Source organism: Paenibacillus sp. GCM10027630, assembly GCF_042676305.1.
Taxonomy (GTDB): Bacteria; Bacillota; Bacilli; order Paenibacillales; family NBRC-103111; genus Paenibacillus_S.
In genome coordinates, this window is sequence record NZ_JBHTGY010000087.1 from 1 (window position 1) to 40,994 (window position 40,994).

Consider the following 40,994-nt stretch of genomic DNA (forward strand, 5'->3'; position numbering starts at 1 on the left):
TCAGTTGCTAACTAATTTTTAAAAATTTTTAAGGTTAGGTGTGTTTGAGTTACTCAAAAGTCAGTTTAAAGCTTATTGACATAGTACGCTATATATGCAAAAAAAAGGATAAACAGTAGGTCCTGTTTTACCCTTGAATAAACGAGCCTGCTGTGGGGCTGTCCTATGATGTCAGTATCTCTATAAGTCGTACACGCTGCCCTAGCTGTCGCTCTGCTTGGATTGGGTAAACACAGCCACGTATTTCACCTCATCGGTAATAGGGCTTAGCGTATGCTTTTCAATGGAATCAAAGTACAGGCTGTCGCCCGGCTTCAATGTATACTCCACGCTGCCAACCTTGTACCGCATCTCGCCTTCCAGAATAAATATAAATTCCTCTCCATTATGGCTGTAAATATTTTTACTATCATGCTCTTCCTTCCTTGAAACAAAAAGAAACGGCTGCATCAGCTTCTCGCTTCGTTCAACAGCAAATGTGAAAAAGGAGTAGCCCTTATCGGTTTTGACCATCTTGGAGTGGCTCATCTCTTTGGTTGTATAGATGGTTCCAGACCGCTGCTGATCATCCAACAAAATAGAAACCTTCGTACCCAATGCATCTGCAATCTTCATCAAGGTTGAAATGGGGGGCACTGTTTTCCCATTCTCGATCTTGGATAACAGGCTTTTCGAAAATCCGCACGCATTCGCTATATCAAGCAAATTCCGGTTTTGCTCGGTTCGCAGCTTTTTAATTTTATTCCCCAAATCCATCATAGTTTTATCTCCCAATTTAATTTTATTCAACTATGTTTATCTTAACTATACACAGTAGAATTAGTCAAGGAGAATGTATGCTAATAGCCTTTCTCAAAAGAGCCTTTAATTGCTTCTACATCCTTAAACATACTCAGGTAGTCTGCCATTGACTTTTCATCGGCTGGATCGTATTGAACGTCAGTTGGCGTATGAAACACGTATACATGGTCGCCTTTTTCTCCGATTTTCGTTGCACGAATTTGCCCGTTAATTTCTTCCTTGTTTTCTTCCCAAAACTTTTTAGACCAAACAGAGATCGTGAATAGGATTCCATATTTAGTTGATTTATTAATAAAGTCTATATTATGTCCTGCTGTGGTAGGTGCGGTATCTGTTATATCATATTTGCCTTCCCAGCTTTTGGGGATTTTAAGAGAGAAGCCGTATTGAGTATTTTCATAAGTCTCACTTGGAGCTTGACCCTTCGGATCAGAATAAAGTTCCTGATTTGAAATTTTCATGGATGAATCTATTAATGCGGCAGCTTGTTCTCGGCTCAATGCATCTTGCATCGTACCTGATGAAAAGGGAATGCCAAACAAGTTTTTGGCCAAACATTGGGTAACGCCCTCTCTCGCCCAATCCTCTAAAGGAGCCGCTGATGCAAAATTTTGCTCGGATGGTTTTACCCCCTTCTGTTGAAGCAGCCTCCAAATAATGACGGCAGCCTCGTCACGTCTAATGAAAGCATCTGGAGTGAACCTATAATCAGCCGTTCCTTCAATAATTCCATGGTTCCAAGCTGTTTGTACGTACTGCGCTGCCCAATGCCCATCCAGGTCAAAGAAATGAAAATGTCCTCTATCCAGTGACAATTGAAAGCCGACCACAATCATTTTTAGAAACTCTGCACGTGTTATTGCATCGCGAGGTGCAAACGTTCCAGCCTCTTTTCCATCGATTACCCCTTTTTGCATAAGGCTTTGGATGTATGAACCATAGCTGTTTGAACTGTTCACATCCTCAAAGGATGCCTGTTCTGCAGATGCTGTTATTGGAGACGCTAAAGTAGTGATTGTGGTCATGATGATCAAACACTTTTTGAATACGGTTAATTCCATGCCAGATACCCTCCGTTCCTTTTCATTGTAGACGCAGAAGTTTGTCGATTAGTTCCAATAAAAGTTGGAAATCCCCCATTGAATACGGAAAAACTTTCCACTCGTCCAAGTTTATAGTATGCTAGCCACATAAGGGAGGAGAGGAATCTATGACCAAACAACTGATCATTGGCGACGCCATGCACGAGCTGACCACTACGCGCCGCATCCTGGAGCGCTTGCCCGAGGAGCATATGGCGTGGAAGCCGCACGAGAAATCAATGACGCTGGGCGGGCTCGCCACGCACCTGATCAACCTGCTGAACTGGCAAATCGCTATTTTTCAGTATCCGGAGTTCGATCTTTCGACCGTACCGCTGCGGCGGGAGGCTTTGGAACGACGCGCGGACGTGCTGGAGGAGTTCGACGCGAACATCAGCAAGCTGGAGAAGCTGATCGCCGAATGCGACGAGAAATCACTCGGCGAGGAATGGACGTTGCGCCACGGCGACCATATCATCCTCCGTCAACCGCGTGCGATCGCGTTTCGCACTTTCGGATTGAGCCATATGGTCCATCATCGGGCTCAGCTCGGGGTTTATTTGCGGCTGCTCGATGTTCCGGTGCCGGGCCTCTACGGTCCTACGGCCGACGAGCAATTCTAATGAACTAACGTTCTCGATCCTATACGCATCATAAAATCGCAGGGCATCGGTATAACCGCCGGTTCTCTGCGACTAAACATTTGTAGCCGGGTACAGCGCAGATGATTTGAACGTCAACTGAAAATCAAAAGCCATTAGCATATGAACCAACTAGGACCGGTTTCGACATCCCGATTTGCTTAGCAGCTGGGACACGTATTTTTTCACAATTACCTCGCTGACGAACAATCGTTTGGCCATTCCAGGATTCGTACAGCCTTGAAAGATCAGCTGCCTAATGACCATAGCTATGTGAGCTCTCAGCCAAATACTGAAGGACCCCAACAACAATAAGAAAAATTGTCATGGCAATGAGTGCATACCCTGTCCATCGCGCTAGTCTACTATTCAGGCTGCGCGGCTGACGGGATTTTGTGCGTCCAATAAACAGCAAGCCGATCCCTAGCAGCAGCGTCATCACAACACCAGATTGTACATAAGCGGCCATCATGTCACTCCTTCCATACCTGATTGAATATCGATTCCACTTCAAGAGCCGAGTACCAAGCTCGGCTCACTCACGAATCAATCGAATATCGTCTCCGCGGCCGACTCACGAACGCGCTTGAACAGCATGCGCATTTGCGACTCCGTCACTCGGTCGATTGACAAGGGTGGAAGCTCATCCTCACCGAAAAAGCCGATTTCACTCGTCTCAACACTCGCCTGTGGTTCCCCGCCGATCAGTTCACACTGAATGAACAGCTTGTACACATGATAAGCAAGCGGTGTATGCGCGTGCAGATTGCGGTCGAGCGCCGCCAACAGTCTGACAGGCGTAACCTCGTAGCCTGACTCTTCCTTTATTTCTTTAACTACATTCTCCCGAGGCGACAATCCAATATCCGCCCAACCGCCGGGAAGAGACCAGCGGCCATCATTCACTTCTTTAACCAAAAGCACCCGGCCATCTTGAATTACCACGCCCCTTACATCAACCTTCGGAGTAGCATAACCGATCTCGTTGGCAAAAAGTCCTGCCACCCGCTCTATTTCCAAGCCTGAATAAGCCGCCATCATTTCTACGCTAAGTGCCCTCAACTGCTCATATCGTTCCACATCATAAACATTTTGAGTATAGGTCAAGCCTGCTTGGGCTATAGCCTGAATTTTCTTTGCCCATTCGATACCCCGTGTATCCTCTGCCATATGATTATCCTCCCTTAATTACTTATGTTGTAAGGCTAGTCCAGATACTGATGCTGCCTGGTATTTATTGTAATTTCGCAATTAACCAGCGTCAACACTTCCGAACAAAAATAGAGTAATGCTGCTTGTTGACGCATTCGTTTCCTGCTATTCTTTTAGATGTAAAATGTCAGATTCTATGGAGCGACATAACTATGAATAAAGATACATTAATATTATGGGGTACGGGTGATTCCATGGGGGTTCCAAGGGTGTATTGCTCTTGCGAAGTATGCTCGGAGGCTAGAACGACCGGCTTGAACCGCCGATTTCGGTCGTCTGCGATGCTGGAAGCAGCTGAGGGTGAGCTCCTAATCGATTGCGGACCGGAATGGAGAACTCAGATGGAGCTTTTGGATAAAAGATTCATCGGACATGTGCTGATTACACACGCCCATTTCGACCATATTGCCGGACTCCCTGAATGGGCCGATGCCTGCCGCTGGCTGAGAAAGAAAGGACATTTATATGCACCTGCTGATGTGCTGCAAACGCTGCGCAAGCAGTTTCCGTGGCTGGAAAATCAATTGATTTTCCACGATTGCGGCGCTGGAATGGATTGGGGAAACTGGCGCATTCAGCCGTGGAAAGTATGCCATGGGAAAAATGGCTTTTCCTATGCTTATCGATTCGATAGGACGAAACCATCTTCTTACAGCTGGGCCTACTGCCCGGATTCAATAAATCTGAATGCCGAAGAAAAAGCCCCTATGTTCGGGCTGCAGCTGCTTATACTAGGGACTAATTATTATAAGGAGCCTGTCGATCTGGCAACCCGTTCCGTGTATGATATGGTCGAAGCCCTCGATCTACTCGAGGAGACCCAACCGGATCGCGCCTTGTTCACGCATATGTCTCACGGTGTAGATTTCCGAACCGACTATAAGCTGCCTGCAAGAGTCACATTAGCCGTAACCGGAATGAAATTAGATTTGAACTAGCAGATGTAATGGTAACTGAACAGCTGAGTGGGGCTTCAGACAGATGTGGTACGATAATGAAAATACACTAAGTAAGAGGTGAAAATCACATGTACCTGCATCCGCTGCTGCAGCAAATGAAAAGCTCTATGACTTTCTCCGGAGATTTGGAGGAGGATGTCAGCAGCTTTTTAAGACTACATAATCACCCGCATACGGCTGAACACTGTTTAAAGGTTGGATATGAAGCAGGACGTCTTGCCGCACGCTTTGGATGTGATGCAGATCAAGCGCGCGCGGCAGGCTTTTTGCATGATATTAGCGCCATTATACCTAATAATCAAAGAATCGATGCAGCTCGGGAATGGAACCTCGACATCTTACCTGAAGAAGAGCGTTTCCCGATGATCATCCATCAGAAGCTTTCGCGGGTCATTGCTGAGCAAGTATTCGGCATTGAGCTTACTCCGGTCCTTGAAGCCATCGAATGCCACACAACCTTGAAAGCCCCAAGCACCTTGCTGGATAAAATTGTTTTTATTGCGGATAAAATTGAATGGGATCAATCCGGCCAGCCGCCTTACTTGGCAGAGCTGCTAAGTCAGCTGGATATCAGCTTGGAGCATGGGGTTTATGTCTATATTGAATATTTGTGGAGTCGCAGAGAGCATTTGAAGGTAGTCCATCCTTGGCTTATCGATGCTCATACAGATCTCGTGACGTCTTTACGCTTAGGGAGGGATTAAACGTTGGAGGTGTGCAGGGTGTGAACAACAAGGAGCTTAGGCTAGCTCCCACAATCGGCGTACCTCAATCAATTGATCCCTGTTGTCAAACTGCAGTCTATATATATCCGGCTTGCTCGTCTGCTTCCAAAATTCCAACCCATAGCTGCTGTCAAAATAGTTCATCATCACCGTCATAATATTTCCGTGGGTGCCGACAGCTATGTTTTTGCCGTTATGCCTCTTCATCACCTGCTGCAAAGCGGAAATACTTCTTTTCTGAGAAGCTTCATTCGATTCGCCGCCGGGCATGGCAAAGCTCGGTTCTTTGAACACCCTCTCTATCGTCGGCATGAAATCCTGATCCTCCATTGGATAATAGATATCAGCCAGAAGCCTCTCCCTTAAATCCTCTTCAATCTCAATCTCAAGCCCTAATTGTTTAGCCAGCCCTTCAACGGTTTGGATAGCTCTTCTATAAGGACTCGATACGATAGCTTGTATATTTTGCTGAAGCATAATATTGGTTACAGCCTCAGCATCCGCCCGGCCTTTGGGAGATAATTCGCGAACCCTCTCATTTTCGATCGAAAATGGCGATTCTGCATGCCTTACCATATAAATAGTGGTACCCATATGCGTAGACCCTCCTTCACCTATTTACTGATGCATACTTTTACTGGTCCAGGCCGCCAAACTGGCTGCTTAAAGCAGTCCGTTAGACCTGGCCAGAACCAAACCGAAGCCGAGCCTCGTATCCTGCCACTTCCCGCTGGCAACATGGGCAAACGCCTCCGCGACATCTATAAACAGAACATGGATGTCCTCATCCTTATCGAGCTGTTGATTCTGTAATTCAACGATATCGTTTGTGAAAAACAGCGTAATGACTACCGGACTTTTGGGAATGCTGAACGTTCCCAGCTCTATTAAGCTGCCTGCAACCAAGCCCGTCTCCTCGCTTAATTCCCTGCGCGCTCCTTCTTTTAAATCCTCGTTATTTTCTATTCTGCCTCCGGGAAGCTCATAAGTGAATCTCTTCTTCCCTTCCCTAAACTGCTTAACAATAACCAGTTTGTTTTTATACAAGGCTACAACCTTTACTCCGTATACTTTCATTTCCGCTCTCCTTAGAGCTTTCCGTATGGAAAGCTTGCATCGTAAGCTTTCGCTTGGTCCAAATACGCAGATGCAAGTACATTTATAAAATGATGACACATCCCATGCCCGCCAAACCTGCAATCCATTTATATTTCTGCATGGACTTGCTGGAAACCTTTATTCCTTTCCTTTACTTAGCAGCTCATACCGATTTGCTCATCGTATACCAGCTGTCTTCACCGTTCGGATAGCTCTGCTCACTAATAATCTGATATTGAAGCTTCTTATAATAATCGACATTTTCAGGCAATGATAACCGTACCTCTACTCGGGTCTCCGAATAATGGTTCTTCACCCCACTACGATATGCTGCCTGTCCATTTTTCGAGGTCATAAGTTACCCATATAATACCATAATAATTGACGAGGTTAAAAATTTTCTCCTGCTCCCTATCTCATTACCACTCCGCTGACCTCTTAATGATATGGATATTTCGTAAAGGGAAAGCCCTTACTCCATGATAACTTCACATCCCCTTAACTCTTGGTTTACATATGTCCGTTATACTGACTAAGTCAACCCCTGCAATCATGGGGGCTAAACAAACATCCGGTATTTACACCATGAGCCAAGTGAAAACCGTAAGGAGTGAACACGCAATGAGTCTGTTAAAACAAGACCTCGGGTTGCCGTCACCCACAGAAGCAAATCCGCGGCAGCACCTGACCAAGGCTCAAAGCCTCCGCAATTTGCGGTTCAGAGAGAATCTGCTCGCCTGCTTGTTTCTCGCCCCGTCTCTTCTGCTGTTCGGCATCTTTCTTTTTTATCCATTGGTTAAATCCGTATATTTAAGTCTGCATTTGACTGACCCACGAGGACGTATTGCCGCTTACGTAGGGCTCGAAAACTTTCAGGAATTATTTCTATCCGAGAAGTTCTACCAAAGCTTGAAAGTGACTCTATCCTTCACTCTGCTGACTGTGCCTACCTGCATCCTCATTGCACTATTGCTGGCTGCCTTGACCCATAACAAGCTTCGTGGCATGCGCGCTTTTCAATTCATTTTCTCCTTGCCCATTGCCATTTCCGTTGGAACCGGCTCCGTTATCTGGATGATGCTGTATCACCCGAGTGTAGGAATTTTGAATTATTTTCTAAGCCTCGTCGGTATCCAGCCTATCGGATGGTTGACGGACCCTGCATGGGCGTTGGTCTCCATATCCATCATGACCGTCTGGATGAATCTCGGCTTCAATTACATTGTACTGCTGAGCGGACTTCAGGGGGTGTCTGAAGACATCTATGATAGTGCCAAAATCGACGGATCCGGTCCTGTACGCACCTTCGTCCAGCTGACACTGCCTCTGGTATCGCCAACACTATTCTTTGTTTTCATCGTATCGGTGATCGGTGCATTCCAATCATTCGGGCAAATCCACATCTTGACGCGAGGCGGTCCCATGAATACGACGGATGTAGTCGTGTACAACATTTATCAGGATGCATTCATTAACTTCCGCTTCGGTATCGGGAGCGCTCAGGCGCTCGTATTGTTCGCAATCATCCTGGTTCTGACCCTTCTTCAGTTCAAATTTTTTGAAAAGAAGGTGCATTATCAATGACCTCACGTCTGCAAAATACGACCATTTACATCGTTCTCGGGATTGCCGCTGCGCTGATGTTGTATCCCATATTATTTACCTTCTCCGCTACCTTCATGACGCAGGCCGAATCATCATCCTATCCTCCTAAGCTGATTCCTGGAGGGCTGTATTGGGAAAACCTTCTGCAGGTGGCGAAGCTTGTCCCGATCTTCAAATTCATTACGAACAGCTTCATGATCTCGACTGCCATTATGATAGGACAAATATTAACGGCAAGCTTGGCCGCTTATGCGTTTGCTTTTTTAAGATTCACTGGTAAAACGGTACTGTTCGCCCTGTTCCTCTCCACCATGATGATCCCTTGGGAAGTCACTATGATTCCGAACTATTTAACCATTAAAAGCTGGGGTTGGCTGGATAGCTACGAAGGACTGATCATCCCCTTCCTTGCTTCCGCTTTTGGAACCTTCCTGCTTCGCCAATTCTTCCTTCAATTACCGAGTGAATTGTTCGAGGCAGCGAAAATAGATGGATGCGGACATATTCGGAGCTTTTTCCGACTGGTGCTGCCATTGTCCCGACCGGCTTTAGCCACACTTGGAGTGTATTCCTTCCTGACTCATTGGAATATGTACCTATGGCCGCTGCTCATCACTAACGGAGAGAAGATGCGCACCGTACAGATCGGCATCAGCATGCTGCAATTCGAGGAAATGACCTCGTGGAATCTCGTATTGGCTGGAGTTACTTTAGTGCTGCTGCCCTCCTTACTGCTGCTCGCGCTTGGAATCAAGCAGCTTGTCCGCGGCATTACTGCGGGTGCAGTCAAAGGCTGACCGGTTGCAATGAGATTATTATGCGCCGGTAGGCTTAGGCGCTCTATATAGATTTACTCAACTACAAATTAAAGGGAGCGAACCTTACAAATGAAAAGCACCACTTTGAAAAGAATCAATATCAAGAGCCTGATCACGTTGTGTATGGCGGTTATGATGGTGTTTTTGGCAGCATGCGGCAATACCGGAAACCAGCCTGCAGCGAGCAGTGGAAACAAAGATGCAGCAGCACCTGCACCAGCAACTAGCAGTAAGGGGCCGGTAAAGGTCATTTGGTGGCATTCGATGAGCGGTGAGCTCGGCAAAGCAATCGACAAGCTGGTTACCGACTATAACGCATCCCAGAAAAATGTTATTGTAGAAGCGGTTTTCCAAGGAACCTACGATGAAAGCTTGAACAAAATGAAGGCATCCATGGATTCCAAAAGCGGTCCTGCGCTCATTCAAGTATTCGAAATCGGCAGCCGTTTCATGATTGATTCCAAGGCTATTACTCCTATGCAAAAATTTATTGACCAAGATAAATACGATCTGACCCAGCTTGAAGAAAACATTCTTAACTACTATAGAATTGACGGCAAGCTGAATGCGATGCCTTTCAATACGTCCAATCCAATCCTTTATTACAACAAAGATATGTTTAAAGCAGCAGGCCTTGACCCGGAAAAACCTCCAGCAACTTACGAAGAAGTTGCCAAGGCAGCTAAAGCATTGACCAAAGACGGTAAATCCGGCGCTTCCTTCGCCATTTACGGCTGGTTTATGGAGCAGTTTTTCGCGAACCAAGGTGCAGAATTACTGAATAACGGCAACGGCCGCAAAGGTCTAGCTACCGAGTCCATGCTTAACAGCGATGCAGGCGTTAAAACTCTTGCTTGGTGGAAGCAAATGGTTGACGATAAAACCGCATTGAACCTGGGACGCAAAACCGATGATACAAAAAAAGCATTTATCGCAGGCCAAGTTGCTATGACGCTTGATTCCACGGGTTCCCTTCGCGGTATCGTAGACGGCGCGCAAGGTAAATTCCAAGTAGGTACCGGCTTCCTTCCGAAGCCATCCGATGCTAAAGACGGCGGCGTTATTGTCGGCGGCGCAAGCTTGTACATCTTGAACAACCGTACCGATGATGAGCAAAAAGCGGCTTGGGACTTCATTAAATTCCTGGGAGAGCCTAAGCAGCAAGCTTACTGGCATGTAAATACCGGCTACTTCCCGATTACGAAAAAAGCGTATGACGAGCAAACCGTAAAAGACAACCTGCTTAAATATCCGCAACTGAAAACAGCTGTTGATCAACTGCATTCTACAAAAGCTAACACGGCTACCCAAGGCGCAGTAATGGGCGTATTCCCTGAGGCACGCCAGCTGACCGAGGGTGCAATTGAAGAAGTGCTGAACGGTAAAAAGCAGCCGAAAGAAGCTTTAGACGCTGCCGCAAAAGAAATTTCCGGCAAATTGGGCACTTACAACAAGACGGTGAAATAAGTCGGTCTTGTCGACCAGCCTAACTGAAGAAGCCTCCGAATCCACGATAGAGTGGAAGCTGGAGGCTTCTTTTATTACCTATTAACCAGAAAAAAGGCCGGCACAGGAGTACCCATGCCGGCCCCGACAGGAAACGGGGATTCGCAATTTTTCACATAAGTCCGTATGACGTTAACTGTTACAGCGTATAACCGAATAATCGTAATCCGTCTCGCAAGGGATTCATTATCCAATAAGTGTATTTGTTTGTATCCGACAAACAACAAACGGTTTCCCCACTTTCCCGCCGCCGGATTCTCACCGGCTCCCTACCTGCAAACAGAACGATTGCAGACACGAAGCCAGGGAGAATTACCCTGACTAACGTACAGCTATCCCATATAAGCAGAAGCGTCAAAATCTATGTAATGCAGATGATTGGATTGCTCAATTAAAGAGGACAGCTTCGTCACTTCACGTTCCTTCTTCAAGGACTCGTTGCGGTATGATTCCGGATCGTACAGGGCTACTGTGAATAAGCTTGTAGCACCCTCGCCAAATCCTGACCTCTGCGTTTGTCGCTCTAATTTTTTACGGTTGCCCAGCGACCCCAGCTGCTGAATTTCCATTCGCGTTTGCTTGGCTAATTCGATGGCTTCCAATATAGTAATCGGCTGTCCATCCCAAACAATGGTGCGTTCAATGTTAGCCTTAGCCAGCAATACATCAATTTTGCGGAAATCGGCGTTAACGGCTTCAATCTCGCGGGTGAGAACATCCACGGACCGAGCCGGTATATCAGCTGTCTCCCCTTTTTCTATGATCGATGTACTATTCATATTTCTTTCGTGAAACAGCTGGTGTAATTTCCGACCAATAGCCGCCCTTACGGATAAGGCCTCAGCCATCGTAATTTGTACTGTACTCATTGAAATGTAACCTCCTTTGTCATGCCATGTTATTAGACGCGGCTGGAAAGAAAAGGTTGCACTTTGGAATGTTGCTGAATTAACTGATAATCCAAATTCACTGGTTTGTCAATTTAATTACGTCTAGCAAGCTGATCTTGTGTTTCGTCTTCTCGTGATAGAGCCATTGATCTTGAGCATGATCGATAAACAGTACGCCGTTTAAATGGTCGATTTCATGCTGGATACATCTTGCAAGAAATCCGTTCCCCTCCAGTTCAAAGGACTCACCTTGTCTATTAAGGCTTGTTATTTTAACATAGTCGGCCCTCATCACATTCCCATAATACCCCGGATAGGACAAGCAAGCCTCAGGTCCGAGCTGCTCCCCGCTAGCTGAAATAATCTGAGGATTAATTAACTCAATTAAACCATCTCCACAATCCATAACGATAATTCTTCTAAGGATTCCAACTTGAGGCGCTGCAAGTCCGGCACGTCCGTCTGTCGCGTACAGCGTTTCGGCCATATCCTCCAGCAGTTTGATTGTCTTCGAAGTAATGGCATCAACGGGCTTAGCCGTTTTACGTAATATCGGGTCGCCAAACGGAACGATATCTTTGACACTCATCTTTATGCACCCTCCGCTTCCTTCGGTGATGTGTATACCCATAGCTCGCCTGGAGAACACTTTAATGCTGTACATAACGCATCCAATGTATCTGCCTTCATCTGCTTCGGCTGGCTGGTTAACAATGCGCTAATTGATGGAGCGGATAGTCTATAATCGGCCTTTTCCTTAAGTAGACGAGCCAGAGCCGCGCCTGACCATATTCCTCTCTCCGCCATCACTTTTCTTAACATCCATTCAAGCATTTTTAACAACTCCTTATCTCAAGAAATATTAGTTATTACCTAACTTTATTATCCAATTCCTAAATTTATTAGTTTTTACCTAATATATCATAAAAGCTGGATCGACTCAATTGGTGTAACAAACGATAATGAAGTCTTGGGGATACGTGCCACCGTTTATCTTTTTATGCTATAATGCGCTGATATAACTCTTATTGGAGGGTCTTGAATATGAAAATCTATGTCGTAATAGCACTAAGGGGAGAGCAGATGGACAATGTTTTTGTCAGTACGGAGGAAGAAAAGGTGCTGGCATTAACGCCTTCAGACTTTGATGAATGTGATGCGCTCTTTCTAGAAGTGTGGGAAGATGATGCCAAGATTGACGATTATAGGCTCCAGTAAGCTGGAAAGATATGGATAATTCCTTCTCGGGCTCGTTATTCCCTTATCTTAAGACTCGACCCACGGATAGCGTGGGCACAATGCAAAGACCGTCACGAAACTCGTGACGGTCTTTGTGGCAGACGGATCAACACACTAAAATAAGCTTATTCTTGGTTGCTACAAAACCTTCAGCTCTCTAGCCCGCTGCAGCACCTGTAATCTGCTGTTGACGTCAAGCTTTTTATAAATATTTTTCATATGCATCTTGATTGTATTAGGTTTCACATTAAGCAGCTCAGCCATTTGCTTATTTACCCATCCTTGCTCAACCATTTTCAAAATTCTCGTTTCCTGCTCAGTCAATAAAACCATGGGCATCATTGTATCATCTGCATGAATATTTACCATTTGCAGCAGCCTCTTAATATAAATAAGCGATACCGTAGTCGAATTACGGATAAAACTATGCTGCCGCATATGTAGGTATTGAGATAACAGCTTGGCGATTACCGCCCCCTCGTCAATAAAACTGCGCAGGTATCCTTGTGGCTCTGCCAGAAGCAGAGCTGCCTCCAGCTTCAACAGTGAAGCTGGCGTATCCCCCTGTTTGTAAAGCACCACGCTTTGTACAATCAGCACCCGGATTTTATCATGAAGCCGCTCTCCATCCACTAAGCGGTACAGCCGGTCGAGCAGCCCCAAAGCTTCAGAACCCTGACCGTTTGCCGCGAGTGCCTTACTCAAATGAATATACATACTGATTTGATTCATTGGTATAGAATCCGTGCTCTTCAATCCGCAGGCATGCATCCAAGCAATTGTGTTGTTGGTAAAACCTTCCATTAGTGATAGTGAAGCCTTTTCTGAATCCAGCATCATCATAAAAGCCTGCTTATCCGGTGAGTTAATCCTGAGCTTCACTTGTTCTAACAGCTCGAACGCTCTGATCGTATTGCCTTTAGCATGGCTAATCCTTGCAGCGGTAATGGAGGCCTGAACCAATATTCGCCCATAAGGCTCCATCTGCTTTTGCTTAAGCACCCGCTCTACATATATTTCTGCTTCCTCCAGCCGGTTCCACTCATACATCACCTCACCGTATGCTCGATAGAAGTACCCGACGAATGGATAATGTTTCTTTTGCTCCCATACCTTGATCCACCTCAGAAAATAATTAGCCCCTTCATGAAGATCTTCAATAAAAGCTAACAAAGTTTCATAGTCGGTGTCTTGGAGCGTATTGCCTGATATCATTTGCAGATAGCTGCCATTTGGCGCACGACGCTCGAACTCCTCAAGACATTCCGATGCTCGCTTGATATCTTTATAATACATAGCAATTTCACTTGTTATAAGCAAAAGCGAATCTGCCCACGGTTGCCACATAGGGTCAGTTAACTTATTTTGTAGCGCCAGCAGCTTGGCTTCAGCCAAGTCCAACTCCCCTGTATCCGCCAATATTTTAATATTGAAGCATTGAATACCGGGCATCATCTCCAGATGAGCCTCGGGCAGCATATTTACCCATCGGAGCAGCAGGGTCCTCTTCAATCGAAGATCAAATAAGCTCCTCTCAATCAAGGATGCGGCTTCATCGTAATGATGGCCCGCAAGATAGTGCTCTACAGCCTCTTCCATTAACCCGTTCTCTTTCAGCCACCTGGCCGCATTCGCGTGTACCTCTGCCCACCGCTCCGGAAACTTGTGACGCAGCTGCTGCTGCAAGAAATCAGCAAATAAATGGTGATATCGATACCACTCCCTCCGCTCATCCAAAGGAATGACGAACAATTGCAGCCTCTCCATCCTGTCCAATCGTTCCTGACCATTTCCCAAACCTGTAACCGTTTCACATAATGAATGATTCATCCGGTTCAATATTGAGGTAGTTAATAAAAAGCTTTGGATCTCTTCAGGCTGCTGCTCAAAGAGCTCTTCTAGCAGATAAGTGGAAATATCCCGATGCCGTCCGCTAAATTCTTTAATAATCATCGAGGGATCTTCACTGCTTTTCACAGAAAGCGCTGCCAGATGCAGTCCGCTGATCCAGCCTTCCGTGCAACGAACGAGCTCGAATATCTCTTCCTCGGACAACAACAGCCCCATACAATTATGAAGGTAGCGCGCACCCTCATCCAATCGAAATTTCAAATTCTGAACGGCAATTTTTTTAAGCTCGCCTTTGGCCCGCAATCTTGCTACAGGAAAAGGAAGCTCAGAACGACTCGCTATATACAGATGGATATTTGAGGGCAAATGCTCAAGCAAATACTCCAGTGAGGTATGAATAGAGGCAAGCTCGATCAGATGGAAATCATCAAGGATGAGTACCATATCGTCGGAAATATGGGCAAATCCATTCTGAAGCTCCACCAGGAAAGGCCCAAACACCCCTGAAATCAGCCCATCCAAATGCGAAGCCAGCTTGCCGCTTAAATTTGAATATACACGCTCGACAGCTGCAAGCACATAGCTCCAAAATTGAACAAGATCGTTATCATGGCGATCCAGGGAAACCCATACGGCAGGACATCCGCATTGCTGCACCCACTCGACCAAAGCTGTTGTTTTGCCATAGCCTGCCGGAGCCGTTAGAACGGTCAGCTTGGCTTTTAATCCCTCATTAAGAGACTTAATGAGTAAAGGACGTTCAATAAGTAATTCATTTCTTGTATGAGGAATATGCAACTTTGTACCGAGAATCGACATTTAACACCTCTGCCCAAAAACGTATTATTATAACCAATTTCCTAATATGTATAACTCATCGGTACTATCATCCAAGTATTAAATAGGCTGGATTCTTTCGCCCTATTTTCGCGAAGATCCAGCCTATTTCCTCGTTATCTATTTATTTATAAATTGCAAATATTGAAGCATTCTTTCTAGCATCAAGGTTGCTTGAGCACGAGTAGCATTTTCATGCGGAGCAAATGTAGTATCTGTCATCCCCTGAATAACGCCGGCTGCAATTGATTTAGCAACTGCATCCTTCGACCAATCAGAAATATCGGCTCGATCCGTAAACTTATTGATAACTGCACTATCCGATGATACTTCTTTACCGGCAAATTGGAATGCTCTTATAATCATGGTTACCATTTGTTCACGTGTAATCTTGGCATTAGGTTGGAAGGTTCCATCCTCAAAACCGGCAATCAATTGGGCTGCTTTAGCAGCTCCAACCGCGCCAGAAAACCAATTCGCTGAGGTAACATCAGTAAAGCCGGTCGCCTTTACTTCTTCTACAGCCAATGAGCGTACGAGCAGCGCAGCAAATTCAGCTCGAGTGATATTATTATCAGGAGCAAACTTATCGTTCTCTATACCGTTAACAATAAGCTTGCTTGCCAGCAATTCGATATCATTCTTGGCCCAGTGACCGCTAATATCGGAAAACGTTTTGGGATTGTCAATAATGGTATAAATACTGTTTCCCTTGCGGAATAACGTTGCATTCACCCCAGTAAATAACGTCGGCACAGGACTGAAAGTACCATTTGCCTCGTTGTACATAACTCCTGTCGCAGTTTTTGGATTAACAGTTGATTGCACAGGGATCGAACGTTCTACATAACGGGTAAAAGAATTGATTGGTTTGCTTGTGCCGTCACTTGAAACAATGGAAACTGTAAAGTCCACAGGCACGCTCAATACTTGCCAGCCCTGCTTTGAAGCCGTTGAATTAACAGCAGCAGCTTTGTCAGCTTGGAGCTTATCCATTGAGATAACAATCTTTACATCACTCGCCGAAACGCCTTGCTCTCGAGCTATAGAGGCAACATCCAGCTGTTTGATAGGTAGATTGTATGCGCCAGTACTTGTCTGTACTTGCAGCACTACATCCTCATTTTTAGAAGCAAGCAAACTCAACACCTGCGTAGTTAATTCCGTTTTCACTGTATTACCAGTTTCTTTTACATCCAGAACAAACACTTTCGATGCTGATGTAGCCGAAGATGACATAAGCTCCGTTAGCTTCGAAGAATCAAAGGTTACCGTTACAACTCCATTCGATAATGACTCCTTGATCGCAGCGGTCAAATTTACGGTTCCAGTCGAATTATCTGTTGGTTGGCTTGTTGTTGGGGGGATGTAGACTCCACCGCCACCGCCGCCGCCACGGCTGCCTCCGGTTTCAGTTGAACTCGGATTGTTAACGGTTATATTCTTAAGTGCAAACTCCCCGCTCGCTCCTCCATAGCCCGCGATGATTGTCATTGTCCCCGTTTTATTGGAGGGTAATGTAAAATCAAAGCTGTATTGTCCATTATTGTCTTTGCCATATATCGCGTCCACATGAATAACATAACCGGTGCTATCCACCATTTTGAACGTAATGTCTTTGCCCGCAGGGGAACTTCCTGTAATATGCAGCTGACTTCCAACAACATAAGATGTATTGGTGGTGGAAATGGTAACTGGTGTAGTTGCTGCATAGGCTGAAGCTATGAATGCAGTTGGTGCAATTGGAGTTAGGCTTACAGCTAGTAGTCCCAGAATGACTCCGGGTATAAGCGATTTTTTCATCACTTGAATGATCATCCCTTCTTATTTGGAAATTGAGGATGATGGAAGAATCCCCTCCATCATCCTCACTCCATTATTCAATCTTCATTGAAACCATTTGACTCAGCAGCTGTGAGCCGGTTGTACCGGTAATGTTATCGAAGAGATACGCCTTGACTGTATAATCCGTCAGAGAACCTGTAATGTTATCGAATGATTGGTTAACCACTGTATTGCCGACTATGTCCTGCTGGGATGCTATCAGTTGTACCGGCACTTGTGAATTGCCCGTTCCCTTTAAAAGCTCGAATATAATGACTTCGGTCCCTGCGTGATCTTTTACCGGCTGTATCGTGATACTTACAGAAAGGTTTCCAGTTCCACCGCTGCTCATTTTGCTGGAAGCTATTGCGAAATGCCTTCCATCAAAAATCCCGCTAAGTGCCAAGGTGTCCATACTTTCGATAGATGTGCCTAAAGCATTTTTCAAGCCGGACACGGTAATGCTATCCCCTATTTGAATGGTTGAGCCTGCGACATCCGTTACCGTGATGGTAAGAGTTTTGCCATTGTCGCTCCATTTGCCATTGTAGGCGGCCCCCAAAACCTTCGGATTTGCCGTTGTTCCGAATTTGACGAATTGATTCACCGCTGCAGCATTCAACAGCTCTCCGCTTTGGTTCGTAGGCATATCAAACGTGATGGTCAGGATATCATTGTTACTGATTGCTGATGTAGTTTTACTTGTGTCAGCACTCGAAGCCAAAATGCTAAACACCTTTGGAATGTTCGCTTGACCGAAAGAGCCTCCGATTACGTACGTGCCGGTTACTTTGACCGTCATCGTTACATCGGTAATGTTTAAGGAATCTAATGTAATGGTGCCATTATCCTTCAATATAGGGTTAGGACCCAGTTTCCCTAATGTGATTTCCAATGTTCTCGGGTTTAACCATTTCCCAACTGCGTTCGCTCCCAAAATGCTGGACAAACTCGAAACATCCAGAATACCTCCGGTTACCCCGTTCGTATTCGAAGCAAACGTAATCGTGATCTTATCTCCTTCTCCAGCTCCTGGATTAGCTCCATCGTTGGAGGCATTCACGCTGATAACGGTCGGGGCTACACCGAAGGTACCTGTTAAGGCTTGTATAGCGGATGTCCCGGTTAGATAAGCGATTTTATTGCTGTCCATTAAGTTAAGTTTGGATAGATCTATTGTATCTCCGGTCTGTACGGTTGCGTCTGATTTGATGGTTATCGTGAGCACAGTTCCGGAACTCCATGCAGCTTTTGCACCAGTACCGAATGTATGGTTATTGGAGACGATAATTTTCGATACATCTACCGGGATAGTTGTATCCATTTCAGTACCAAATAATAATTCGATCGTTCCCAATGTGTTGGAATCACGATTGTTGGTTGTTGCAATAGCATTCGTATATTTCGGAAGGATAGCAGGCATGAAGCTTCCGCCAAGTGTAATACTCGCAGGATTCAAAGGTACCGTACCTGTTGCATCCTTTATCCCAAGGTTAGTTAGATTAAGAATGTTTCCGACCTGCAGGTTTGCGTAAACAGCTCCGCTTACCGAACCCGAATATGTTGCCAGGGAAACCGTCAATACCAGTTTATCCTCGCTCCACTTAAAAGTGGCATAATCCCCTATAGTGCTATAGGTACTGCCGGTAACAGTAATCAAATTTTTCGTGTTTGTTGTCCCTGAAGGTGGTGACGCTCCATTAGTAGGAGAATTGAATGTAATTATGATGTCATCGCCTGCTACAGTATTCAAATGATTACGATCTACAGCTATCGCAGACACGAATTTAGGCGCAACCGCAATCCCGAAATCACCGGTTATGGATATGTTGGGTTGTGGTGCCAAAGGAGCTTGGTTCGTTGCATCTGAGATACCACTCGCTGCTAAGATATTGATCTTATCATCCTTGGTTATTGTAGGATTGTCGCCTAATACGATGGTCAAGTGAGTATTATTAGCACTCCATGAATACGTTGGATTAGTGCCTAAATTATGGGAATTGCTTACGGCTATTTTCGTCAAATCGATATTATTCCCGCCATTCGTCGGCGTATCAAAGATGATCTGCAGCTCGTCCCCTTTTCCTGCATTCGGTTTTCCGTCTCCATTAAGCGCATTAATCGCCCTAATCACCGGCGCTACCGCTGTACCGAAGCTGCCTTCGATTAGGCTGCTCTGTGCAGCCAAGCCTAGTGTGCCTGTTGCTGCGTCTACTATGCCACTACCTGCTGCAATAGTAACAGTGTCCGTCGTCGCGATGTTTGTTCCTGTACCGAGCGTAATGGTCAAGCGCAGTTTATCGCTGCTCCAGCTTTGGGTCACACCGCTCGTACCCAAAGTATGTCCACCAGTAAAGCTTAGTTTGGTCAAATCTACTGTTCCAGTTGATGGCGAGTTCAGTGTCAGGACTAACTGATCACCTGGGCCAACTGTCGGCTTGCCATCTCCATTCACTGCTGTAATGTTAGCAATAATCGGAGCTACCGCTTCACCAAAGCTGCCGGTTATAGAAATGTTGGATTGAGCCGCCAATGGAGCTTGGTTCGTTGCATCTGAGATACCACTCGCTGCTAACACACTGATCTTATCACCAACAGTTATTGTCGGATTATTACCCAATACGATGGTTAGATGTGTATTGTTTGCGCTCCATTCATAGCTTGGGGACATCCCTAAACTATGAGAATTGCTTACGACTATTTGGGACCAATCCGTAATATTGCCACCATTCGTCGACGTGTCAAAAATGATCTGCAGCTGATCCCCTGCTCCTACAGTCGGTTTTCCGTCTCCATTAATCGCATTGATCGCCGTTATCACCGGTGCTACCGCTGTACCGAAGCTGCCTCCGATTAGGCTAGTCTGCGCAACCAACTCTTTCGTGCTTGTCTCTTTATCCTTAATGCCGCTTCCTGCTGCAATAGTTACAGTATCTGTCGACGCGATATTTGCTCCAGTACCGAGTGTAATCGTCAAGCGCAGGTTATCAAGGCTCCAGCTTTGTAATACCCCGCTCGTACCCAACGTATGACCGCCGGTAAAGCTCAGCTTGGTCAAGTCTACGACTGCTCCATTAGACGGTGAATCCAAAGTAAGAACTAATTTATCTCCAGCTCCTACCGTTGGCAGACCATCACCGTTCAACGCCGTAATCTTCGTCACTATCGGCGCAACCGCTACGCCGAAGCTGCCTCCAATGGTCAGTGCCGGTGTTCCAGACATTGCCACTTGGTTCGTTGCATCGAAGATGCCACTTCCGCTTCCAATTGTCAGTTTATCCGTAGTTGTAACGACCGCATCAGCACCCAAGGTAATAGTCAGACGATACTTGTCTGTGCTCCAGCTTGATGTTGATGAAGTACCCAACGTATGACTATTGTCTAGCACGAACTTCGTCAAATCTGCCGCTCCCCCGTTGGTCGGTGTATCGAATACAACCACCAGCTGGTCTCCAGCTCCTATTGTAGGGTTGCCATCACCATTTGCTGCGTACACACTTGTTACATTCGGGGCTACTGCAACACCGAAGCTTCCTAAGATGCTAATTCCGCTTATTGCAGCTACTTCCTTTGTGCCTGATGCCCCGTCTACAATACCACTGCCTGCTGCAATAATTACTTTATCCGTCGTCACGATATTTGTTCCTGTACCGAGCGTAATGGTCAAGCGCAGTTTATCGCTGCTCCAGCTTTGAGTCACACCGCTAGTACCCAACGTATGACCACCAGTAAAGCTTAGCTTGGTCAAGTCTACCGCTGCCCCATTCGATGGTGAATCCAGTGTAAGAACTAATTGATCGCCAGGGCCAACCGTCGGCTTGCCATCTCCATTCAATGCCGTAATGTTCGTGATTATTGGCGCAACAGCTACACCAAAGCTTCCAGTGATGGCAATATTATTGCGCGCAACCAACTCAACCTGATTCGTTGCATCCTTGATCAGGCTTGATGCCAGCACACTAATCGAATCATTCGTTGTTATGGTAGGATTGTTGCCTAATACTATGGTCAAATGAGTATTATTAGCACTCCATGAATGCGTTGGAGTTAAACCAAAATTATTAGAGTTGCCTACGATGATTTTGGACCAATCGATATTCCCGCCATTCGTCGGCGTATCAAAGATGATCTGCAGTTGATCCCCTGCTCCTACAGTCGGTTTTCCGTCTCCATTGATCGCATTGATCGCCGTGATCGCCGGTGCGACCGCTGTACCGAAGCTGCCTCCGATAATACTGTTCTGTGCAACCAACTCTTTCGTGCCTGTTGCTTCATCTTTAATGCCGCTTCCTGCCGCAATAGTCACCGTATCCGTCGTCGCGATATTTGTTCCAGTACCGAGCATAATGGTCAAGCGCAAGTTATCAAGGCTCCAGGCTGAAGTTGCCCCAGTTCCTAACGTATGGCCGCCAGTAAAGCTCAATGCAGACAAATTAACAGAAGCTCCATTCGATGGAGAATCCAATGTCAGAACTAATTTGTCACCCGCTCCTACCGTCGGCAGACCATCACCGTTCGTTGCTGTAATATTCGTCACTATCGGTGCCACCGCTACGCCAAAGCTGCCGCCGATGCTCAATGCCGCTGTTCCAGGCAGCGCCGCTTGATTCGTTGCATCGAGAATTCCGCTCTCGCTACCAATTGTCAGTTTATCCGCGGTTGTGATGGTAGCTCCGGCTCCCAACGTAATTGTCAGGCGAAGCTTATCCGTACTCCAGCTTGAAGTTGGTAAAGTACCCAACGTATGACTATTGTCGATGACGAACTTCGTTAAATCAGTCGTTCCCCCATTGGTCGGTGTATCGAATACAACTACCAACTGATCTCCAGCTCCTACCGTCGGTTTGCCATCACCATTCGTTGCGTACACGTTTGTTACATTTGGTGCCACCGCTACGCCAAAGCTGATGCCGATTGCCTGATTGGAGACAGGTGAAATTTCGATCGTCCCTGTTACATCAAAAATTTTATTGGATGCAGCTATGTTTACTTTATCCGTCATTTGAATAGTTGGGTTATTGCCAAACACAATTTGCAAACGAGTATCAAATCCATTAATTGGGTCTAACCAATGAAAAGTCGGTGAAGCTCCAAAAGGATTCGTACGTGTTATAGCTCCCGTACTATCTGTTATCAAAATTTTCGTAGGATCAAACGTTGAATGGTCAACCGGCACATTAAATACAAATTCAAGCGTATCGCCAGCAGCTATATTTGCAGTTCCATCGCCATTCGTAGCAAACACATTACTTAATTGAGGCTGAACGATTTGCCCAAATGTTCCTGTAATGGTGCTAAAACCGCTCATGCTTGCAAGCTCACCGCTGACATCCTTAATTGCTGCGCCAGCTCCAATCGTTATTGTATCTCCAACAACAATGGTTGCTCCAGTTCCTAGTGTAATGATCAAGGACTGCCCGTCTAAGCTCCACGCAGCGGTTGCACCTGTTCCGAACGTGTGCCCTGCGCTTAAACTGATATTACTCAGAATGCTTGTTGTCGAAGGCTTGTCCGTTACAGCCGTAAAGTAAACGGTAACCTTATCCCCCTGATTAGCTCCGCCGTTACCTGTATCATTGGTTGCAACGATACTATCAATAGCAGGGAGAACTCCAAATCCGAATGTACCGCCAATTACTGCGGTAATCTGCGGGATGCCTCCTTCGCTTCCCACATTCTTTAATGCATTGGCTGCGATAACCACGCTATCGCCTTTTTTTACATCAATGCCTGTTCCAGCCAGATGAATCGTCATTTCTTTTCCGGTATTATCCCAGCTTACGGTTGCCGTTGAACCAAAGCTTCCAGTTCCTCCCGCAGCTTTGCTCAAACTTACCGCCGATCCCAAATTAGCTGTCCCAATGGCTTGGTTCGTCGGCGTGTCGAAATAAACCGTAATCGTATCTGTTGCCTCTGCTGCTATACCGCCTGCGACATTAGCTGCATCAACGCCTGTTGCTGCAAGGCCTCCCCCTGCATTAATAGCTGGAACTTTGCTACCAAAGCTGCTAGCAATTACTGCATTTAACTGCCCGCTTAACGCCGCACTCTCTAACGATGGGTCCTGTATGCCTTCACCCGTTGTGTCGTAAGTAATGGTATCGTTTTGGACAATGGTTGCATCAGTGCCTAATGTTACACGCAATTTCCCATTCGCTTGCCATACCGCGCTCGCTCCTGCCGCAGCCGTGCCAATTGTATGTCCATTATTCAACGTAATTTTGGCAAGTGTGGCAGTGCCGCTCTTTTTGTTAATCGGCTGGTTAAAAGTAATGTCAAAGCTTTGGCCGCCTTGTCGGTATGTTGTATTATCGTACGCTGCAGTAGTCACAGCTGCAATAGCCGTTGGCAGTGTCCCTTGACCGAAGGATGGTGCGATTGCCATCGCAGTGCTAAATCCGGTTGCTGCGCCTTCTCCACCAATGTTCTTCAACGTCAATTGCGAGTAGTCAATCGTCACTTGATAATCCGACGTTGCATACACATCGGCCGTTGTTCCCAATTTAATTTCCAAGGTTTTGTCGTCCGTCCAACTCACCGTGGAGTTCCCCCAGGTTCCTTGGCTTAATCCAAATGCACTTAATGGCGGAGTTGCTTTATCGGTTGGGATATCAAAGACAATTCGTACAGTATCATTCTCATGAGGTCCCACATCGCTCGCTGTATTATCTGCAGTTATGCTGGACACAATTGGAACTTGCGAGCCAAAGCTGCCTGTTATGGTTTGCTGAATCGATGCAGGGGCAGCTGTTTCCCCGGAATAATCCGTTAAGTTTTCACCTGTTGTATCATAGGTAATCACCTTACCCACAACAACCGTCGCATTTGTACCTAGTGTTACACGAAGTGTTGATGAATTCTGCCAAACTGCGCTTCCGCCAGTTCCCAGAGTAGCGGCATTCACTGATAATTTGCTGAACGCAGCCAAGTCTCCATTTTTTTTATTTGTTGGAGCATTGAAGACTACATCAAAGTACTGTCCATCGTGACGGTATGTTGTATTATTATAGGCTGGCACAGCCGAAGTCATCGCCAAAATTGTGGTTCCAAATGAACCGCTGTCTATCAGATGAGAAGTCGAACTAATAGCACTTGCACCCGCAGCGTCTTTGAGACCCGCGCTCGCTGGAATAGTTATCGAATCACCCTTAAACAACAGAGCATCAGCATCCAATGTTACGACTAATGTGCTGCTGTCACTCCATGAAACAGTCGGGGTGGTTCCAAATGTTCTACCAGTTGGCAGCTGCAAGGCCGTCGAAATATTGCTGCCAGTGATTGACTCATTCGTTGCAGTATCAAACACAATCGTAAGGGTGTCCCCTGCCCCAGCTCCATTCTCAACTGCCCCAGCTTCTGCAGCCGTTATACTTGAAATTGCCGGAATGCGTAAATTTGCATACGAATTTGTTACCGTTTGGGGGTTACCACCTACGTTCTTAGCATCCTCATAATCCACAGTCATGTTGACGTTATAGGCAGAAACATACAATTCAGGCAGTGCTGCAGCCCCATTTGTTGCCGTTCGAACTGGCTTGAATTTCCCTTTAAATACACCCGTATTTACATCTGTTTCAGTTACAGTCAAATTAAAGCCTATTGGATCGCTAGCGGAGTAAACATGAAGCTCCGCCGTCTCCTTCGCCATTGCATCTGTATTCAAATCCGTATCATTCAAGGTTACTTCGATGATCTCTTGACCACCTGTATTAGTGCGATCAATCGTCACAACTCCCGTCATCGTATCCTTACGCTGCAAGGAAGCTGTCACAGGTTGGTTAATTGAATTATTCGCAGTGATTGCGTCCGTATAGGTAACCGTAACCGTAGCTCCATTAACAGCATCTATAAGACCTCCGGAGCTTGTACCTATGCTGAATGTGCCCGTGAACACACCCGTATCAGCCGCTTCGGTCAGATTCAAATTGACTCCTGTCGGATTGGCAGGCGATGTAACTAGGACCGTGATCGTTTCCCCTAAAGCGAGGTTGTCCTTAAAATCAGCATCATCAACCGTAACTGTAATCGTTTCTCCAACAGCAGCCACGCTCTTATCCACCGAAACAGTACCGCTGACATGATCTTTGCGAGTAGTCGACTGAGTCAATAAAGCGACAGCGCCCGTTCCATCTCTAAGATCATTGTAAGTAACCACAGCTGCATTTGCGTTCGTAACTTTAATTTTGGAAAGTCCTGCATCTGTTGCATCTTGCATAGTAAAGGTACCGCTGAATACGCCACTATTGATTCCTGTTTCTGTAAGCGTCAGATCAAATCCTGCAGCGTCATCAGGGGAGCTGACCTTCACTTTTGCTATCTCAGTAGCATTAGCATCGAGATTCAAATCATTATCCGTTAAGGTCACAGTAACAGCTTCATTGTACGCAGCATTTGCCGGAGTGACCGTCAGTGTTGAGGATGAAAACTCTTTGCGAACCAATCGTTTTGTTGTCAAGGCTGATGAGTTGTCCGCTCTCTTATCGTCCATATATTCGATATAGATCGGTGCGTTGTTGGCAGGGCTAATATCCTGTCCTACCTTGAAAGTGCCTAAGAACACGTTAGAGTTCAAGCCGTTTTCAGTCAAAGTAATCGTCTGACCCGGTGTGCCTGCGTTCAGAGTCAAGTTAACTGTTTTCGTCTGACTCGATGCTTTATCTGTATTTAGGTCATCATCCGTTAATTCAACTCTTACTACCTGACTGTTATATACAACATCACCGATTGGAGCCTGCGATGAATTATCGAAGGTTTGGAACACGCCTGTTACATGATCACGTCGCTCGATAATTTGTAACGCTGGACTCAGCAGATCAGCCCCAAAGACACCCGGATCGAGGACTGTAACTGTCCCGCCCACTGCTACTTTAATCTCATTAGGCCCACTTGGAATGGCAGCTGGGTCTATTAATTTCAGACTAGTTTCGAAAATTCCTGAATTAGCCGTTGTTTCAGTCAAAGTCACATAAATCGGATTGCCTGTGTCATCATTGGAAACTACCGCCAGTTGTGTTGTCTCTATACTGCCGGCATTCTTATTGAAGTAGGTTCCGGCATCCGTAACTGTAATTTTCACGGATTCTCCTGCAGCTGCAAAATGCTTGTCCACTGCCAAAGTCCCTGTCGTAGCCGCATAAGCCGTCTGAGTTTGCATCATTGGCAGAATGGATCCCAACAAAACCGCAGAACTGGTTATAACACTGGCTGCCTTTTTCTTCTTATCAATGCTCGTTTCCCGTCTTTGTTTAATATCCTTTAAGCGAGATTGATTCATATCTTCTTGATCATTCACAAATTGATCTTTATCCGACATAGCAGTTAGTTCCTCCTAAAAAATATTAAATAATTTATAAGCTAAAAAAGGTTAATCCATACTATTCCAAATGATTCGCAGTGCGTCTTGCTCAATAGAATGGATAAGCTTGTCAAACATTTGAAAGGTCTCTCTCTCAAACTCAGCAAACGGATCAAGCTGGGCATAGTTCCTTAATTCAATCCCATTCTTGACTTCCTCAACAGACTCCAAATAATGGATCCAATTCCTGTCAATAGAATAAATGAAAGCTTGCCGCTTCAGTTCCAATCCATCGCCTGCACATGCTTCTTCTTTATCCTGGTAATATTCCATAAGCTGTTCTGTGAACATACCGCTCAGTTCATCCAACTCTAATTCGTGCAATCGCTCCAACCTGAGGGGCCTCTTATATGGGAATACTGTGCCCAAGCTCATCGTTAATCCGATCATATCCCAATCTTCAGGGAGCGGCCCCTTACAGAACTCAGCAACCTTTTGTTGAATGGTTTTCTGGATCATGTTCTGAACCTTGAAAGTCAAATCAGCCGCTTCCAGCATCTCGTTTCTCATAGAGTAAATAATTCTGCGCTGCAAATCGAGAACCTGGTCGTAAACCATTACACGCTGCCTAACCATCTGCATCTCGCCCTCAACATGTGCTTGCGCATCCCGAATACCGCGAGCATATCGAGGATTGTTTATGAGTGAAAAATCACTGGTATTGAGGCTGAGAAGTTCGTCCATCAGATGGTCGGGATAATAGTTCATTAACAAATCATCCTCAAAGCAAATAAAAAATCGTGAGCTCCCACAATCGCCTTGCCTGCCGCTTCTGCCACGCAATTGATTGTCGATTCTCAGAGAATCATGTCTTATTGTCCCTATGACCATAAGACCTCCTAGCTCCTCTACTCCCTCGCCAAGCCGGATATCCACACCTCGCCCCGCCATGTTTGTTGAGATAGTCACAGCCCCACGCTGTCCAGCTAGACGAATTACATCCGCTTCTTCCTCATAATTTTTCGCATTCAATACTTTATGAGGTATATTTTGCTCCAGCAGCATAGCGCTCAGCCGTTCTGATTTCTCAATCGAAGCGGTACCTACCAATACGGGCTGCCCTCTAGCGTTTACACCGATAATTTCCTGTACGACTCTATTAAACTTTTCTTCTTCGGTAACGAATAGCTGATCCGGATGATCAACACGATTAATGGGCTTATTCGTAGGGATAGCTATAACATCAGTACCGTATGTCTTCATGAATTCATCTTTAACCTCGGTCGCAGTCCCGGTCATACCGCTAAGCTTGCCATACATTCGAAAATAGTTTTGCAAGGTAATAGTCGATAATGTTGCTGGCTGTCCCATCACTATAATACGTTCCTTGGCTTCGATAGCTTGATGCAGGCCTTCAACGAAACGGCGTCCAAACAACAGTCTTCCTGTATTTTGATCGACAATAACCGCCTCAGTCTTCGCCTGTTCATTCTTTACAAGGACATAGTCAACATCTTTCTTCAAAATAAAATGGGCTCGCAGCGACTGCAAAATTTTATTGTAAAGATCAGCATTGTCTATGTGCATCATATTGGTGAGGCCCAATGCCATTTCGCATCTATCAACCCCCTTCTCAGTGAGCATGATCTGTTTGGTTTGTTCAAAAATCTCATAATCTTCGCTCGTCAAGTCCTTAACAATATTATCTATATAATAAAAATACTCAGTACCTTTTCCAGGCTCGTCAGAGATTAACAAAGGTGTACGAGCCTCATCAATCAAAATGCTGTCCACTTCATCGATGATGACATAGTTCAGCTTGCGCTGGACACGATTAGCCCTGTCATAAACCATATGATCGCGCAAATAGTCAAAACCGAGCTCATAATGGGTTGCGTAGGTGACATCACATTGATATTGAGCTTGCTTTTGGGAAATCGACATATTGCTTTCGATACAGCCCACAGTAAGACCCAGAAACCGAAAAACCTTCCCCATCTCCGTGCTGTCTCGTTCGGCCAAATAGGGATTGACGGTAACCACATGTACCCCTTCACCTGACAAAGCGTTTAAATAGGCGGGGAAAACAGCAACGGCCGTTTTACCTTCTCCTGTTTTCATTTCTGCAATATTTCCTTCGTGTAGAACAATCGCTCCCATTAATTGAACATCATGAATCCTATATCCAAATACTCGGAAGAACGCTTCCTTCACTAGGGCGTAAGCCTCAGGCAATTGATCGGAGAGGGACATACCGTTCGCAATATTTTGCTGCATGACTTGGGTATGCAATAAAAGCTCATCATTCGAATTATTTTCAAAAGCTCTATGTAATAGATTTATTCTGGCTATAAGAGGCTTATACTTGGATAGATTGCGATCCACAGAGGTCTTGCGATAGTAATCACGTAATAATCCGATCATATTAGCTTTACTACCTCCATTCCTTACCCGTACCTTTCATTTAACAAAAAACTGGGTATTTAAGACTATAAAATAAGATATTCCCCAAATGCTAATAGTTACTTAGACCTTCATTCCTATATAAATAATCAATATTTCAACAAGATATTGGGCCTTATGCAACAGTATCCTAATTTTCGACAAAAATAAATCCCCCAAACGGGGGGTTAGGGGTGTAAGAAGTAGGAGTTACCAGGAGGTTATTCCTATTACCATATCCCCCCCTTTTTCCAGCTGCAAAGCCTGCAATCTGCTTCAAAGTCAAGGAGGATAGGGATTAATTGGTTATAATACTAAATTAGGACATTGCAAAATTGGAAAAAAGAGAGGAGTTGGGAGGGGAAGCGAGGGGTGGGGGTGAGTATTTAAATAATCATCTGAAACATGATTCCATCAACTCTGCTTGCTGATTTATATTTATTTTCTCTTGTTGTCCTTGTCATCAATCTCCATATATTCTTCTAATTCCTTCTCAATCTGTTTATTCTGCTCAATTAACTCAGCATGATCTTTCTCATTTAATTGCTCGGTTTCCAATTCCTTTTCAATCTCATCATTACTCATGTTAAAATCATCTTTATCTTCTATACCCAGCTTCTCCTTTATCCTCTGTAAGTCGGAGTGAATTTCTTTGTTTCTTATATGGGTACTTAAAACTAATCCAAATATTACTGCTATAAGCGCCAATATTCCATACGGGCCAAGGAAAAGCGAGATTAGAATGGCTGCTACTATGGCGGTTATTGTACCAAATATGGTCATGTTTTCTTTGCCTCTCTTTTTTTAATTTCAATAAATTTGGCAATCAGTCAGCTTAGGTTAAACTCATCATTCATTGTCATTTTATCCCTCTATTCATGGTTTTTCTCCCCAGACTGATATTCTAAGTAATACCACATTATGGTACAACAAAGCTCAAAAACCCCTAAAAAATGTTAATTTTAGAGGTCATTTATCGCTAAAACTTTTCAACCAAACGGGTCAGTCCGCTTTCCGGGATCTATGGTTAACTCCCCAATCGTACATAATTTCAAAAATAGGCTCCAGAGTCTTTCCGTATTCACTCATTTCGTATTCAACCCGCGGTGGCATTTCCGGAAATACTTTGCGGCTAATTAATCCATCCTGTTCCAGCTCCTTAAGATGCTGAGTGAGTACCTTCTGCGAAATGCCGGGAATTAAGCGACGGAGCTCATTATATCGCCTTCCGCCTTCGTTAACATGCCAAAGTATAAGCATTTTCCATTTGCCGCCTATCGCTTGAATCGTTGTCCAAACATGAATATAGCAGTCGATATCCTCTTCGTTGTACCCTGACTGAGACCTCAAAAAATCTAAATCCATTGATTTCCCTCCCCTATTTTAAAAAATTGGTATACTGGCTAATTTGCATCCTATCCTATTTACCCGATTAAAAAAAATCTTTTATATCTCATTTTTATTAAGCCAACCGATCATTGAGTCGCACCATTCTATACTGCAGCTCTCGAATCTAATTCCCATCTCAATAACGGCCACAGACGAAAACAACGGATGATCGCCGGTTAATCGTTCATTCTCCTTACGAATTGAAGCAAATTTGCCCTTATATTGCTCCATGCGCTGCTCATGCTTCCGCTTTTTCTCCTCTAGAATCGGAATCAATATTCCCGGCTCCACCAGCCACGAGCTGTATTGCTTAAGCAGAAATTCCTCCCAATCGCCCAGTGAGCCGCAATCCCACTTATGGAATAAGCAGATTCACAGGCCAAGTACGTTTTCATTCGTAGTGGTGGCCGTCAGGCCTTGTTAATTGAGAGAGCACCTCTTGGATATTACCATAAAATTACAATTAAGGGATCCCTTTCCAAATCATGCCACAACTCGGGGGACGGGGGATCGAATACTGGGGATCGGTAATCGAGTGGCGTGGGTCGGGGATGGATTCCGGAGGTCGGATTCCGGGGCGCGGAGGGCGAGTGCCGGAAGTCGGTTACAGTATTTCACTGCCCCAGCCCAAACGAACCTCACGCAAATATCAGGAAAATGTCCTGTTAATTACCCCGAAAATAGCGTTCTAAGCCCTATAACTGGAATTTCTCACGCTAATTTTAAGGATTTTGGCTAATCTCAACCATATCACCTCTATTAGCAGGAGTTTTTCCAGTTAGATTGCTTCCAATCGATATCCAGGCTGAATTAACGGGAGGATTTCCATCTATATATTTCATTTCTTTCGGCAGCCGCCCGAAAATCCGAGTCTCCTCTAGAATGAAAGCAGCCTTTGAACATCTGTTTCGCGCCATAACTTAAGTAACATCCACAAGGAGTACCCAGAAGTCATAAAATGACAAGGAACGGCTGTCCCTTGTAGCTAAAGCTACTTTTGTGACAACCTTTTCCAAAATCCTCGCCTCATACCCTATTTTCGTGGCCCATTACTCCTACTCTTACTCTTCCCTTTCTCTCACCCTTACCCTTACGTATTAGCGAATAAATGAACTCCCCGGACCTTCAGAAATTCAAGCGCTTCTTCCAGCACATCAGCCTCAAAGCCAAATGTCATACGCATAATTTCCATCCAATCTGGCTTTCTAGTATAGTCGTGAACTACCGTCGATTGATCGGTTTTGATGAACAGCTTGTGGTTAATTACGGAGTAGCCGATATTTTGTTTAAACACTGTGGCTACAATTCTTCGCATAAAAGGATTATCTTCCTCGTCTCTCAAGGAATGCGTAATAACCTCATCAAAGCTCTCAAGACTTACAGGATTCCATTCAATGCACTTGGTCACGAAACTTTGCCCGTTCGTCCGCCGATCGATCCTATACTGATAATTCCCCAGCTTGGTAATCTCCACCTCTTCCCCACACCGAGAGAAACATGGCAGCTCTTCCAGAGAAAGAGGCTCAAATAATGGAGCCCCATATCCGACATCGACATAGTAAGCTTTATTATTTACCGTTACCTTAAGAGCCAAGTGAGTGTTTCCACCCGTTGCACGAATGATATCGACCTTAAAACCAAGGGATTGAAGCAGCCGTCCAAAATGTGCATTTAAAATGTAGCAATTGCCGCCCAATCCTTTATTCGTGATGTTAGTTAAATAAGTATCCATGGTTGGCAGCCATTGTTCTCCTGTTTGCCCCTGGTGCAAGTAATAATGGAATTTGCTTATGTTTTCAAAAGGGATCCTGTGCAGGTGGAGCTTCACCAAACCCCGCAAACAATCCAAGTCAGGAGTCGTCGATTCCGTTTGAAGAAGGTTCAAATATCGACTTTGGAACAACAAATCATCCATGGTTTATGGCTCCTCTCAGCGGGGTTTGAGAATCATCAGAATAAAGATGAAAACACTTAGTATTGATACCCAAAGGTGGATATTCCTCACACGTGAAAACATCGTCGAAACAAGTGAGGGAAACTGGTCATCCGTCGACACTTCCGAGGCGGTGAGTGAAGTTTGAAGCTTCTTTACTGTAGGGTTAAGTAAACCGACAATCAGAACCTCAATAATGACGTACAAAATTAATGTCCCCATAATCCAGATTTGCAGAATAGAACCATAGGAGCCTAGCCACAACAAAAGCAGTCCCGAAACCACCGCTATGGTGCCAAACATCTTAGGAAACATTTCCAGTCTGGAGACATAGTGGAGAGCTCTCTCCATTTCTTGGGTAGAAGATGTAGACTTAAGCAAAAAGGGAAACGCATACGCTGGCCCTAAACCGATAACAGCCGCCAATACATGAAGCACAACAAGCCATTCCATTTTCAACACCACTTTCATGAATATTGTCTTTATGCAATTTCCATGATAGAGGGTTTGGATCTGTACTTGTATCGGTGAGATTACGTATTTATCGTTCTAAGTAAGTTTTTTCACCCTTCAGTCTGATCCGTTAATAAGCCCTTTTCGATGATGTATCGGGTTAATGCCGTACGCGAAGTCACTTGCAATTTTAGAAAAACCCGCTCCAAATGAGTCGTAACCGTACGAATGCTCACAAAGAGCGCTTGGGCAATTTCGGCATTTGTATGACCTTTGGCAACATATATGGACACCTGGCGCTCTCTGGCACTAAGTACTGTATGAAACGGGTCTTTAGCTTTGGTCCATTCCAATCGCGTACGCTCGATAACTTGTTTGAAAAACGGCTCGCGATCCTTTTCAACTACGTAAGTCATCGTCGAAAGCGTCTCTCCGATTTTACGGGAGAGCAGCGTAATATAATCATTATCTATACGAGTAATGGAATCCTTATTCGCCTCCGTTTCTTCGTAACAGACGATGCCGATTACGGAGTCGAAAGCCATTATAGGAAAAGCGAAGAAGCTGGTGGGCAGCATAGTTCCTGGATAGGCAGAGCCTCCATCTTGAAACCGATTCTCCTCCTCGGAATTTATATGATGTAAATATCTTATCTGTGAACGAATGTTTATCAATCGGATAATACGGCGCTCCGCCGCTACTAATCCAGCCAAACGTTTCATCGGTTCAAGCGCCGATGTATTAGTACCGGCTCCTGGCACCCCTCTTGAAGCACTTAGCTGCAGAGAAGCGCTGTCTTCTCTTGTAACCCAATAGGATAATCGGTTCCATTCGAATTCCGTCCCCAGTGCTTGCAGCAAATCTGCGAACAATTCAGGTGCGGGAGCGAGGTGTAAAATTTCCTCCAAACATTTCCTAATGGAAGTCACTTGGAATATCATAGCAGCTCGTAGGTTTACAGAGTTGGAGAATCCGGCCATCCAGGAAACGGTATGAAGATCATGACGCATCGCTTCAAAGAGAGGACCTTCCATCTCCGAATGGATATATTTTACAGTAAGCTCCCAATGGTAGAGATCGTTAGGATTGGCAATCTTAATACTGGCCAGCGGATTTTGTTTAAGGTTGCTTTCGGCCTTATTTAAGAACTGATTCGCTATGGCAACATGATCTTCATCGATATACCATACCCTGGATAGATTAGTAATGTTAGGGACTTCATCTTGGGTACTAGTAACAAGGGTGCATGGAAAGGTACCATCAAAAGCGGGCTTCATTTGGGATGGCAGCACGTTAATGACTCCTTTCTGTTAATAGAGCTCCTGCATGGGGACCAGGGGTTTGCAGGTAAATGCTCCGCACACGCAGACTTATAGCAAGACAATTGGAATTGGCTACTGCCACCAGAGGGAGGAGATGTGGAAAATATTCAGACGTCCATTTCCGCTGTCTTTCCATTAATTCACAATCTTCCTTCAAAACGGGTTGAACCCGGTCGAAGGTTCCTTTTATCTGATAGGATTCATTATCCGGTCCCGCTGTCAAAAGTACGGCCAGCCAACTCAGCTCTTGAATGTATTCGTTTAGACGCAGCCATTGACTTTGTAATATACAAATCCAAACCTGATCCTTCTCCAAATCTGCTCTGGCTGCATACCCGCGGCAGCTGAAGGGTGCCACTCCACGTCTCGCCGCGGCAACATGGATAAAAATAGGAACAGGACGCTCCATAAATCGAATAAACTCCGCAGGCCATCGGTCCATGTCATTTCCCCCTTCTACAACAACATATTACAATTGTAAGAAATATTCCAAAGCGTGTAAATCAATGAAATTCACGAAGCACTTGGAAAGATCGAAAGCCGCATCTTATCCATTTCTAACTTAAGAGTAACTATCAGATAATAAAGTGCCTTCTTGCGTGCTGCAAGTTGAAGCTTTACATTATAAGCAAAGGAGCGTGTGTAACAATGTCAAATAAATGGGATGGAAAAGTAGTTATAGTTACTGGGGCTTCCAGAGGGATTGGGCAGGAAATTGCTGAGCAATTCGCCATAAACGGAGCAAAAGTTGTAGTGAATTATGCCAATCGTGCAGATAAAGCCAATTCAGTCGTCGAGGGCATCCAAAAAAATGGTGGAGAAGCCTTAGCCATTCAAGCCGATATTAGCCGTGTTGCAGAAGTGGCACTGCTATTTCAAAAAACTATCGAAGCCTTCGGACAAGTCGATATTCTCGTAAACAATGCAGGGTTGATGGTGACTAAACCAATCCAGGATGTAACAGAAGAAGATTATGATCGATTATTTGCTACAAATGTGAAAGGCACCTATTTTGCTTGCCAGCAAGCAGCCAAACATATGCGTGAAAACGGAAGAATCATTAACTTCTCTACCTCCGTCACCGGGGCCATGTTTCCTGCTTACAGTGTATACGCTGGTACTAAAGGCGCTGTTGAACAATTTACCCGGCAGCTTGCCAAAGAGTTCGGACCTAAGGGAATCACAATCAATGCGATTGCTCCTGGACCCATCCATACGGAATTATTCACAAACGGCAAGACCGAAGCGCAGATTGAAGGCATTATCCGAATGAATTCATTCGGCCGCTTGGGTGAAATAGATGATATCTCGGGTACCGTCCTCTTCTTGGCAAGTGATGAAGCCCGCTGGATTACAGGTCAAACTATTAAAGTTAACGGAGGATTTGTATAAGATTAAGGCTTCAAAGAGTCAGTGATAGCTCTTCAACTTGCCATTGATTGTGTAATCTTCTATGTTATGAGACACATTTATACGAAATTGAAGCTCTATATTGGGGTTATTGAATTTAATTGTATAGGTAACCACGTATGGAGTCTCAATATAGAATAAAGTAAGCTTTAGCGTATTGTTATCCGGCCATTCAGCGTAAGCAACAGCCTCTTGCTGGTGAAGAGACAAGTCTTTAGTAAACATATCTTCGATAGTTACGGGCTTTGTAAAATCAAACAATAACATTTTCTTATCCCTATCTTCATAAATAAGCTGAACCTCTAATTTCTCTTCCGTCTTGAACAGGTTCAGCTCCTGGAGATGGCGGGAATTTTCGTTCATGATGTAGCATTGATGACTCCTGTTCGGTACAACGTCTGAAATTGGCTTAGGCAGCGGAACAGGGTAGGACATATTAGCAAGATGCTGCTGCAACTCATCGTTATCATCAAGTGATGGATGACTATCCGGATCTAACGGGTCCATAATATGTTCAAATATTAAATCTAAAAGCGTTTGGAGCTGCTTCATGCTTGCAAAGCTTGATGTGGCGGCAATAACTATACGCTCATTCGGTGCAACAAAACATAATTGTCCAAAAGCACCATCGCCCCTGAAGCAGCCTCGACGACATAGAATAAATTGATATCCATAGCCTTGAGAGGTATCCATCCTGGTTTCACCTCTACGATTGTCACTTTGCTCCCGGGTAGCTAAATCTATATACGATTCCGAAACAATTCTCTGACCCTCGTACACGCCTTTATCCAAAAGCATTTGACCAAATTTGGCTATGCTTTCGGTAGTTAGGCTTAATCCCATCCCCCCTGCAGTAATGCCCATTGGACAGGTTTCCCACGAGGGCCTTGGTATCCGCAAGGGCTCAAACAACCGGGGCATCAAAAAATCAACCAGGCTTTCACCCGTTACCTTTTCAATAATGGCGGATAACATATAAGTAGCAGGAGTACTGTAACGGTAGTAACTGCCAGGCTCGTGCTGCACTTCCAACGATAAGAATGCTTTTACCCAGTCTTTCTCATTTGTCACATAACTATATATATTATCGTGATGGCCGGTATTCATGGATAATAGATGGTGGACGGTCATTTGCGTTAAATTTACGGATAGTTGAGCCGGTAGCTTGTCCGGAAAAAAAGAGATCACTTTATCCTGCAGGTCCAAATATCCAAGGTCACAGGCAATACCTGCAGCTATCGAGGTAAAGCTTTTGCTAAGTGAAAACAATAATTGCTGGGCATCCTTGCGATAAGGCTTGCGCCAAAACTGCGCCGTAGCCTGTCCATCCTGCAACAATATAAAGCTATTCAGCTGCAGATTCAATTCTTCAACCCGAGTAAAAAAACGCAATAAATGATTGGATGAAAGCCCATGGTTTTCTGGCAAATCGCGCCTTATTTCTGCTCTCAATTTAAATCCTCCTATTTAAGAGACGAGATGCATTTGCAGACTATATCTCCAAAACTTTGGATGTCTTTGATATAATCAAACTCCAAAGGATTAGGCTCAGTTTGATTTAACATTCTTACCGCCACAGCATTATACTCAGGTATGACCAGCACTGTATTGCCATATAAACCAAGCGATTGATAAGAGCCCTTGGGCAGCTGGCTTCCTAACTCCGAAGCAGGTCGTGGTTGATCCTGTACCCACCAGAAGAATCCATTCCGGGGTAAACTCTCGTCAAGGCTTGGGGGAGTAAGGATTGAAACCGATTGCTCCCATATGGAGCCAGGAATAATTGATTCCCCCGTAGACTGGCCACTCGTTAAATGCAAATATCCCCAATAAGCTAATTCACGTGTGCTTACAAATAGATTGGCTTCATCGCCTTGATCTCCTATATAGACATCGTTAAGCCACACCAGCTTCTCATTGTTCTCTTTTCTCCAGCCTGTTTCTGTAAATCCATAAGGTACGAAAAATCTTTCCTCCATTACATCAGCAAGCGGTTGATCAAATACGACTTGAATAATTCGAATAAGCAAATTTACCCCTGCATTATTATATTTCCAATCCGTTCCCGGCGGAAAAATTCTTTTATTCGGGCCCAGCAGACCATGCGTGTGGGTCAGCAAATGTCTTATAGTCGTTGAACCCAATATATTTTCATCCAGCTCATCCAAGTAGTCCGTAACATAATCATCGAGACCTCTTATTTTACCTTCGTGGAGGGCAAGACTAACAGCAAGACCCAAGTAAGTTTTACGGATCGATCCGATATTGAACTGGGATTCCGCGTCTACCCGTCGACCGATTCCCGTATTATCATGATGGCCAGTATACCACTCGTTAACGATACAATCATTCTGAATAACGAAGGCCGAGGCAGCGGAAGCTGAGATCAGGTTCTTTGTCCCTAAAACATATTGATTAAGCTCATTAAAAGAATCGTTCAATTGGCTTTCCAAGCGCACCATTAGTTCTCCTGTTCCAAGTAAATTTGGCTATACGGCCGATTTGTTGAAGGAATAAGTAAATACGGCCTTTCTAACCGCCTGTTCAAAAAGCTCTGTATCCGGCATAGACCGGTCTTTGGCTATTCGAATTACTTTCTCAATATCATAACTAACTCTACGAATCTGCGTCGATATGTTCCTCCCGTGAATGTCAATAATAGAATAGCTTGCACGGTTATCTCCATCGAAGGGAAGACCAATACTGCCACAATTTACAATTAACCTGCCCTTTGCATTTCGAGTAAAAGCATGATGGATATGACCAAATAGCACCATCTGGGTCGAATCCTCTTTGTGTAAGGAGTCGAGCTCATCTTCAGTCGCCCATGGCCAAATAATAGTTCCGAGTGAATGAGGCGAAGCATGGTACAATTCAGCTTGAAAATCCTCGATATTAAAAACATACTCTGTCGGTAAGTGGCCTATCCAATGTTGTTCGTCAGCTGAAAGAAGCTTTTTATTATACATAAATTGTCTCAGGTTCATGGCATCTTTATCATTCTTGGGCAGCCAATCAGAACCGTCACGGTACCGGGAAAAATAATTATCATGGTTTCCTCTAACGGAAACAAGCGGATCCAGTGAATGCAATAAATCCAAACATTCCACAGGTTGAGGACCGCGCATGACCAGGTCTCCCAAAAACACTACCGCATCCGGGCTTTGTTGACGTAAATCACTAACTACTGCTTCGAAAGCTATTGCATTGCCATGTGTATCTGAGATTACAGCAAGCCGCATGGTTTAATACACCCTTTACTTTTAGTAGTATAAGTACATTAATTTACCAATCTAAATATAACGAATGTGTGTTCGTAAAACAAGTGTTTCTCTTGTACTTGTATAAATCGACAGCTCTCCAAGTAAATCCCTTCAGCGGTCAAAAACAGCCTACTTTTCGATTTGGTACCGGGTAAATAAATAAATAAATAAATAAATAAATAAATAAAAGCCGGATTCCATATGGAGTCCAGCCTTTATCTATTTACCCATGGTTATAATCGACCACTGCAACTATGAATAATTATGAGAGGTCTCTACCGTACCGTCTTTACGGTGAATAATTGCACTTTTGTTAGCGTCAGATGCCCATTCCCGGGCTTTGTCTACGGCTTCCGCCTTCGTATCTGTACTTAACCGCGCGTAATCAGAGCCCTCCTCCTTCACGGCCCATCCATCCCCATGAGGGACGACATGGTAATTGAAGGGACTCCCCTTATACCGCATAGAGCCGGAGTTATCGTGTCCACTATGGCTATGCAGCGGATGGTCGTCATTCCATTCCTTCGCTTTAGCCGTTGCAATCGCAATAGCACTTCCTTCCTCATAGCCCTCGTCCAACAGAGCATTAGCAATTTCGATCGCTTTGCTTCTCACGCGTGACTCCAGGTTTTTCATGGAAACAGGGTAATCGTTCTTTTTCCAAGGCATGAATAAAACCCTCCTCTCGGGATTGTCTTACGCTAATACTTAGCCATTTGATCCTGAATCGAAACAATCCTTATCGCGGCGGCCAATCATTCTAATCATCATTCCATCCGAATACAATACCTTGTACAAGTACTCACCGGAGGGCGAAGATAATGAATACTTTTATATCCTATATCATTTTAGGCTTATCGCTGTCTGCTCCAATCGGGCCGGTTAACGCAGCACAGCTGGACAAAGGGATTAAACACGGCTTTCTTCACGCATGGCTCGTAGGGTTAGGCGCTATGGCAGCAGATGTTATCTACATGCTGTTCATTTATTTGGGTCTCGCTCATTTTCTCCATACACCTTTCATGAAAACACTCCTTTGGGCCTTTGGTTTCTTTGTTCTTGTACATACAGGAATCGAAAGCTTGCTGCAAATCAACAAAGGACACGCCACCCGAACCACTAAAGAAGAATCTACCGGTAAATCCTTTATCTCCGGTTTTCTGCTGGCACTGTCCAATCCGCTTAACATTTTATTTTGGTTCGGTATTTACGGATCTATCCTGGCACAAACCGTCGAGTCTTACGGCATGCGTTATGTATTCATCTATAGCTTAGGTATATTTATGGGGATTTTCCTGTGGGATATTATCATGGCAGCTATCGCAAGCACACTGTATAAATATGGAAGCAGCCAAATCATAAAGCTTATCTCAGCATTAGCCGGGATATCGCTGATCGGCTTTGGATTTTACTTTGGTTATCAAGCCTTTAAAGCATTATTTTTGTAAGTAATATTTCCCAGGGGCATGTCACAAATAACGGAATGACGTTCCGCTGGATATAAACGCATACTGTCAGCCCCCGACTTTACCGATCAGCACACCTCGTTCTGCTTTATTTTAAGGCCTCCGTAACCGTGCAGTATAAGAAAAGCGCCTTGTGGCGTCCTCGGTGGACAATTTTCGTTTGTCCACTTTGGAGAGATGGTGTGGGATTACAGTCGCTGTTGAAGTCGTGTTCCTTGAATGAAATGCTTACGGTGGGAAGAACACGAGCTTCGAAGGTAAGTTGCGTACCCGAGCATTCACCGGAGACCAGGGCGGACGCTCACACTCCTCAATCCCACACCCATGCCCTCTTCTGTTCTACTCCCCGCTTTGCGCTGCTTCCTCACTTCCCTAACCCGGTTTTCGAGCCGCTTCTCATAGCCATGAATGTACATGTACATCTAGCCCCATCTCCATTTAGAGAAGAGACATCTGCACTTACCCTAAACAACCCGCCAGTACTGAATCCACGAAAGCGAAGGTCAATGCGGAAGTAATAGTTCCTTTATCAGCTGGAACGCCCAAAAAACAGAGTGATAACGGAACCGCCAGTTCCGTTATCACTCTGTTTTTATGCATAAATGCTCAATTCGGCCAACTTAACGGAATTCCCACTTCCGCTATCTCCTTAGATTAGATTTGACTGATGGAATAACGGAACTCTTAGTTCCGTACAAAATCCTCCAGGGCTCGTCGGCAAGCTCCGGTTCAAACTTATACTTCCTTATCACTTAGAAAGGGTATCCCCACTTTAGCTGTATAGCACAATCCGGCGTGTTAAATAAGGGGTAAGCTTCGCTCACCCCCAACATATAAATTCTGGCGTGTAATATAATCCACTAAAGAAGGGAAATCCCCAGCAACTATCGAAGATACGAAGCACCTGACAAAGAGCTTCAATCTATACCTACC

General features: G+C 44.9%; 35 protein-coding genes. 10 read left to right on the forward strand and 25 right to left on the reverse strand.

The window, feature by feature from the left end:
- Positions 1–201: 201 nt before the first annotated feature.
- Complete coding sequence (locus tag ACFQ0C_RS33010) at positions 202–759, reverse strand: helix-turn-helix domain-containing protein (RefSeq protein ID WP_379373301.1); 558 nt, start codon at positions 757–759, stop codon at positions 202–204.
- 80 nt (positions 760–839) lie between these two features.
- A complete protein-coding gene (locus tag ACFQ0C_RS33015) occupies positions 840–1,862 on the reverse strand; it encodes an S-layer homology domain-containing protein (RefSeq protein WP_379373303.1) in 1,023 nt (340 codons plus the stop codon).
- Positions 1,863–2,011: 149 nt separating this feature from the next.
- Here ACFQ0C_RS33015 and ACFQ0C_RS33020 point away from each other — a divergent pair, with 149 nt between their 5' ends.
- Positions 2,012–2,506, forward strand: coding sequence for a DinB family protein (locus tag ACFQ0C_RS33020; protein WP_258217061.1), 495 nt, complete (start codon positions 2,012–2,014; stop codon positions 2,504–2,506).
- A gap of 274 nt (positions 2,507–2,780) precedes the next feature.
- Here the strand turns inward: ACFQ0C_RS33020 and ACFQ0C_RS33025 are convergent, their stop codons facing one another.
- Both ACFQ0C_RS33025 and ACFQ0C_RS33030 read right to left on the reverse strand, forming a co-directional pair.
- Complete coding sequence (locus ACFQ0C_RS33025; RefSeq protein WP_379373305.1) at positions 2,781–2,996, reverse strand: hypothetical protein; 216 nt, start codon at positions 2,994–2,996, stop codon at positions 2,781–2,783.
- Between the two features lie 74 nt (positions 2,997–3,070).
- Complete coding sequence (locus ACFQ0C_RS33030; RefSeq protein WP_379373307.1) at positions 3,071–3,694, reverse strand: NUDIX hydrolase; 624 nt, start codon at positions 3,692–3,694, stop codon at positions 3,071–3,073.
- A gap of 194 nt (positions 3,695–3,888) precedes the next feature.
- Here ACFQ0C_RS33030 and ACFQ0C_RS33035 point away from each other — a divergent pair, with 194 nt between their 5' ends.
- Positions 3,889–4,674: an MBL fold metallo-hydrolase gene (locus ACFQ0C_RS33035; RefSeq protein WP_379373309.1), complete on the forward strand. Its 786-nt coding sequence runs from the start codon at positions 3,889–3,891 to the stop codon at positions 4,672–4,674.
- 89 nt (positions 4,675–4,763) lie between these two features.
- Entirely contained in the window at positions 4,764–5,399 is a 636-nt protein-coding gene (yqeK, locus tag ACFQ0C_RS33040) for a bis(5'-nucleosyl)-tetraphosphatase (symmetrical) YqeK (protein WP_379373311.1), read from the forward strand.
- 36 nt (positions 5,400–5,435) lie between these two features.
- Here the strand turns inward: yqeK and ACFQ0C_RS33045 are convergent, their stop codons facing one another.
- The 3 genes from ACFQ0C_RS33045 to ACFQ0C_RS33055 all read right to left on the reverse strand — a co-directional run bounded on the left by ACFQ0C_RS33045 (position 5,436) and on the right by ACFQ0C_RS33055 (position 6,873).
- Positions 5,436–6,014 (reverse strand): histidine phosphatase family protein, encoded by a 579-nt coding sequence (locus tag ACFQ0C_RS33045; RefSeq protein WP_379373313.1) that lies wholly within the window; start codon positions 6,012–6,014, stop codon positions 5,436–5,438.
- Between the two features lie 69 nt (positions 6,015–6,083).
- A complete protein-coding gene (locus ACFQ0C_RS33050) occupies positions 6,084–6,497 on the reverse strand; it encodes an NUDIX hydrolase (protein ID WP_258217052.1) in 414 nt (137 codons plus the stop codon).
- A gap of 184 nt (positions 6,498–6,681) precedes the next feature.
- Complete coding sequence (locus ACFQ0C_RS33055; RefSeq protein WP_379373315.1) at positions 6,682–6,873, reverse strand: hypothetical protein; 192 nt, start codon at positions 6,871–6,873, stop codon at positions 6,682–6,684.
- Between the two features lie 266 nt (positions 6,874–7,139).
- Here ACFQ0C_RS33055 and ACFQ0C_RS33060 point away from each other — a divergent pair, with 266 nt between their 5' ends.
- The 3 genes from ACFQ0C_RS33060 to ACFQ0C_RS33070 all read left to right on the forward strand — a co-directional run bounded on the left by ACFQ0C_RS33060 (position 7,140) and on the right by ACFQ0C_RS33070 (position 10,408).
- Positions 7,140–8,102: a carbohydrate ABC transporter permease gene (locus ACFQ0C_RS33060; RefSeq protein ID WP_379373317.1), complete on the forward strand. Its 963-nt coding sequence runs from the start codon at positions 7,140–7,142 to the stop codon at positions 8,100–8,102.
- On the forward strand, positions 8,099–8,920 hold the full coding sequence (locus ACFQ0C_RS33065; RefSeq protein WP_258217050.1) for a carbohydrate ABC transporter permease: 822 nt from the start codon (positions 8,099–8,101) through the stop codon (positions 8,918–8,920). The genes ACFQ0C_RS33060 and ACFQ0C_RS33065 overlap by 4 nt, the downstream gene beginning before the upstream one ends.
- A gap of 90 nt (positions 8,921–9,010) precedes the next feature.
- Positions 9,011–10,408, forward strand: a complete 1,398-nt coding sequence (locus ACFQ0C_RS33070; protein ID WP_379373320.1) for an ABC transporter substrate-binding protein — start codon at positions 9,011–9,013, stop codon at positions 10,406–10,408.
- Between the two features lie 371 nt (positions 10,409–10,779).
- On the opposite strand, the gene ACFQ0C_RS33075 is transcribed toward ACFQ0C_RS33070, so the two are convergent.
- The 3 genes from ACFQ0C_RS33075 to ACFQ0C_RS33085 form a co-directional block, all read right to left on the reverse strand.
- The gene (locus tag ACFQ0C_RS33075; RefSeq protein WP_379373322.1) at positions 10,780–11,316 is read right to left on the reverse strand and encodes a hypothetical protein; all 537 of its coding nucleotides are present in this window, start codon (positions 11,314–11,316) and stop codon (positions 10,780–10,782) included.
- A gap of 97 nt (positions 11,317–11,413) precedes the next feature.
- Positions 11,414–11,926, reverse strand: coding sequence for a peptide deformylase (gene def, locus ACFQ0C_RS33080; protein WP_379373324.1), 513 nt, complete (start codon positions 11,924–11,926; stop codon positions 11,414–11,416).
- Positions 11,927–11,928: 2 nt separating this feature from the next.
- Positions 11,929–12,171, reverse strand: a complete 243-nt coding sequence (locus tag ACFQ0C_RS33085; RefSeq protein WP_379373326.1) for a helix-turn-helix domain-containing protein — start codon at positions 12,169–12,171, stop codon at positions 11,929–11,931.
- A 210-nt stretch (positions 12,172–12,381) separates the two neighbouring features.
- Here ACFQ0C_RS33085 and ACFQ0C_RS33090 point away from each other — a divergent pair, with 210 nt between their 5' ends.
- Entirely contained in the window at positions 12,382–12,555 is a 174-nt protein-coding gene (locus ACFQ0C_RS33090; RefSeq protein ID WP_258217045.1) for a hypothetical protein, read from the forward strand.
- 159 nt (positions 12,556–12,714) lie between these two features.
- Here ACFQ0C_RS33090 and ACFQ0C_RS33095 read toward each other — a convergent pair whose 3' ends face one another.
- The 7 genes from ACFQ0C_RS33095 to ACFQ0C_RS33125 all read right to left on the reverse strand — a co-directional run bounded on the left by ACFQ0C_RS33095 (position 12,715) and on the right by ACFQ0C_RS33125 (position 30,586).
- A complete protein-coding gene (locus ACFQ0C_RS33095; RefSeq protein WP_379373328.1) occupies positions 12,715–15,246 on the reverse strand; it encodes a winged helix-turn-helix domain-containing protein in 2,532 nt (843 codons plus the stop codon).
- 138 nt (positions 15,247–15,384) lie between these two features.
- Positions 15,385–17,067, reverse strand: coding sequence for an S-layer homology domain-containing protein (locus ACFQ0C_RS33100; RefSeq protein WP_379373360.1), 1,683 nt, complete (start codon positions 17,065–17,067; stop codon positions 15,385–15,387).
- Between the two features lie 73 nt (positions 17,068–17,140).
- On the reverse strand, positions 17,141–26,401 hold the full coding sequence (locus ACFQ0C_RS33105) for a beta strand repeat-containing protein (protein ID WP_379373330.1): 9,261 nt from the start codon (positions 26,399–26,401) through the stop codon (positions 17,141–17,143).
- A gap of 51 nt (positions 26,402–26,452) precedes the next feature.
- The gene (gene secA, locus ACFQ0C_RS33110) at positions 26,453–28,807 is read right to left on the reverse strand and encodes a preprotein translocase subunit SecA (RefSeq protein WP_379373332.1); all 2,355 of its coding nucleotides are present in this window, start codon (positions 28,805–28,807) and stop codon (positions 26,453–26,455) included.
- 456 nt (positions 28,808–29,263) lie between these two features.
- On the reverse strand, positions 29,264–29,608 hold the full coding sequence (locus ACFQ0C_RS33115; protein WP_379373334.1) for a hypothetical protein: 345 nt from the start codon (positions 29,606–29,608) through the stop codon (positions 29,264–29,266).
- A 219-nt stretch (positions 29,609–29,827) separates the two neighbouring features.
- On the reverse strand, positions 29,828–30,190 hold the full coding sequence (locus tag ACFQ0C_RS33120; protein WP_258217040.1) for a winged helix-turn-helix transcriptional regulator: 363 nt from the start codon (positions 30,188–30,190) through the stop codon (positions 29,828–29,830).
- 81 nt (positions 30,191–30,271) lie between these two features.
- Entirely contained in the window at positions 30,272–30,586 is a 315-nt protein-coding gene (locus ACFQ0C_RS33125; protein WP_379373362.1) for a virulence activator alpha C-terminal domain-containing protein, read from the reverse strand.
- 113 nt (positions 30,587–30,699) lie between these two features.
- On the opposite strand from ACFQ0C_RS33125, the gene ACFQ0C_RS33130 reads away from it, so the two are divergent.
- Positions 30,700–30,906 carry a hypothetical protein gene (locus tag ACFQ0C_RS33130; RefSeq protein ID WP_379373337.1) on the forward strand — a complete coding sequence of 69 codons (207 nt, stop codon included), beginning with the start codon at positions 30,700–30,702 and terminating at the stop codon, positions 30,904–30,906.
- Between the two features lie 398 nt (positions 30,907–31,304).
- Here ACFQ0C_RS33130 and ACFQ0C_RS33135 read toward each other — a convergent pair whose 3' ends face one another.
- From ACFQ0C_RS33135 to ACFQ0C_RS33150, 4 genes are all read right to left on the reverse strand, one after another.
- Complete coding sequence (locus tag ACFQ0C_RS33135; protein ID WP_379373339.1) at positions 31,305–32,129, reverse strand: arylamine N-acetyltransferase; 825 nt, start codon at positions 32,127–32,129, stop codon at positions 31,305–31,307.
- Between the two features lie 15 nt (positions 32,130–32,144).
- Entirely contained in the window at positions 32,145–32,600 is a 456-nt protein-coding gene (locus ACFQ0C_RS33140; RefSeq protein ID WP_379373341.1) for a DUF2269 family protein, read from the reverse strand.
- Between the two features lie 110 nt (positions 32,601–32,710).
- Positions 32,711–33,892: a response regulator transcription factor gene (locus ACFQ0C_RS33145; protein ID WP_379373343.1), complete on the reverse strand. Its 1,182-nt coding sequence runs from the start codon at positions 33,890–33,892 to the stop codon at positions 32,711–32,713.
- 1 nt (position 33,893) lies between these two features.
- Positions 33,894–34,364 carry a hypothetical protein gene (locus tag ACFQ0C_RS33150; protein ID WP_379373345.1) on the reverse strand — a complete coding sequence of 157 codons (471 nt, stop codon included), beginning with the start codon at positions 34,362–34,364 and terminating at the stop codon, positions 33,894–33,896.
- Positions 34,365–34,570: 206 nt separating this feature from the next.
- Here ACFQ0C_RS33150 and ACFQ0C_RS33155 point away from each other — a divergent pair, with 206 nt between their 5' ends.
- Positions 34,571–35,314, forward strand: a complete 744-nt coding sequence (locus ACFQ0C_RS33155) for an SDR family oxidoreductase (RefSeq protein ID WP_379373347.1) — start codon at positions 34,571–34,573, stop codon at positions 35,312–35,314.
- An 18-nt stretch (positions 35,315–35,332) separates the two neighbouring features.
- Here the strand turns inward: ACFQ0C_RS33155 and ACFQ0C_RS33160 are convergent, their stop codons facing one another.
- From ACFQ0C_RS33160 to ACFQ0C_RS33175, 4 genes are all read right to left on the reverse strand, one after another.
- Positions 35,333–36,784: a serine hydrolase domain-containing protein gene (locus ACFQ0C_RS33160; RefSeq protein WP_379373349.1), complete on the reverse strand. Its 1,452-nt coding sequence runs from the start codon at positions 36,782–36,784 to the stop codon at positions 35,333–35,335.
- Positions 36,785–36,795: 11 nt separating this feature from the next.
- Positions 36,796–37,794 carry a serine hydrolase domain-containing protein gene (locus ACFQ0C_RS33165; RefSeq protein ID WP_379373351.1) on the reverse strand — a complete coding sequence of 333 codons (999 nt, stop codon included), beginning with the start codon at positions 37,792–37,794 and terminating at the stop codon, positions 36,796–36,798.
- Between the two features lie 27 nt (positions 37,795–37,821).
- Entirely contained in the window at positions 37,822–38,574 is a 753-nt protein-coding gene (locus tag ACFQ0C_RS33170) for a metallophosphoesterase family protein (protein WP_379373353.1), read from the reverse strand.
- A gap of 273 nt (positions 38,575–38,847) precedes the next feature.
- Positions 38,848–39,264: a DUF2188 domain-containing protein gene (locus ACFQ0C_RS33175; protein WP_379373355.1), complete on the reverse strand. Its 417-nt coding sequence runs from the start codon at positions 39,262–39,264 to the stop codon at positions 38,848–38,850.
- Between the two features lie 152 nt (positions 39,265–39,416).
- On the opposite strand from ACFQ0C_RS33175, the gene ACFQ0C_RS33180 reads away from it, so the two are divergent.
- Entirely contained in the window at positions 39,417–40,043 is a 627-nt protein-coding gene (locus tag ACFQ0C_RS33180) for a LysE family transporter (RefSeq protein ID WP_379373357.1), read from the forward strand.
- Positions 40,044–40,994: the final 951 nt, after the last annotated feature.

Coding starts and splice junctions, on each gene's coding strand:
- ACFQ0C_RS33150 (WP_379373345.1), bottom strand. CDS start 34,364: ATGGACCGATGGCCTGCGGAGTTTATTCGATTTATGGAGCGTCCTGTT.
- def (WP_379373324.1), bottom strand. CDS start 11,926: ATGAGTGTCAAAGATATCGTTCCGTTTGGCGACCCGATATTACGTAAA.
- ACFQ0C_RS33170 (WP_379373353.1), bottom strand. CDS start 38,574: ATGCGGCTTGCTGTAATCTCAGATACACATGGCAATGCAATAGCTTTC.
- ACFQ0C_RS33120 (WP_258217040.1), bottom strand. CDS start 30,190: ATGGATTTAGATTTTTTGAGGTCTCAGTCAGGGTACAACGAAGAGGAT.
- ACFQ0C_RS33015 (WP_379373303.1), bottom strand. CDS start 1,862: ATGGAATTAACCGTATTCAAAAAGTGTTTGATCATCATGACCACAATC.
- ACFQ0C_RS33095 (WP_379373328.1), bottom strand. CDS start 15,246: ATGTCGATTCTCGGTACAAAGTTGCATATTCCTCATACAAGAAATGAA.
- yqeK (WP_379373311.1), top strand. CDS start 4,764: ATGTACCTGCATCCGCTGCTGCAGCAAATGAAAAGCTCTATGACTTTC.
- ACFQ0C_RS33130 (WP_379373337.1), top strand. CDS start 30,700: ATGCCACAACTCGGGGGACGGGGGATCGAATACTGGGGATCGGTAATC.
- ACFQ0C_RS33180 (WP_379373357.1), top strand. CDS start 39,417: ATGAATACTTTTATATCCTATATCATTTTAGGCTTATCGCTGTCTGCT.
- ACFQ0C_RS33115 (WP_379373334.1), bottom strand. CDS start 29,608: ATGACCATATTTGGTACAATAACCGCCATAGTAGCAGCCATTCTAATC.
- ACFQ0C_RS33055 (WP_379373315.1), bottom strand. CDS start 6,873: ATGACCTCGAAAAATGGACAGGCAGCATATCGTAGTGGGGTGAAGAAC.
- ACFQ0C_RS33105 (WP_379373330.1), bottom strand. CDS start 26,401: ATGTCGGATAAAGATCAATTTGTGAATGATCAAGAAGATATGAATCAA.
- ACFQ0C_RS33010 (WP_379373301.1), bottom strand. CDS start 759: ATGATGGATTTGGGGAATAAAATTAAAAAGCTGCGAACCGAGCAAAAC.
- ACFQ0C_RS33035 (WP_379373309.1), top strand. CDS start 3,889: ATGAATAAAGATACATTAATATTATGGGGTACGGGTGATTCCATGGGG.
- ACFQ0C_RS33030 (WP_379373307.1), bottom strand. CDS start 3,694: ATGGCAGAGGATACACGGGGTATCGAATGGGCAAAGAAAATTCAGGCT.
- ACFQ0C_RS33100 (WP_379373360.1), bottom strand. CDS start 17,067: ATGAAAAAATCGCTTATACCCGGAGTCATTCTGGGACTACTAGCTGTA.
- ACFQ0C_RS33075 (WP_379373322.1), bottom strand. CDS start 11,316: ATGAGTACAGTACAAATTACGATGGCTGAGGCCTTATCCGTAAGGGCG.
- ACFQ0C_RS33165 (WP_379373351.1), bottom strand. CDS start 37,794: ATGGTGCGCTTGGAAAGCCAATTGAACGATTCTTTTAATGAGCTTAAT.
- ACFQ0C_RS33140 (WP_379373341.1), bottom strand. CDS start 32,600: ATGGAATGGCTTGTTGTGCTTCATGTATTGGCGGCTGTTATCGGTTTA.
- ACFQ0C_RS33155 (WP_379373347.1), top strand. CDS start 34,571: ATGTCAAATAAATGGGATGGAAAAGTAGTTATAGTTACTGGGGCTTCC.
- ACFQ0C_RS33050 (WP_258217052.1), bottom strand. CDS start 6,497: ATGAAAGTATACGGAGTAAAGGTTGTAGCCTTGTATAAAAACAAACTG.
- ACFQ0C_RS33135 (WP_379373339.1), bottom strand. CDS start 32,129: ATGGATGATTTGTTGTTCCAAAGTCGATATTTGAACCTTCTTCAAACG.
- ACFQ0C_RS33020 (WP_258217061.1), top strand. CDS start 2,012: ATGACCAAACAACTGATCATTGGCGACGCCATGCACGAGCTGACCACT.
- ACFQ0C_RS33060 (WP_379373317.1), top strand. CDS start 7,140: ATGAGTCTGTTAAAACAAGACCTCGGGTTGCCGTCACCCACAGAAGCA.
- ACFQ0C_RS33090 (WP_258217045.1), top strand. CDS start 12,382: ATGAAAATCTATGTCGTAATAGCACTAAGGGGAGAGCAGATGGACAAT.
- ACFQ0C_RS33025 (WP_379373305.1), bottom strand. CDS start 2,996: ATGATGGCCGCTTATGTACAATCTGGTGTTGTGATGACGCTGCTGCTA.
- secA (WP_379373332.1), bottom strand. CDS start 28,807: ATGATCGGATTATTACGTGATTACTATCGCAAGACCTCTGTGGATCGC.
- ACFQ0C_RS33085 (WP_379373326.1), bottom strand. CDS start 12,171: ATGCTTGAATGGATGTTAAGAAAAGTGATGGCGGAGAGAGGAATATGG.
- ACFQ0C_RS33070 (WP_379373320.1), top strand. CDS start 9,011: ATGAAAAGCACCACTTTGAAAAGAATCAATATCAAGAGCCTGATCACG.
- ACFQ0C_RS33065 (WP_258217050.1), top strand. CDS start 8,099: ATGACCTCACGTCTGCAAAATACGACCATTTACATCGTTCTCGGGATT.
- ACFQ0C_RS33175 (WP_379373355.1), bottom strand. CDS start 39,264: ATGCCTTGGAAAAAGAACGATTACCCTGTTTCCATGAAAAACCTGGAG.
- ACFQ0C_RS33045 (WP_379373313.1), bottom strand. CDS start 6,014: ATGGGTACCACTATTTATATGGTAAGGCATGCAGAATCGCCATTTTCG.